Raw genomic sequence first — 57,258 nt, 5'->3', positions numbered from 1 at the left:
CGGCATCATGCTCTACGAAATCGGCACCGATAATGCTGGCCTTGCCAACGCCGGTGCGGCCGCACGGGCTCAAGGTCCATCCACGATCGCCAGCAACCCGGCCGGCCTGAGTTACCTGCCGGGCACGCAAATCACCGGTGGTTTGCAGGTGCTCTACGGCAACTTGAGCTTTGATCGTGACAGCAACACCAACGGTACGGGCAACGGCAGTGGGAACGCCCTCGACCCGATTCCCGGCGGCAGTTTTTTCATCAGCCATCAGCTGGACGAGCACTGGAGCGTCGGTTTTGGCAACTACGGTGACTTTGGCCTGGCCGCCAATTACGACAACGAATGGTCCGGCCGCTACTTCGCTCAGAACGCCAGCCTCGCGGGTTTGTCGTTTGTGCCCAGCGTGGCGTACCGCTTCAACGAGCAATGGTCAGTCGGTGTCGGCGTGAAAGCCATGTACGGCATGTTGCAAGCGCAGACCGCCATCGACCGCTCGCCGTTCGGACTCACCGACCGCAGCGACGGCCAGTTCAAGTACAAAGACAACGACTGGGGTTTTGGCGCCAACGTCGGGGTGATCTACGCCCCGCAAACCGGCACTCGCATTGGCCTGGCCTACACCAGCAAGGTCGATCTGGACTTCGAAGACGGACTGGACGTCAAAGGCGATGGCCCACTGTTGCGACGCCTCGATGGCCTCAATACCAAACTCGGCATGACCGTGCCGCAAACCGTGACGTTGAGCCTGTTCCAGCAACTCGACCCGCAATGGGCATTGCTGGCCTCGGTCAACTGGCAGGACTGGTCCGAGTTCGGTGACATTGCAGTGCAAGTCGACACCACCGCCGTCGGCGCCGAATCGACAACGATCAACGCCCATTTCAAAGACACCTGGCAACTGGCGTTCGGCGCGCAGTACCAGGCCACGCAAAAACTGCTGTGGAACGTCGGCGTGGCCTACGACAGCAGCGCGGTGTCGGATGGCAATCGCACGTTTACCGTGCCCATGGGCGAATCCTGGCGCCTGGCGACCGGGGCCACCTATGCTCTGAACAAGGACACCGACGTCAACGTCAGCTGGGCCCTGGTCTGGCTCGGCGACATGCCGGTGGACCAGACCAAATCCGCGTCGGGCGTCAGAACTTCCGGTCAGTTCGACAATGCCTGGATTCAAGCCCTGACCGGAAACATGACGTGGCGTTTCTAACCCCTTGCCAATTACAAAGCGACTTAACCCATGGAGCACACACCGCTATGAACCTCTCCCGAAAGTTGGTCATCGGCGCTGCACTGACGAGTCTGCTGCTCGGCGGTTGCACCTCGAAAGTAACCGACGAAGCGCAATATTCCGGCTATCTATCCAACTACAACAACCTGCAGGAAGTGACTACCACTACGGGTGAGAAGGCAATGCGCTGGGTGATTCCCTCCTGGAACCCGAATGCCTATGACACTGTCGTGTTCAAAGGCTTGGAACTCTATCCGCAACCCAAGCCCAATGAGCGAGTAAACCAACAGACACTCAACGATATCCAGAGCTATATGACCAGTAAGGCCAAGGGCGTGCTGGGCCAGAAATACCGGGTGGTGTCCAGCCCAGCCGCCGCACCTGCCGGGGCCAGACCCTTGATCCTCCGTGCGGCCATCACCGGGGTAAACGCTACGAACGAAGGCATGAAATGGTATGAAGTCGTTCCGGTCGCGGCCGTGGTCGGGGCGACACAAGCGGCCACCGGACATCGGGATCAGGACACAAACCTGTTCATCGAAGCCGAGTTCATCGACGCGAAGACCAATCAGACCGTGGCCAAGGTGGTGCGCAAGGTGATCGGCAGCCAACTTTCAAACGCCAGCCAGCAAATCACTACCAAGGACTTCAAGGCTGCGATTGACAAGGTGACCGACGATCTACGGGCTTTTATCCGTAATTAAGTTTTGCTTAACTCGCCAATACTTGTCGGCGATCAAATAGCCCTCAACGAGCGGATATCGGAGGGAGCCAGCGTTTGGATAAGCCTCGCTGCGGTACATTGCGACTTAAAGAACTGGATGATCGAGTAGTCTTTTGCATATCACTCCATGTCATCCAGAGCGATATTCATCGCATTGAAAGCATCGAATCAGAAGCGAGGTGTAGGCCCTATCGAAAAATGCTCCGCATCTTTCGATAGGGAGCATTTCTTCGATCGCAACGCAGATTGCTATGTTTACACACAGTCTGGCCCCATCAACGAACTCGCCAGCAATGCCTGCAACCCCATCGGCTTGGCAAAATAATAACCCTGGGCTTGCCCCGCGCCCATTTCGCGCAGCAAGACCAGCGTCGCCTCATCCTCGACGCCTTCGGCCACCACGCTGAGGTCCAGCGATTCAGCCATCCGCACAATCGCCCGGACGATCGCGCGACTGCGAGGACTGGTGGTCAGTTCGAGGATGAACGACTTGTCGATCTTCAAGCCGCTGAAACGGTATTGATGTACATAGCTCAGGGATGAAAACCCTGCACCGAAGTCATCGAGCACCACCGACATGCCGTTGTCAGCCAATTGCTGCATGGTCAGTCGGGCAATTGCCGGCTCTGCCACCAGCGCCCCTTCGGTCAATTCCAGGCAGATCCGCGACGGCGCGACCCGGTACCGCGCCAACAGGGCAAGCACGTCACTGGCGAAGTCCGGACGCGTCATGCTGTAGCTGGAGCAATTGACGTGTACCGGAGGCCAATTGGCGTGTTCAGGCTGTGCGAGGATCGCGGCGATGCTGTTCAGCATGTACAGGTCCAGTCGACCGATCAGGCGCAAACCCTCGACATCCGGCAAAAACTCGCCGGGTGCGATCACCCGGCCGCCCGGCTGATGCCAGCGGATCAGCGCTTCAAGGGCCAACAATTCGCCGCTTTCGACGCTGACAATTGGCTGGAAATACGGCAGCAGTTCGTCGGTACGTTTGAGCGCGTTGCGCAAGGCCCCTTCACGTTCAACCTGGTCAGAGACCTCACGGCGCACTTCCTGATTGAACACCGCGTAGCTGTCGCGCCCGGCACTTTTGACCCGGTACATCGCCGCATCGGCATCGCGCAGCAAATCGGCAGGCTCTTGATGGAACTGATTGTCGGCGCTGACTATTCCGATACTGCAGGACGAAAAAACTTCATAGCCATTGATTAAAAACGGCAGGTCAAACGCCAGCAGGATCCGTTCGGCGATGTCGATCACCACCTCCAGCGGCGCTTCGGGAGCCAATACGGAAAACTCATCGCCCCCCAGGCGCGCGAGCATGTCGCTGTCGCGCAGACAACCGCGCAAACGGTGGGCAGCCTGCATCAGCAGCAGGTCGCCAAAATGGTGGCCGTGGCTGTCGTTGACCAGTTTGAAACGGTCGAGGTCGATGAACATCACCGCCAGGTGCCCGCCTTCGCTGCCGAACTGCGACCAGGCCAGATTGAGGCGCTGTTGCAGGTAGGTACGATTCGGTAGCCCGGTCAGCGCATCGTGGGAGTTTTCGTGCTGCAACTTGGCATTGGCGTGATCGAGTTCGCGGGTGCGGTTCTGCACCCGGGCTTCGAGCTTGAGGTTGGCGGCGTGGATCGCTTCGGCGGCGGTGCGTCGCGACAACGCAGTGTCAATGTGCCGCGACACGAACGTCAGCAATTCCTGGTCACGCAGGGTATAGCGCACCTGCGAGGTATAGCTTTGCACCGCAAGCACACCACGCACCACATCGCCATCGAACAAAGGAATGCCCAGCCAAGAGTAGGATCGGACATATTCCTCGGCCAGTTCGATTTCGCCCTGCTCAGACAATCGCTCAGCTTCGCCGGAGTCAATCAGGCAAGGTCGACGCTGACGGATAACGTACTCAGTCAAGCCCCGGCGCCCTCGCCGGGCCACCGGGCAGGTCGTCTGCCGCTCATCGACAAAATACGGGAAGGTCACTTCACCGGTCGCGTCATCGAACAGCGCAATGTAGAAATTGCGCGCGAACAGCAGATCACCGACGATGCCATGCAAGGTTTGAAACAACTCAGCCATGTCGCCAGGCTGGCTGGAGAGTTCAGCGATCTGGAACAGCGCGCTCTGCAGATGCTCGGCGCGCTCGCGCTCCGCCACTTCCTGCCTCAAAGCGTCATTGAGTGCCGAGAGCTCGAGGGTGCGCCGCATCACGGTCGCTTCCAGATCCTCGCGGTGCAGAATCCGGTCCAGCGCCATGGCCACGTGACGGGCCACCACCAGAAACAGCGCGCGGTCCTCGGCGCTGTAGGTACGAGAAACCTCGTAGACCTGCATGGCAAGCATACCAAACACTTCATCCGAGGCATTTTTCAACGGTGCGCCCATCCAGAACTCGGGACGATCGCCTATGCAGAAAAAACGCTTTTCGGACTGGGCCGCAAGAATGCCGGCGGCGTCGATCAGCAACGGTTGGCCAGTGGTCAACACCTGGCCGGTCAAAGACAGGTGCGTCAGGTCAAGGTACTCGTAGTGCGAGGACTCCACGGCATCAACGTCGATGATGTCGACGTAATACGGGTAGTCGATCTTGCCGCTGTGCGGGTCATACAGCGCGAGATAGAAGTTCTCGGCGTCGATCAGGCTCGCCAGTAACTGGTGAACCCCCACCAGAAACACTGAGCGGTCGCGGGTCGAACTGGCCAGGTAGGTGATTTCATACAACACACGCTGAGTAATCTGCGCCCGGGCAAGGGTATTGGTCTGTACCTGAATGCCCAGGCGCTGGGCAAACTCGGCGAACGCCGGTTCCGTAGCCTCGGCGGCTGGAGCGAGTAGCCAACCCAGCACACTTTCGCCGTTGCCGGTCGGCCAGCGGTGCAAGTGTCGGGTCAGGCAAAAGGCGTCGAACTCGTCATTCGTGACACTTGACGGCCACTGTGCTTGCGGATCGCCCTGCCCTAGCCAATGCATCTGTTCACCGGCACGGTAAACGACCCACGCGGTGGTGTGCGCCCAGTTGCGCGCTGAGTCCAGTAAGTGTTCGATCGTGTCCTCGTTGCCTGCGCAGGTCATGCCGACAGCATCCGAATGTCCTTTAAGCTGAGAGGCGACAACGTCGCAAACGTTCGATTGCCACGGAAAGTCGGTCAAAGGACGAAAACTCATCAGCGCTCCCTGAGCCAGAAACTGGCGATACTCACTTACTGGTTGCTAGCAATGCGCCAGTGAGCTTCCCGTTTATAGAGTTTTTATTCAATAGGTTTTTTCGAATTGTGAGTTGCTTCCTCAACAGGTCATTCTGTACGAGCGCCACCCCAACTAACGACCGACAAGTGTGCCTCTGCACAACTATTTAAAGTCTCTCCACCAGGAAAAGGAGTGTCCTAATGGAGCCCGTCACAATTCGTACCCTGCAAAGCACTGATACCGAGGCGTTGCTGATTTTCGAAAAGGACAATCGCGAGTGGTTCGAGCGCCACATTGACGCACGCGGTGCTGCTTTTTACTCGGTGCGGGGCGTTACTGAGCACATTGCGACCTATTTATCTGACTATGCCGCCGGCACCTGGCACCCCTTTGTCATCGTAGACGCTGGCGGAAAAATAGTGGGCCGAGCGAACCTGAAAGACATCGACACGTCCGCTCGCTCGGCAGAAGTCGGCTATAGGATTGCTCAAAGCGCTTGCGGACAAGGGCTGGCAACGCGGGCGGTGAACCATTTGATCGAGCAAGCGCAGGTGCACTGGAACCTCAATCAACTGATTGCCAACGTTTACGCCGACAATATCGGCTCGGCAAAAGTACTCAAACGTTGTGGTTTCTTGATCGAACAGACCTCGCGGCAAGCAGGGGCAGACCAGGAATACCGGTTTGGCCTGTCGATTCAGACAAGTGAATGACCAGTCAATTCGAGCCCCGGAAACAGCTTGAGGTTTAGAGCGCGGCGTCCATTATCAAAAGCAGCAGTTGTTCATTCGCGAACAAAAAAAAGCCCCGCAACCAAATGGGTTGCGGGGCAAAAAATTGGTTGGTTGCGGCCAACCAAAGGAGCTCTGTAGAAAGCGTAGATGGGCCAGGGTCAGATGCAATCCTGTGCGGCGCGCTCAAAACTCGAAGGCAGCAGGTTCGAGGCCAGCAAGTGCCGCTCATAGATGAACACCTTGCCGCCATTCCCGACCTTGTAGGCTTCCAGCACGTTGTTCGCCGCGACTTTGCTCGGCACCACGATCCGGTAGCTACGCTGGGTTTGTGAGACGGTCGGGTTCAACGCATGGCTTTGCAATTTCGGTACGACGCATTCAGCGTACTGGGCCGGAGTCTTGCTGGTCTGCAAGGTCAGGGTCGGGTCGTTCGGCGCTGAAGCACAACCGGCGAGCAATAAAAAACCAATCGCCATGGCCGGCACATATAAAAGACGCATCGGTCTCATCCTGAAATCAAAAATTCGGTTCATCAAGTCACGCTGGTTTCGTGAGCGCTGTGTCGATGGAGCTGATTTTCCGACTATTGTCAGCAAAGTAGAACTCGCGTTTCATGATGGTCATTATTACTCCCAGCAATAGTTGCGCGCCGTTCAGACCGATACACGCCACTTGAACACTCTGATGAGGATCTTCCCTTGAGAACTTTTGACTTGATCCGCGACGCCGTTTTGCCGGACTTTCGTGACCGGGTAGCCGAGTATCTGGTCCAGTATGAAACCGTCTTGTCAGGCGAACACGCGCCCGACCCGGAGCTTGTCCGGGCTACCGCCCAGCAGTTGCGCGGCTATTTGCGCGGGTTGAACACCACGCGGGTATTGGGCATGGCGGATTGGGAAGAGCTGGATCGGCGAGTGCTGAATACGTGGCTTTAGCGACCGTCCGATGGCAGTGAAGCAACCCTCACGGGAGACAAAATCAGCGCGGCTTAACTGCTAACCTTCAATCAGCAATACCGTCTCGCCTGCCCTCATCCGAGGAAGTGAAAATGAAACTCGCATTCGTCGTCGCCGCAGCCGTCGTCATGCTCGGCTCATCGCTTCCCGCCGCAGCAGTTTCCACTGAAGCTACCGAAGCCGTCCGGCCCTTCCAGATCCACATTCCTGACCGCGATCTTGCGGATCTGCGCGACCGAATTACGGCGACCCGCTGGCCGGACAAAGAGACCGTTCCCGACCCGTCCCAAGGCGCTCAACTGCAACAACTGAAGGAGCTTGTGGACTACTGGGGCACCCATTACGACTGGCGCAAAACAGAGGCTCGGCTCAATGATTTACCGCAGTACGTAACGACGATCGATGGGGTCGACATCCACTTCATCTGGGTGCGCTCTCCCCGTCCGAATGCGTTGCCGCTGATCATGACACACGGTTGGCCGGGCTCTGTGCTCGAGTTTATCAATGTCATCGGCCCGCTCTCTGACCCCGCCGCTCACGGAGGTAACGCGGCGGATGCATTTGATCTGGTGATTCCGTCCATCCCTGGCTATGGCTTCTCCGGCAAACCCACTGGCATTGGGTGGGACCCGGATCATATTGCGCGGGTCTGGGCGCAGTTGATGACACGCCTCAATTACACGCGCTACGTCGCCCAGGGTGGCGACTGGGGTGGCCCGATCACCAGCGCACTGGCGCGTCAGGCACCGGCCGGATTGCTCGGCATTCACCTCAATCTGCCGGCGACGCTGCCGTCAGAGGCCACGGCGGCACTCGCCGCCGGTGGACCGGCCCCGGCGAACTTCTCCGAGCCGGAACGCGCAACCTTCGACGCCGTCGCCACGCTGATCAAGCAAGGGAGCCTGGCGTACAGCGCGATGATGGCCGCACGCCCGCAGATGATGGGCTACGGCGTGGCGGATTCACCGACCTTTCTGGCCGCACTGATGCTCGTTCACCCAGGGTTTTCGAAATGGAAGTACGGCGCCGACACTCAACAGCTGCCAACAAAGGATCAAGTGCTGGACAACTTCACCTTGTACTGGCTGACGAACAGTGCCGCGTCGGCAGGACGGCTGTATTGGGAAAACATGGGACGGAGCCCGCTGTCCTCCGCCGCACAGAAGACGACTGAGATTTCCCTGCCGGTGGCAGTCACGGTGTTTCCCGATGACGTCTACTGCCCTCCAGAAACCTGGGCCCGACGCGCTTACAGTCACTTGATCTACTTTCATCAAGCCGACAAAGGCGGTCACTTTGCGGCCTGGGAACAGCCGCAACTCTTTACCGAAGAACTCCGCACTGCGTTTCGGTCGCTGCGTTAGCGCTGTCTGTAGCGTCACGCACCAGCCTTTGATTGGTCATCCAAAACCGGCACAATTGTCGGCTTTTTTCGCGACAGGAAGTCCTCATGCAACGGATTGTCATTCTGGGCAATGCCGGTAGCGGCAAATCTACCCTCGCCCGCACCCTCGGCAAGCGCCTGAACCGGCCCGTGGTGCACCTCGACACGCTGTTCTGGGAGCCCGGCTGGGTCGAACCCGACGCGGAGCAGTTCCGTACCCGGGTTCGCGAAGCAATCGCAGCGGATGCCTGGATTTGCGAAGGCAACTACGCCCGGCGAACCTTCGACCTTCGCCTGCCCCGTACCGACCTTATCATCTGGCTCGATACGTCGCGGCTCACTTGTTTGACCCGGGTGATCATCCGCAGCGCCATGAACCGCCCTCGCGCTGACCTCGCAGCAGGCTGTACCGAGAAGCTCGACCGGGCGTTCCTGACCTTCCTCAACTTCGTGTGGAATTTCGATCGTGGCTACCGCCAAGGTATCGAGGCCGTGCGCCTGGCCATTGGCCCGCACGTTCCCGTGGTGCACTTGCGCAGCTCCCGGCAGATTGCCGCATTTCTCGATAGCTTGTCCGCAGCGCCCGGAATTTGCGTTGATATAGAGGGAGGGTGACTGTTGCTATCCCCGTCAGTCGATCTGCGTAGATCCGGGGTGGTGAATGAAAACAATGACTGGCTGCCTCCATGCAGAAGCAGCCATTCAAGTGACCCAAATTAGATTCATACCTGAAAGATTCACATCGACAAACAGCTTGAACTTGTGGCTTGAATTGAAAGGTGGCCAGCAAGGCAATAGGCCCTCTTGATCAGCGGTCCGCCCCTACTTGGACAGCAGAAAACGCAAAGGCCAGTGATGCATAGAGAGATGTCTTTCAAAGATTCTTCGGTCGCGCTTTTCCCCGCCAGCACGGAAACGATCTCCGTGACGCGAAGCTTAAACACCCGGGTCGCCATTTGGATGGGTTCCACTGTGTTTTATTCGAACAGCGGGATTGGCGTATTGTGTGATCGGATATATCGAAGGGTCTCCAGGCACAGCCTCGTTCATTTTCGGTTAAAGCCCCATTGTCAGCTCATCCCAAATCAAAAACTTCGGACAGGACATCATCGCCCTGGTAATGGACAGCATTTGTTGCTCGCCGCCAGACATGGCGCCAGTTTGCTGCTTGGGTCTTTCCTTCAGTATCGGGAACAGCTGGCACATATCCTCGACATCTTCAGCAATGGCTTTGCGACCTATCTCTTGTTAACCCACGAGATGCCATCAATCAGCAGTCATCAATATCAACTATACAGTTTCTACCCCTGGATTTTGCTTGATAGAGCGCGCTATCTGCTGAGACTAACAACTGTTTCAGAGTGGATCGCGATTGACTCATCGAGGCGCACCCAATACTGACTGTGATTTTGATTACCTCATCACCAGCCTCGACACTAGATGCTTCAATGCTGCTCCTTAGTCGCTCAGCAATCACTGAAGCCTCGATGCTATTACTCTTAGGCAACATAACGACAAATTCTTCGCCTCCAAACCTAGCGATAGTATCTCCGGGACGAAGAACTCCCTCGGCAATGTTGACTATAGACTTAAGAACTTCGTCGCCAATGGGATGCCCCCAGCTATCATTAACATGCTTGAAGTGATCGGCGTCTAACATGATTATCGATATTGAGTGTTCGTATCGACTTGCCCGAGCCAACTCTTTCTCTGCCAAGTTGAAAAAGTGAGCGCGGTTAACTGCGCCTGTGAGGTGGTCTTTAGTGAGCAAATTGGCCAGATTATCACTCGACACCTTTCGCTCAGTGATATCTCGAAATACAACGGTATAGCCAGAAAACTCGTCACTTTCGTCGCGCAAAACGGCGATCATTGTTTGAGCAAAAAAACTGCGTCCTGATTTGTGCTGGCAAAGATAGTCTCGTGAATGCCAACCCTCTTCACGTGCGAATATGAGTTGCTCCTTTAACACATCAACTTCCAAAGCAGACAAACTATAGAAGCGGCTCAACGTCTCACCAATAGCCTCGGATTCCGTGTAACCTGTTAAACGCTCTGCCGAAGGACTCCAGCTATTAATTACTCCCTGTTTAGTCAAGCCGAGGACTGCGAAATCGTTAACAATCGTATAGATGGCGTCCAGCCATGAGTCTGTCTGCTTTAGTCTCCTTTCAGTTGCAACCTGGCAAGAAATATCAGTCAGGACTGTTATCAGAACCTCGTCGTTGACCTTCACAATTGTACATGCGAGAACAATACCTCCGTCGGCTGCAGACGACACGTGAATTCTATGACTTACGCATATTGATCCGCATGATTCTCTAAAACTCGTTACAAGGTTACGTAACTCAGGCGCCACGGAAGCAAGTGTTTCAAACAGATTTTCAAGGCCAATAGACTTAACCAATGGCATCAACAATTGTGTTGCCATGGGATTAAGCATATCAATTTTCCCGCTGAGGTCGGTTCTTACCAGCCCAACTGGCGATAGATACATGAATGAAATTAATGCTTCGTAATCTGACTCGATTGAGTCATTGACCAGCTCTATGCTACTCATTTTTATGCCCATTCAACCAATAGGAAGCGGGTATTATTATCAATTTTTTTAAGCAGCCTTAATCTTACTGGGATGGGCCGCATTCTAAGTGCTAGAACGTAAGAAATGATCACGTCCAACTCAGGTTCGTTCTCAAATCTTTGCGCGACCATTGCGTTATTCAAGCAGGGAGCAATTTCCAAAAATAAATTCTTACCTAAAACACGCGCCTGTCGCAAGGCAGCACTTGTAGCTTCAAAAGTATTGTAGATTACCACTTCTGAAGCGTCGTCAAACCCGATTATGCCGAAGTCCAGAGTATCTAGCTGATCAGGCACGGCCAACAATGCCTGTATCGATGCTTCTTCGAATGTAAGATTCATTTCTCTACTCACTCGCAAAGTACAATATTAATTTGTAAAGGCCCAGTTGGGCTGTCTTCACCTTGCCATATCGCAATAACTTCTCTACCCGTTTAGCATTCAACTATGGCGGTATTCGGCCCTACCAATTAGGCCTTTGCAAAGTTACCCGCTAGTACAGTAGAAACTCTGCTCAAACCTGAGCACAAGGAACACTTCACAAAGAGCCTTAAAGAGCACCGGCTTCATCACGCGCCTGTGAAATCTGCGCTTTTTGCCATGTGTCAGGAGCGACCAGAGCCATTGCTTGAAATGCAGGCTTGGCGAACCAATACCCCTGCATCAGATAAACTCCGCATTCGGTTAGAAAATCCCGCTCCTCGGAATGTTCGATTCCTTCTGCAATGATTTCAATACCCAGTTCTGCACACATTATGACAACACCTCGGACGATAGCCTGACGAGCGCGATCACGATGAATATTACGCACCAATTCTAGATCAAGTTTTATAAAATCCGGTTGAAAGTCTGCCAGCAGTGTTAACCCTGAATAACCTGCACCAAAGTCATCAATTGCTGTTTTGAAGCCGAATTCCCGATATTCACGTAGAATATTGGTGAGATGATGATTATTATCAACGTATTCGCTTTCGACTGTTTCGAAAATCAGTCGATCGAGCGGAAAATTATGATTTCGTGCGGTTTCCAACGTGGTTCTAATGCAAAGCTCTGGACGATAAACTGCGTTAGGAAGAAAGTTAATCGATAGGTTTTCAGTCATTCCAAGTTGCGCAGCAGTAGAAATAGCGCGCATGCGGCAAAGCTGATCGAATCGATAACGATTGTCATCGTTTACTTTCTCCAGCACTGAAAGAGCCCCCTCACCATTAACACCTCTCACCAACGCCTCATGTGCAAAAACCGATTGATCGCGCACGTCCACAATCGGCTGAAAAGCGAAAGTAAAATCTAAATCCAGATCAATATTGCTTTTACAACCTTGGCAACCCTTTGACGAAGTCAATGCGCTTGGAAAAACGGTCATGTCGCGCTCCAAAAAATTAGTTACCATTTTTATGGTGGCCATTCTAATTAAGGTCTAAGCATCGGAACAAACGATAAATCCCGGAAGCATTTACAACACCACGACTAGACACTTTCACCATAGCAGTTCATTCTCATCTTGCTTCTCACCGACTGACAAACTCACGATTTATCAGCCTTAAAAACAACACCACCCGGTCAAAAAACTTTTATTAGTTAGATACTTAACCTTATTTCATACAGCTGGATTTTATTTTACACAGAGGGTTACCCGTCGCTAATTGCGAGGATGCGCGGCGAAAAACGAGACCAACATAATCAGACGAATGGCTTCAGACATGAGGGGCTCGGGGCAACACTACAATATATTTAGCACGATCAACACCAACTATAGTTGTCTTAAAAGACAGATCAGAGCCCCTGCCTTTATTAGCATGATGAACTTATACTTAAGCAAAATAGAATTTTCAAATCTTGTCTGCAATCGAACTAATCCCAGGACAGCAGCAATGCTTTGTGATTAACTACCAGACACTCGACCGAAGCCTCTTGCTCTTTCTACATATTTCTAAAAATACTCAGCCGTTAAATTGCTGTTAATACTGGACTATTGCCTATAGCAATGATTCTTATCTCTCCCGTCTTGACTCATTTATTCCGGCAGAAACATTTAGTGGTACTTTGATATCACGAGAGCCAAAAAAATGTAAGAAGTACATGATAAGAAAATTTCTTTATTTTCGCAGGAGATCAAAAATAAAAGCGAAATAAAATTTAACTCTTTGATTTTTATAGCTTATTAGGCGCACTAGACTTTAGTCAAAAAAGCCATAACCAATTTTAATTTCTTTTAAAATCATGGATCCAATGGTCTTAAATACTTTCAAAGCTTGCTAACTGAATTAGCGACGCTTGGATCCAAAAAACCAGCCGACGAATACTTCTATAGAACGATGAACGTTCCTGGCACACATGAAATTCTTAACTGGAAAACCAAACCCAAGATCGCGCAAAACGGATTTCTGACGGGGCTGACCGTCACGCAGAGCCTGATGCCGTTGATTTTCCGCCAGACAACTATCGGTGGCATCGCAGTAGCACCTCGCACGTCGTTTGATCGAATGAACGAATTCCTGAACGAACACGCGATACTGATCGACGCGATATGGCCATATCCCGGAATGCCAATAGCTGCACTCCGCGGAGGGCAGCTATTGGCCGATTCTGTTGAAAAAGTAGCTCCCCTGTCTGGCCTGCGGCAAAAACTCTGCATTGGCCAGCAGGGAAGCACGCAGCATGATGGGACAGTTATCGAGTGGGCAGGAGCGGCTGTTTTACTCGTTCAACCTTGAAAATCACATCCCAACCAATCACCTTCTGCGCAGGATTGATCGGTGTCTCGATCTGAGCGACCTGCGCCATTACCTCGCCGATTTCTATAGCCCGATTGGGCGTCCGTCGATTGATCCCGAACTGATGATCCGCATGCTGATCGTCGGCTATTGCTACGGCATTCGCTCAGAACTGCAGTTGTGCGAAGAGGCCCATTTGAGCCTGGCATATCGCTGGTTCTGCCGGTTGAGCCTTGAAGACGAAATCCCCAACCACTCGACCTTTTCCAAAAATCGACACGGCCGTTTTCGGGACAGCGATCTGTTTCGCTGGTTGTTCAATGAAGTGCTGCGTCGTTGCATGGACGCCGGTCTGGTCAAGGGCGAAGGCTTTGCCGTGGACGCCAGCATCATCAAAGCGGATGCCAGTCGGCAGCGCGGCGTACCGGGAGATGAACCGGTCAACTGGAGCGATCCATTCCTGAGCACCCGCGCCGTGCGTGAGTACCCTGAGGGACTCGATGAAGAGGCTGAGGAATACCGCTGCCCGGCCGGCAGCCCATTGCGCAGCGAATGGCGAGCCCTCAAGAATGAGCGTTCGCACGTCACCAAAGCCAACACCATCATCTTCCGATCCCGGCAGACCGACTGCGCTACGTGTCCGATGAAAGCCAAGTGCTGCCCGAACACTGCGTTCCGAAAGATCGCACGCAGCGTCCATGAAGCCGCTCGCGATGTGGCTCCGCGCATCGCCGCAACGCCGGCGTATCAGCGCTCTCGCCACGAACGTAAAAAAGTCGAAATGTTGTTTGCCCATCTCAAGCGCATCCTGAAACTGGATCGCCTGCGGCTACGTGGCATGAGTGGCGCGACGGATGAATTCACGCTGGCCGCTGCGGTGCAGAACCTGCGACGGCTGGCCAAATTTTCATCTCAAGGGCCACCCGTCACGGGATAGGTGCACCTGCACCAAGCAAAAAACCTCAAATTAACCCACTAACAGAGCAGCAAAGGTCACCGAAGGGCGGAAAAACCACTCACTGTGGTGAGTACGTTCTCCGGTGGTGGTCGCGCCTGAGTTCAGGCCATGTGAAAATTCGACTTTTTCAACAGAATCGGCCAAAAGCTGACATTCAGCTATCCAAAAGGTGTGTGCTTTCCCAACTGTTTACGACCATGTCTTGGTAGTTGAAACTATTAAGCTCATCGCCTCGATTCTCTTTGACTTTCTTGACGCGAAACACAATCAACGCAAGGATGCCAATCGCGAGCGGCGTCATTGCCTGCATGGCCTCTCACGGGGCCACCGCAACGCCAAGCAGGATGGAACTTCACTCAATTGCCTAGAAAGAGCATCGACCTTGCGACAAGAAAACATTATTCGTCCTCGATAAAAACAATCGAAGCCAAGCCGTCCCTGGCAGGCCTCACTGGCACGTGTTTCGTCACCTGCTTTGGCAATCAAAAGTTGCCGTTGAGCTCAAGCCGCGACATCTGCTCAGGGTAGTAGCGCCGAGCTTGTTCAGCCGAGATGTAATCGTTTTTGATATCGTCCTGAATAGCCTCGAAGCTCCGCGCTTTTGTCGGCCCCCAACCACCGCCGTTGGCAGTGACCAGACGCAGTAAATCACCTTTTTCAAGCTCTACACGATTGGCTCGACTGAAGCGCTCGGTTGGCCCCTGTGCGCGAATTACTTCGGCGTAGTTGCACGAGCCTTCATGACCCGAGTCAATTCCCCACGGCGGGGTGATACCCCGCCCAAAGAATGTCGACACCCAAGCTTTGGGCGACAGAATCCGATAATCGAGCATTACCCCTCTTCCGCCACAGTGATGCCCCGCGCCACCCTCTTCATGATGAAAACCATAGCGCTCGACTAATACTTCATAACAACGTTCGGTCAACTCGACCGGAATGTTGCTGGTTTCACCATTGCCCACACAGAACTGACCGCTCTCTCCGTCCTTGTCATGCCCCGCGCCCCAACCGCCAACCAACGGCTGAACCATAAGGTACTCATCGTTGGTAATGGAGTTGCGCCCATTCAATACCATTGAGCACACGGAACCGAGTTGCCCAGCGATCAAGCGATCCGGCAGCACTTGAGCCAATGCCCGACGTATCACGTCGGCGGCCGCAACCATTGACTCGAAGTAAGCAGACACCGGTGCCGGACGCTGAGCCGTGCAAATGGTGCCAGGCGGACAGATCACTTCAATTGGACGGAAACACCCGGCGTTGGCCGCAATACCGGGTCGCACAACGCCCATGAACACTTCGCGTACCGCTGACTGCAGACCGCACAAGGTATTGTTAATCGGCCCTTGCGCTTGCAGGCTTGACCCCGTGAAATCAGCCACGAAGCGACCTTCAGCGATCTCGACTTTGACTTTAATCGTAAACGGCCCGTTGCCCAGACCGTCTTCGTCGATGACGTCCTCGGCATAAAAAATACCCCGAGGCAAGCCTGCAAACGCTGCCAGCGTCATCGCCTCGCCGTGCTCGAGCAACCGCTCGATGGCATCAAGGGTGGTTTCCTCGCCATACTTGGCCACGATCGACAACAACCGCCGCTCCCCCACGCGCAACGCAGCTGCGCAGGCATGCAGGTCACCCAGCGTCATGTCTGGCAAGCGGACGTTGGCAGCAATGATGTCCACCACAGCCTGATTGATCCGCCCACGGTCATAGATGCGTACGGTAGGAAACTGCAAACCCTCCTGGTAAATCTCCGAGGCATCGGAACTGAAGCTGCCGGGATCCTTGCCACCCACCTCCGTCCAGTGAGCCTTGTTGGCCGTCCAGGCGATCAGGCGCTCCTTATGGAAAACCGGCATGATCATCGAGACATCCGAAAGATGCGTGCCACCTCCGCCGTAAGGGTCGTTGGTGATGAACATGTCGCCCGGCAAAATATCGGTCAGCGGAAATTTCTCCATCACACTGCGTACGGCGCCATCGAGTGTGCCGATAAAGCCAGGAATGCCGTTGCCTTGGGAAATCAACTGCCCTGTCGCATCAGTAAGACCAATGCCGTAATCCAGTGCTTCATAGATGATCGGGCTCATGCTGGTGCGTTTTAGGGCAATGAACATCTCTTCGCCAATAGCCACCAAGGCGTTTTTGATGATTTCGCGGGTGAATGGATTGGCGTTGCTCATGCCGAAACCTCCTGCACGTTGATATGGATATGAAGGCCACCGTACTTGTCGACTTCAAGCCGATCGGCTGGGCGAACGACTGTCGTGGTGGTCGCCTCTTCGATGATCGCCGGGCCATCGATCCGCATACCGCTGAGCAGCGCAGAGCGTTGGTACAGGGGCGTCTTGATAGGTTGTTCAGGCTCGAACTCGACCCAGCGCCGTCCACTCAATGCAACTTCGGCTGTAGTCGAAGTACTCACGCCTATGGGCGCCATGGGCGATTTGGGTACTTCGCCAAATGCCACCAAATGGAGGTTGACGACCTCGATCGGTAACTTCAGCCGGAAGGTGTAGGCCTGTTCATGCTGCGCGTGAAAGCGCTCGAGTATTGACGGCAACTGCAGCTCATCAAGGGCTACTTTTACGGTGTGTTCCTGGCCGGTATAACGCGCATCGATGTGCCATTCGAAACGGAGCTTTTCGCGCGGCATACCGTCGTCGGCAAATTGTGCTTCGGCAGTGGCCTGAAGACTGGCAAAAGCCCCGGCCAGGCCAGGCAACCCTTCGTCATCGAGCAGTTGCAGGTGGGTCTGTATGTAATCGCGGCGGGAATCGAGCATCAACATGCCCCACGCCGAAAAGACACCGGCGAACGGCGGAATGATGACTTTCGGAATCCCAAGTTCCGCAGCCAGGGCAGTGGCATGCAATGCCCCGCCACCGCCGAAAGCCATGAGCGCGAAATCACGAGGATCATGACCACGGTTGACCGAAATCAACTTGAGTGCATTGACCATGTTGGCATTGGCGATTTGCAATACGCCATGGGCCAGCAGTTTGGCCGATACGCCAATCTGCTCTCCCAGTTTCGCAAAAGCCTTTTCTACCCCTTCGACATCCGGTTTGATTTCGCCACCGGCGAAGTCATCCGGATTGATCCGGCCCGTATAGAGGTTGGCATCGGTGGTCGTCGGTGCCATGCCGCCTCGACCATAAGCGACCGGCCCTGGCGTGGAGCCTGCACTTTGCGGGCCTACACGCAGGCTACCCGCCGCGTCGACCCACGCCAGACTGCCACCGCCATTGCCGATTTCAACGATGTCCACGACAGGTGTCATGATCGGATAGCCGGCACTGATCGCGGTTTTCTCGATCACGTAGTCGTTGCTGATGTCCACCTTGCCGTCATGGATCAAGGAGCACTTGGCCGTTGTGCCGCCGATATCCAACGCCAACAACTGGTTTTCCCCGATCAACTGGCCGTAGGCCTGCGCCCCGAGGATGCCGCCGACTGGTCCGGACTCCACCAGGCTGATCGGATCCTGCTTGGCCGCATTGACCGGAGAAATGCCGCCGTTGGACTTCATGATGAAAGGTGCCGATTGCAGCCCTTTATCTGTCAGGTGCGTGGACAGATTATCCAGATAGTCCCGCGTAGCAGGCATCACATAAGCCGACAACACCGTGGTATTGGTGCGTTCATATTCACGCAGTGCACGGCTGACCTGATGCGAAGCGATGACCGCCACTTGCGGCCACAACTCGCTCACGGCAGCCATCAATTGCTGTTCATGCACAGGGTTGCAATAGGCATGGAGCAGGCAGATCGCGATCGCTTCGACGCCCTCCACGCGTAAGGTGTCGAGTATGGCTGGCAGGGCTTCAAGGTTCAGGGGGGTGACTACTTCACCGCGATAATTCAAGCGTTCACAGATTTCCAGACGCAGATGACGCGGCACGAAAGGCGGCGGCTTGCGGTAGTAGGTATTGAAAATATCCGGCGTATTGCCTCGGGCAATCTCCAGCACATCGCGAAATCCACGGGTGGTCAGCAAGGCGGTTTTGACACCCTTGCGTTCGGTCAGGGTGTTGATCACCACAGTCGAACCATGGGCGAAAAACTCGATTTCGGCGTAACTGACGCCACTTTTGGCGACCGCATTGAGCAGTCCCTGTTCAAAGTTCGGTGGTGTGGTATCGGCCTTGACCGCGTTGATCACGCCGTTTTCCAGGTAAACCAGGTCAGTAAAAGTGCCACCGATATCGGTAGCCACACGGATTGTCATAAGTCCTCCGGCAGTCATGCAAACGCCGGCCAGCCGCGAAGCCGCCGGCTGTTTTATCAAAAAGTGTGGGAAACGCTAAAAATCAGGCGGCCGTCATTACGAAAGTATTCGCCACTGTTGTGAAATTGACCGGAGAGGTCGGTATCGACCCAACTGAGTTTTGTGTTGATCGGGCCGAAGCTACGTTTAAGCGAGACTTCCCAGTTCGTGTATTCATGGCCACCGGTAACATCACGATCACGAAAGTATTCGCCCCAGGAGTGTCCGGCCATGAACGTCAGATCGAGGGCCAGCGGCAGATTGAAGGTGTAATCAGCCGCCGCATATCGCGATGTTTGGGACGAGCTGATCAGGTCATTGGAGTAGTAGTAATAGGTATTAAAGTTGCCGTAGCCGAGACTGAATCCGATTTCCGGGTAGTCGAGGTTGTAGTTTGTCGACGGGAAATAGTAGTAATACCCGATCACGCCATAGCGCAATCCGCTTTCCAGTTGGCCGTTGTAGCCCCCGTAGAAATCGACCTCAATGTTTGCGCCATCATCGTAGGGATCGCCGCTTTTGTAGCTGTCGGTGCTGGAAACCCAAGTCCCGACAAATGCACCACTCTCTCCAGCCCAGTCGAGACTCATGCTCAGCGCTGGTTTGTTGCCGGAGTATCCAATACCACGAGACTGGTACTCGGAGGTCAAGGCCAATGTGCTGGACACCTGCGCTTGGGCTGCGCAACTGAACCCGAGTGCGGCTATCACGATGAGTCGTAAGATATTCATTGAAATTGCTCCTGAACTTCTAATTGTTTTTATGAGCGTTGCGGTGGGCAGAAAAAAAACGAGCCAGGCCGTCGAACACCTGCTTGCAGTGTTCGCTTCACTAAAAACAGGCATAGCTTCGCCCTCCGGGTAAAACCCCGGGTCAACGCATCGGGTGGGGAGTTATCGGCTTTACGAGTGCGACGGCACTACCGTAGAAACAGGGGTCAATCGGTGGAGCACCAGGTACGCGACAAGGGCGACCAGTAGTGAGTCCAACGTGGGTTGCGATGTCAGCGTCCAACCTTCAAAGGACGTCATCCAGGCGACTGCGCTGGCCAGTGCCCAACTGATCAGTGCCGGCCAGCCAAATGCCGAGGACTGTTTAAGTGCATCAATGTCATAGCGTTGTTGGCGTACCACAAAGAAATCCGTGACATAGATACTCGCCAATGGCGGGATCACGATGCTCAAGGCCAGGACGAAATCCAGGAAATGCGTCATGAACCCACCTAAAGCCAGGCCAGTTGCGAGGACGCTCCCCCCCACTGTCAGCTTCCAGCTCGCGGTACGGCTGACGGTTGCCAGCGTGAGCGTCGCGGAATACAAATTCGCGGTGTTGGTGATCCAGGTGGAGAACACGAGTACGGCCAAGGCCGGTAGCAGTACACCCAGGCTAGCCATGATCAACATGATTTCGCTCTGGCCGGTGATGATCGACAACAAGCCACCGACGATAAGCACAAACGGAAAACCTGCGGCCATTCCAAGAATGGCAATCAAGGCATCTTTTTCAGTACGTGCATAACGAGTGAAATCAGGCATCAATACCGGCGTCAAAATCACCATGCCAATGGTGCTGGCGATGGCCAGTGCCAGGCTGTCACCCGAGCCCGCGAACCCGCCCAGTTTGCCGGGCGCTGCACGCTGGAAGCCCAGGTACAATGCAAACAGCATAAACAGCGCCATAAGCGGCACCGAATAAATCGACAGCCGATCCAGCCCGCGCAATCCATAAATGGCCATCAACGTCATCAGGATGCTCCCCCATACGCAGTGCACCCACGCCGGCGTGACAATGCCCCAGGAACTTTGCACCGCGCTGGCCACTGTGCTGCCGAAGATATCCGCCGTGGCGGCATAGAACCCCAGCAAGGTTACCGCCATGGTCAGGTTGATCAGCTTGGCGCCATGGCGGCCAAAGGAAAACTGCAGAATCATGTAGGTACTTAGCCGTGTCCGCACACCGACCATTGCGGTCAATGCACATAGCAAACCGAGCACGGCACATACACCGATGAAAATAAGTGAGGCAGTCGAAAATCCGACTTTCTGAGTCACGTCTGCACCCAGCCAGAACACCGGCAAGGTCATCCCTATCCCAAAGGTAATCAGCGCTAGTCCAGTCCCGGAAACCGTTTCGGACTGGGGCACGGGTCTACGATCGTACCCGTCGGGAATCACATTTTCTGAACTGTTCATGCTCGCCTCTATACTGGCAACGCCTGCTCTCCCACTATGAAGTGGGAGGCAAACCGACTATTAGAATTGTTTTGAGGCGCTCGCGAACGCTGGAAACATGATGTCAGCCCTCCTGAAATCTAACTGCGCTTTTGCAGGGGCCAGGAAAAACTATCAACGGTTATTCAGCAAGAAACTGCATGTTGTTCGGTAGCGTTTGCCGCAGCAACCATGCTGCGACATCCGGCTCCAGAGAGGCCGCCAGTGACACCTGAACAGTCCAATGATACTCATCGAGCCACTGAGTTTCGGCCTGGCTCAGCAGTCCACGGTCAATCAGTTCAATCGCAAACGGCGCCAGGGTAAGGGCCTGGAACGTGAGGAACCCCGGATGCGCCTCGACCTCAACGACCTCATAGAGGTTCTCGATGCGGATCCCCAGCTCACCGGACAGGTAAACACCCGGCTCGATCGAGGTCACCATTCCCGCTTGCAGAGGTACCGCGCTGGCGTGAGGGGCAATTCTGTGGGGGCCCTCATGCACATGCAGATAGCTGCCAACCCCGTGTCCCGTGCCATGGGCGTAGTCCAGCCCTTCTCGCCACATCACCTGCCGCGCAACGCTGTCCAGTTGCTGTCCACTGGTGCCTATCGGGAACATACAGCTAGCCAGTGCGATATGGGCGCGCAGCACGGTGGTGTAAAGACAACGCTGACGTGCGGTCGGCGTGCCGCAAGCCAATACCCGGGTCACGTCGGTCGTGCCCTGGGGGTATTGGCCACCGGAATCAATCAGCAGCAGCTCGCCGTGCTTGAGCTTTGCCGCCCGCCCAGACTTGGGCAAGTAATGGGGCTGGGCGCCATTGGCACCGGTGGCCGCGATGGTCTCGAAACTCGCGCCTTGGTAATCGGGATGTTGGGTACGCCAGCCCTCCAGAGATTCGACAATCGACAGTTCGCTCTGCCCGACAAATCGGTCGCAGCGGCAATGGAACTCATACAGAAATCGGCACAGAGCGAGGCCATCGATGCGGTGCGCTTCACGGCTGCCACGCAACTCGGCGGGCTGCTTGCAGGCCCGCTGCAATAGCAGAGGATTTTGCGCTTCATAAAACACACAACCAGCGGACTCGAACTGGCGATAAATAGCCGCAGTGCACATTCGGCGATCAATCCATACTCGCTGGCCATGTAGTTCTGCGATGGCCTGATCAAGCCATTGGGGTGGACGCACAGTCACTGCAACGGGAAGCCAGCCCTGGGGCAGTTGCAAGCGGTCGGTGTCGATGAACCAGTCAAGCCGGCCGTCGGCGTACAGCAGAGCGCTGCTGAACGGTAATGGGGCAATATCGATATCCTGACCACGCACGTTCAACAGCCACGCCAACATATCCGGCGCTGGCAACCACAAGGCATCGCATTGTGAAATGCCCAAGCTGGCAGTGAGGTGTTCGAGCTTGTCTTGCGCAGCCATACCTGCATGGTGCAGCCCCCAGGCAAGCACCGGGCTGTTCGGAGCCACCGGGCGATTGCGCCAGCATTCAAGCACCGGATTGTCCAGGGACTCGTGCCAGTTGAAGCCCGATTGCGCCGCCATGACCTGCCAGCGCGCACACTCATCGACGCTATGCAGCCTTGAATCGCAGGCGATGGTTGCGCCGGGTTGCAATTGCCCGCGTAGCCAGCTGAACAGGCTGCTGTCATCCAGCATCAAGGTCTCGAACTGAGCGCATTCCTGGCGGGCCTGCTCGGTATAGCGACCATCGACTAACAGCGCCGCGCGCTCTTTTGTCAGCACCGCCAGCCCTACGCTGCCACTGAAACCAGTCAGCCAGTACAAGGATTCGTCAGCCGGGGCCAGGTCTTCGTTGAGGTAAGCATCGCTACGGGGAAGCAAAAACGCATCGTATCGACGCGCTGCCATTACCGCCCTTACATCCGCATGGCGCCCCATCACACACCTCGCCGCTGACGATAGGCTCGCACGATCGCGATCTCAGCCTCGAGCGGCAAATATTCCTGCGCCCCGGCATGGCTCCAGATCGCCTCAACCACCTCCATGCCTGCACAGACCTGCCCGAACGCCGCAAAACCCAGGCCATCCGGATGGCGAGCGCCGCCATGATCGAAGTGCGGCTGATCGCCGATGCAGATGAAAAAATCACCCTCGGCACTATTGGCCTCGTCACGCCCCAACGACACACTGCCATGTCGATGGCTCAAGCCGGTCTGCAGAGTGCTTTCGAGTTCGATCATGGGCAAATTATTGGCTGCCAAGGGGCGCGTGCCCCCGTGCACGACACTAATGCGAACAGGATCTTCCGGTTGCTGATTGGACGGATTGACGATGCGAAAAATGCTGCTGCCGTCATAGCGACCACTGTCCACATAAGCCAGAAAATTCGCGGTGGTAAGCGGTGCCTGCTGGCCAAACAGCTCGAGTGTAAAGGCCCCCAGTGCCGTTTCCAGGGTGACGTACGCAGATGCAGACATGGTTGTTCTCTCCCTCAGGATAAAACCACCATTGTCCGCAAAGACGGCGATGCAAAAGATTGAGATAGCCTGTGTGCATTGCACTTGATGCGGGATGCTCGGGCATTTACCGCAGATTGTGCAGGTCGCTCCCCGTCACTCCCGCCAAATCAGATTCTCTAGCGGATAGCCGGCAAACCACTTGGTTTTATCAAGAATGATGTTGCTGCTGATTTTCAGGATGTTGGGGTTTTCATCCAGCAGTTGTTCACAGAGCGTGTTGAAATCGGTAACGGTCGAACAGGTGGCCAGGGCAATGTAGTCGAACTCGCCATCGACCTTCAGGCAGTCGACCAGCTCGCGACGCTTGGCGATGAAGCGTTCGAACTGAACTCGCAGATGGCCCGCGTGATCGCGCAGGCTGAACATGACATAGGCCATGACATTGATACAGATCGCATCGATGTCAATCGACGCCATGTAGGCGCGAATGTAACCGGCATCCTCCAGCGCCTTGGTTCTTTGCAGGCAGGCGCTAGGGGAGAGATTAATCTTCTCGGCCAGTTCCAAATTACTGATCCGAGCATTGTTTTGCAGATTTTCGAGGATTGCTCGGTTGATACGATCCAACTTCACTTTTTTCATGTTGCCTCTACACGAATCAACGATAAACCCCAGGATCTAGCGGAAAAAATGTCTGCCACGAGACTGACATGAGGCTAGCGATCTGGATAGCCCATACGTTATGTCCTCAATCGCAATTATTTCTGTTCCCTTTGCTCAAGGACTGCTGCCTTTTTTCAGTTTCTGTTTTCCGCACGCTTTAGTTGATCTGAAGTGTCCTACTTTAAAAATCATCCATTGAAATGCGAACCCACAGTCAGTGAGATAGACACGGCAGACAGTGATCTGCCATCCGTTGACAATAAGAGAAAAGGTTCGCATTCCATGCGCAAGCTCGTAAAAATCCTGACCCTGGCTTCCTTCACCCTCCTCGCTGTTCCATTCGCCACTCAGGCACAAGAAGCCTCCAAGGCGCAAAGCCCGGCCTTTATGGTGCATAAGTTAACGAACTTCCTCTACGCCATCGGCGAGCCCAACTACTACCAGAAGAACTATTCGTACTTGTTGGTGGGGACGGATCAGGCTCTGATGTTTGATTCGGGCGCGAACCAGAAAGAAGACATCACCCTATTGGTGCGCAAGATCACGGACAAGCCGCTCTCGATGCTGCCCTCACACCTGCATTTCGATCACCTTGGCGGCCTGCACAACTTTAAGAACATCTACTTGGTGGATACACCCTTTACCCGCCAGTTCAGGGAGAAGGACGGCTTCTACCGTGTTCCGGAGTCGGTTCACCTGGGCAGCATCGATCATATGGTCGTGCCGCCCTTCAAGGTAGCGCGGCTGATACAGCCCGACGAGATTATCGACCTGGGTGGTCTCAAGGTGCGCCTGATCAGCGTGCCTGGTCACACGCAAGACGAAGTGGCGCTCTACGATGAGACGCACAACATTCTGCTGGCGGGGGACCACCTCTATCCGTCCTGGCTGCTGGCGGGGAACGTGAAGGACTACGTTGCTTCTCTCGGCGCCACGCTGAAAGTGATCAATGAGCAGACCACTATCTATGGCGCTCACGGCACCGAGGACCCCACCAAAGTGCCAGCCATGACATACGCCGACGTGCAGGCGATCCGCGACAAGATGGTCCTGATCCAGACCGGGCGCGCCAAGGGTGAAGCCTTCAGCGATCCGGGACTTATCAAGAGCTCCGAGCTTTACAAGGTGGAGAAAGACATCAGCATTCTCACCAACATCCAGTTTAACGATGGTCGGGGTTACGGTTATTGATTGGGCTGCCCGGCCGTAGAGAGTAACCAGTCAATGAACGCCCGGATTTCCGGGCGTTCGCGCGTCCCTTCGGTACAGGCAACATAGTAGTTGTGCACCGCAGGCATCGTGATCGGCAGCGGACGCACTAATCGTCCTTCATCGAGATCGCGGGCGGAGACGATTTCATCGCTTAGCGCCACGCCGAAGCCGTCCCGCGCTGCCTGCAAGACCATGCCGAAATCTTCGAAGTAGATATCCTCGTCGCCACCACGGCTGAAGCCGGCCTCGACAAGCCATTGCTGCCATTGACTGCCATTGTCTTCGTGTAGTAAGCGATGCCGCGCCAGGTCCGGCACTTCGCGAATGGCCTTCGGTCCTCGCAAGTATTGCGGGCTGCATACTGGAGTCATGCGAACGCCGTGAAGTAGCCGCCACCATAAGCCTGGCCATGGCGGCGTGCCGTAGACCACCGCAACATCGGCGCGGCGCCAGTCTACTTGCGGCATGGCCTGCGCGGTGATCACGCTCACCCGTACCGAGCGCGACTCCTCCATGAAGCGCAGCAGCGGCGTGGTCAGCCACTTCACGCCCTCCGCAGGGGGAATGGACAAGGTGATCCCGACAACCTCCTGCTTTGTAGCGAAACCAGTCTGCAGTGTTGCCACTGCGTCGCTGATTTCGGTCATTGCGTTCGCTACATGCTTTTGTAGCAGTCGGCCGCTGGCGGTCAGCACCAGTTGCCGGCCGCGCTTCGCGAACAGCGCCACACCAAGGCTAGCCTGCAATGCTTTGACTTGCTGGCTAACCGCGCCGGTGGTCACGTGCAACTCAACCGCGGCGGCTGCCAGACTGCCCAGGCGGGCCACGCTCTCGAACACTTTAAAATTGTGCAAGGGGGGGAATGTCATCTCATCTCCGTAACAACAGCTCTGCGATCAGAACAGGAGCCCGACGAGGTCAAACCCGTGTACGCATACATCGTCTCGCAATTTGCTATTACATGGGTACCGTGATCGTGCAACCGGTCAAGGCAGCAAAGAAAAAGAAAGTCTCAAAAGGCTTCACGCCTAGGCTGAGAGTCACGCTGCTGGTGGGAAATGAATTTGAAGGCAAGATGCGCGAGATGCGCGAGATGGTACATGAGGCGGATACGCTGGGCTCCCTAGTTGCAGAGCAAGAAGCTACTAAGACGGCCAGAAAGAAATTCAGGTTTGTTGAAGTGGTGTCGGTCAAGTCGATTTAAGTGGGCGCTCTCACTTGGCTCGCTCGCCTAGCATTGAACCGCGTTCGGTTACCGTGGGCCACCCTACCGGTTCGTATCGATTGAGGCCTCAAACATTAGGGTACGGTAGTCGTATCGCGGACTGGCTTAACACCATCACCCCATCCAAAATCTCAATGCTTAACTGGTCGCCAGTCCCATGCCCCATAGCTGACGTTGGCGACAGGCAGAAATCGACCCATAGCGGATATCTCGTCTAGGTCACGGTATGCGACGGTGCGGATCGGCAAGGAAAATATTTTGCCAAATCGGTGTGCCTCGACCCTTTAAAGCGGCCGGTTGAGCACCAGTAAACGTGCCGCCAGAGCGGCCATTACCGCAGCGAAGCCATAAGCACCAAGGCGTTTAGATATCATGCCTTTGCTGAGGCGCCCATGCAGCCGTCCGGCGCAAAATCCGAGCAGGGTATGGAAGATCAATGCGATCAGCGCAAGCAATAAACCTAAGAACATCAATTGCGAGGTGACGCTGCTGGCACCTACGGTGACGAACTGCGGCAGGAATACCATGAAGAACAAAAGCGCCTTGGGGTTTAACAGGCTGTTGAGCGTGGCTCGGGCAAAGATTTTCCGAAGCGAAGCCTGTGTAGCTTGAGTATCAGTGTCCGCGGGAGGAGTCTTCAATGCCTGCCAGGCCAGCCACATCAGATAACAAGCCCCGGCCCACCGCAGCAAGTCAAACGCAGGTGCCCAACTCATCACCAGCGCACCGAGACCTGCGCTAACCATGACGGTCATCAGCACATCGGCCAGGGTTATTCCTAGTGCTGCGGCGAGGCCGGCGCGCCAGCCGTGGGCAACTGCATGGCTGCTGACGATAGCCATGTTAGGGCCAGGCACGATCAGCAACATCAAGGCGGCAACAATGAATAGGTTGAGGTTAGTGGCGTCCGGCATAGAGCAAAACTTCCTTGGGTGAGGAGTAATGCTAACCGGTAGTAGTTAGGCAGAAGCAGATACAGTGGGGATGGATTTGGCCGCAACAGTCTGGTGTGGAGAGGCAAAATAATCCGTTCGACAGCATGGTGAAACAAGTTCGATCGGCTGTTATTGGCCGATTTCGCTCAGTCGTGACAGACAGAAGTCGGCCAAAAGCAGCCAGTCGACAAGAACGTCACTCATGATGCATCACGTTTTTAATGTGCTGTTCCTGCCTACATCGAAACTATCTGCCCCCCCCCGCAACACCGCAATGTCCCGCTTGGGTGGTGCGCCAAACAGTCGACTGTACTCGCGACTGAACTGTGAGGGGCTTTCGTAGCCGACGTTGAACGCTGCACTCGATACATCCAAGTGTTCATTAAGCATCAAGCGTTTTGCCTCGTTCAACCGCAGCCATTTTTGGTACTGCAATGGACTCATCGCAGTGAGTTGGCGGAAATGGTGGTGAAAGGTCGGTGCGCTCATCTGTACTTGTGCGGCGAGTTCTTCTATGCGAAGCGGCGAGGCATAGTGCAGTTTTAGCCAGTCGATCGCCTTCGCAATCCGATAGCCCTGCCCATCCACAGACGTGATCTGGCGCAATCTAGTAGCCTGGTCACTCAGCAGCAGTCGGTAGTGAATTTCTCGCTGAATCAATGGCGCCAGTACAGGGATCGCCTCGGGCTCCTCCAGCAGCTCGAGCAGACGCCCAATCGAGGCTAACAAAGCCGGGGTCGCTGAGCTGATTCCCACGCTTTTCCCAACGGCGTTATCACCACTTGGCGGCAGGCTGCCCTGGGCGATCAACTCCGCCAACATGCGCAGGTCGAGCTTCAAAGTCAGCCCCAAACAAGGCTGCTCAGGGCTCGCCACCAGCACTTCTGAATTGGCGGGCAAGCCCAGCGAGGTAACCAGAAATCGCGATGTGTCATACAGATAGCCTTCACCGCCGACCCACAGGCGCTTCTCGCCTCGAGCGACGAGAATGATGCTTGGCTCGACCATGCAGACAACTGGGGGTGATGGGTGTTCACGCCGAAAGAAACCGAGACCAGCAATAGGCGTTGGGTAATCACCCGGTTGAGTGATCCGAGCGCCAATGATCTGCGCAAGAGCCTCTTGGGGCGATGTGTTCTTAGCGTGGGTGTCGTTCTTGATGGTCATGGGTGCGTATACCTCGTGAACGAACTCTAACTCGCCAGCCCGTGCCCTTCCCACCCAGAAAGCGAAAGCTCATCGGATTAGGCAAGTAATCCAGCGAAATGCGCTACAGGACAGACGAGCAGCGCCGGAGAATGTGCCCCTAGCAGGCAACAACTCAACGGCAAGGAATATCACATGAAAAGCATGCTGCTGGCCTTAGGGCTGCTCATCATTCCGGGAGCAGGTCATGTGGATCTGTACGATCGCGTCAGCCTTATCCCGTTCGCCAAACTGACTGCGTTCTTCCAGAGAAATCTGTAGTGATTGATCGGTGCCTGAGGTAGGCACCGTTTCTCTCGCGGTACTGATCCTGGTTCCGCTTTTCAGCATCTGTACCACGCCCAAGTCCCCTCTTCATAAAGGGTTCGTGTGATGACAGAGACCACACGTCTGTTAATTCCACCGGCAGTGCGCATCGAGATACCCAGGTTCTTTTATCCATGACCGATCAAAATGTCTCCCCGCAAAATCGCCCGCAATCCTGGGGCGCAGTTTTCGCCATGTCGCTCGCCGCGTTTGCGCTGGTGGCATCCGAGTTCATGCCCGTCAGCCTGCTGACGCCCATTGCAGCCGACCTGCACATCACTGAAGGACAGGCCGGCCAGAGCATTTCCGTCTCAGGGCTGTTCGCTTTGCTGACCTGTCTTGGCATCGTAGCGGTGGCAGCACGGGTTGAGCGCAAACGGCTGCTCCTGTCCCTTACGATGCTGATGATCGCTTCCGCAACGGTGGTGGCCTGCGCGCCGAACTACACCGTGTTTATGGTTGGCCGCGCGCTTATCGGCGTCGCCATTGGCGGCTTTTGGTCCCTGTCTGCGGCTACCGCCATGCAGCTGGTGCCGGATGACCAAGTGACACGCGCTCTGGCAGTCGTCAATGGCGGCAATGCCCTGGCCACAGTGATTGCCGCGCCCCTTGGCAGCTTTCTAGGTGCGCTGATCGGCTGGCGGGGTGCGTCTTTTTGTATCGTGCCGGTCGCCGCAATTGCCGCCCTATGGCTTCTGCTCAGCTTCCCCAAAATGAAGACCGAGCGTCGTTCCGCCAGCGGCAATCTATTCAGGCTAATGAAGAGTGCGCCGGTGGCATTGGGCATGCTGGCGGTCAGTGTGTTTTTCATGGGGCAGTTCATGCTGTTCACCTATTTACGACCGTTTCTGGAAGCGGTCACCCACGTCAGCGCTTCAATGCTGTCGCTCATGCTGTTCGTTTTAGGGGCGGCTGGCCTCGCGGGTACTTTCCTGATTGAAGGCTTCCTGAAGAAAGGCATGTATCGGACGTTGATCGCCATTCCGATACTGATGGCCGTCATTGCCCTTGCGCTTCTTGTGTTTGGATACTCGGTGGTAACTGCGACCGTCTTGCTCGGCTTATGGGGGCTGGTTGCAACAGCAGCACCGGTAGGGTGGTGGTTATGGCTCGCCAAAACACTGCCAAATGACTCGGAAGCGGGAGGTGCACTGATGGTGGCCATTGTTCAACTGGCAATTGGTTCCGGCGCAACCATTGGCGGTCTGGCATTCGATCTTAGTGGGTATCGAGCGACTTTCGAGTTGAGCGCTGCGGTGCTGGTGGTTGCGGCCGTGTTTGCCTACCTGGCTGGACGTGCATCATCAAGAACGCTTGCAGCTACTGGGGATGCCCCAGCCTGCGGGACACAAGAACACCCTCGACAGCATCAAAGCGCTCTCGGAAATCGACTTTCGCAATAGGCTAGAAGAGGTTCGAATTGTCGACGCTGGTTTACCCCGGAGTGCCAATCGCTTTGCCTCCAGATGTGTATGCGCATTTTGCTATATGGGCGGGTGCTGTCGTAAGGCCAAAACTACCTGCCACGTCACAAACTGGCCTCGGTGTATCGCGGCAACGCCAATTATAGGAACAGACGTTATGAGCACAGAAGCACAAACCATCCTCCGTAACGGCACCCAACCTTCCATCAAAGGCCTTGAAACCTGGTTTACCGGCGCCGTTCGTATCGACAGACTTTTCCAAATGCAGGAGCCGGGTAGAACCGGCGGTGCCATTGTGACGTTTGAGCCCTCCGCTCATACGGTCTGGCATTCGCACCCGCTCGGTCAGATTCTGGTCGTGCTTTAAGGGGTTGGCTGGACTCAATGCGAAGGTGGCGCGCGAACTGAAATACGCGCCGGAGACATTGTGTCGTGCTCATGCGGAACGCGGCACTGGCATGGTGCGGCTGCGACCACGGCAATGTCGCACTTCGCGGTTACCGAAATGCTTGATGGCAAAAACGTCGAGTGGATGGAGCCAGTGACTGATGAGCAATACCAGTTTGGCACCCTTGTCACCGAGTAATCCTCGGGTGCGCTTTGCTAGGCATTGAAACGATATCGGATCGCGTTCGATACGGCGCCGCTTGCAACCTTTTTCTTGCCGTATTCGGCGCCGTAAATCCGGCTCCAGATCACGCACTACGCTCTCGATTTCGTAAAGCAACTGGATGTAGCGCAGGGCCTGCTCGGCGAGCATGCTCTTGTTGGTCGCGTGCAGTTCGAAGAGCTTGCGCCGCGCATGAGCCATGCAACCGATCTCGATCACACCGAGTTCGAAGCTGGCCTTGTAACCCCCAAAATCATCACACACCAATGGCAGCTGTTAAAGCAGTGTGATCGAGCCTCCAGCGCTCGGACTATTACCAGAAGGCTTTCGATATCAATGACTGTTACAGGGTCAAAAGACGCATGGGGGATCGTAAGTAATCTTTTGCATGATGCTGGCTCCAAAACATGCAATCTGCAACGAGAAAAACCCTTAACTGGACGACATTGCAGATGAACAAACCCGCGCCCTGCCCGCGTTCTTCGCTTTGTAGAGTTGCTTGTCCGCAGCTTCTATCAAAGTCTCGAAGCCTAGTTCGCCAGTGGGCGTCAATGTTGCGACGCCTAGAGAGATAGTCATCACGTGATCGACATCAGAAGTAGAATGCTCGATGCCCAGCGCTCGGACACGCTTTTGCATTTTTTCTGCAATGTCGACCGCCCCCGAAAGAACGGTATTGGGCAGAACGCAGGCGAACTCTTCGCCACCATAGCGCGCGACTAGGTCGTAGGGCCGTCTAACCGTTTCAGATAACGCTTGAGCAATGGATTTCAAGCAGCCATCTCCAGCCTGGTGCCCGTACTGGTCGTTGTAGCGTTTGAAATAGTCGACATCCACCAAAATGAGCGATAGCGGCTTTTGCTCACGAAAGCACAGACGCCAATCCGCCAATATGTCCTCATTAAATTTGCGTCGATTGGCTACCCCAGTAAGACCATCTATCAAAGCCATGGAACGCAGCAGATCGCTCTGTAGTTTCAGGGTTAGATGTGTTCGCACACGTGCTCTGACAATGGTGGTATTGATGGGTTTACTGATGAAGTCCACCGCGCCAAGCTCCAGACCTAGCACCTCATCTGACTCCTGTTGCTGTGCGGTAATGAAGATGATGGGGATGCCTTGGGTTGCAGGGTCAGACTTGAGTCGACGGCAGACTTCATGCCCGTCCATCCCCTCCATGACTACGTCCAGCAGAATCAAATCGGGCAGTTGGGTCTGACATACGCTGATTGCCTGCTCACCGCTGGTGGCCATGAACACATCACAGTCCTCACGAAATAGCTCATGAAGTACCAGGATATTAGTCGGTTGGTCGTCGACAATAAGGAGTTTGGGACGGTTAAAGGAATGTGATAACCAGGTTTCCATCGATTGTTCCATCAGGCTGATCTCAACAGGTCACGACCAATCGGCATCGCAGCGGTGAAGTCTAGCGACTGCACCCTGAGAACAAGTTCGTCGAACTGTGGACGCAGGGATTGTGGCGTTTTTGACGCCAATGCGTCTGCCATTTCTATGGCTTGAAGGTTACCCGCTTCCAACAACAGCAAAATCTCCTCTAGGGACTCTCTCCATTGCGCCGGCGCCATGGAGTCGTCGTCAGCACTGCTTATTACACGCGGGCTCTGGCCAAAATCGACATTCATTTGCTCAAGGCTTTGTTGCAGCAACCTGCTCAACTCGTCAAGCCATGTTGGGTCGACCAAGAGGCTCGCTACAGAATCTGCATCTCCGTGTATTAGTGTGTGCTCCAGGTTGCCGGCCAGCAGCGACAACGCCTTGGCCCCCATGGTGCCGCTGCTACCTTTAATGGTATGGAGTACAAACGCGGCTCCCGATGCATCTTGCCGCTGGATCTGATCGCGCAACTGGACAAGCTGTTTTTCCATCTCTGGGCCAAAGGTACGTAGCACCTTGCGAATCAAGTCGAGGTCACCACCAAAGCGGTCAATCGTTGATGCACGAGACTCTATAACGCCTTCTCCTGTATTGGCTTGTCCCAAGGCTAAAGATGCCTGGCTATCTTCACGGCACGCTTGAAAGAGCAGCGTTACGACGAGTTTTTCCAGGTCTATCGGTTTGCCGACATGATCATTCATCCCCGCAGCAAGACAGGCTTCCCGGTCGGTATTGGAGGCATTTGCGGTCATCGCTACTATCGGCAACGCTGCAAAGCGCGGATTCGATCGAATGCGACGAGTCGCCTCCAAGCCATCAATATCCGGCATTTGGATATCCATTAATACGACGTCGAAGGACACACGCTCATTCATCACCTTGCTCACACCTTCCAGCCCGCCTTCAGCCAGTGTCACCTGCGCACCTTCACTTGTCAGTAACTCATCGGCGACCTGGCGATTGAGCATGTTGTCTTCCACCACCAATAGTCGCAGCCCGGCCAGACGCCGTGGCCTGTCAACCGTTGACCGAGGAAGGGGGGAATGCAGCAGGTCTTTACCCTTGAGTGCTCGCTGAACAGCGTCGGCTAGCTGCTTGGGAGTGACAGGTTTGGTGAGAAAATCCACGAAGGGTGCATCTCCAGCCTGATGGGCGTCGGCCAATACCTCGCGGCCGTAAGCAGTGATCATAATGACCATCGGAGGTGGCACTCCGTTACCCTGCTGATGGATCAATTGCGCAGCGCTCAGCCCATCCATATCGGACATCCGCCAGTCCATCAGCACCACGTCGTAGGCCTCACCTAGCGCCTGGGCTTTCTTCACCCATTCCACCGCATGCGTGCCACCACTTACGCGGTCAGCCTTCCATCCCAATGCATGAACGGTTCGCAACAGCAATTCACCCGCCATGGCGTTGTCGTCGACGACCAGAATCCGTAAGGGCACATCGACTCCAGTAAAGGCGGATCTCGGCAGTGACGTCGGCGCTACATCCAGAGTGATGTCGAACCAGAAACGACTCCCGACACCTTGCTGGCTCTCCACCTCCAGTTCACCCCCCATCAAGGTGACCAACCGCTTGCAGATCACCAGCCCCAAACCTGTGCCACCAAAGCGCCGGGAAGTTGAAGCCTCGGCCTGAGTGAAGCCTTCAAAAATGCGCTGAAGCTGTTCCGGGCTGATACCAATGCCGGTATCAGAAACGGCGATGCGCAAGCTCACAGCATTTTCCGTGCGTTTCAGTTGTTGAACGCTTACCACGACCTGGCCTTCCAGGGTGAACTTGAGGGCATTACCCGCCAAGTTGATTAGTACCTGTTGCAGTCGCAGGCTATCGCCGATCAGGTCGTTGGGTAAATTGGAGTCCAGGTCGAACATGACCTCAACCTCCTTCTCGCCCTGGTTACCTGCCAGCACTACAGCGAGGTCACGCATGAGCGGTTCGAGCTCGAACGGGTGCAAATCGAGTTGCAACTTGCCAGCCTCAATCTTGGAGTAATCGAGGATGTCATTGAGCAAACCCAGCAGCGATTTCGCAGCGGTCTGCGCTTTGGTCACATAATCGAGTTGGCGACCATTCAGGTCAGTGTTCTGCACCAACTGCAACATACCCAGCACAGCATTCATTGGCGTGCGTATTTCATGGCTCATGTTGGCCAGAAAAGCAGACTTGGCCGCACTTGCCCCATCAGCTTGTTCCTTGGCGTAATGCAGGCGCGACTCGAGTTCGCGCTGGGCAGTGATGTCCCGATTGATCCCGGTCACGCGCAAAGCCACACCAGCATGATCCCGTTCAATTTGCGCACCAGCGTGGATAAAGCGGATCTGGCCGTCCAGGCGAACGACACGGAAAATTGTGTCATACACATCAGTCCCCTCGACGGCAGCATTCAGCTTTGCAGCCGCTGCCACGACATCCTCAGGGTGAACACGTGAGTACCAGTGCATGTAGCTCAGACCGGTATTGCGCAACGTCAGTGGCTGCCCGTAGAACTCGAACATGCGGTCATTCCACTGCAAGTTATTGTCCGCCAACGTCCAAGACCAAACGCCCAATTCGGCTACTTCAGCAGCCATCAGCAGTTGATCGTGCACCGTCATCAGTTCGCTACGTTGTTCCAGTGTCGTCTTCAGGCTCGCAGCCAACTCCTTTTCTGCCGCTTTACGTTCGGTGATATCTACCGCAATCCCCAGGTAACCGCTCAATACCCCATCGGCATCGCGCATGGAGGTAACCACTAGCGTGACAGGAAACCGCGAGCCATCCTTGCGTGTGTAAGTCCACTCTCGGGTTTCTGCGCCTTCAAGCTCAGGTTTATGGGTAAGCACACGGAAACCGTCGATAGTCTGAGCGTACTCCTCGCTCAGCTCAACGCCACGTGCAGCGACTTCCTCTGGGACATGGAAGAGCGCCGGGGTGTCTTTGCCTACTAATTCATCGGCGTCATAACCCAACAAATGCTCGGCGCCTTTGTTGAACACACGGATAACGCCATCGAGATCCGTCGCAATGATGGAAACCTCAGTAGCCGAGCGCAGCACCGTGTCCAACAACAGATTGAGATGCCGCAACTCGGATGTTCGTTGCGCAACCTGCTCTTCCAGGTTGGAGTTGAGTTCAAGAATTCGGGCCTCTGCGACTTTTTTCGCCGAGATATCCCTTAACGTCTTGGACGCCCCAATGACGCGACCACCCTCGCCATAAATGGGGGAGATACTGACGGAGACATCGATCAGTCGCCTGTCTTTGTGATGGCGTTGCGTATCAAAGCTGCCGATACGCTCACCCGCCTTGATCTGCGCAAGGATATGAGCTTCCTCTGTGACAAGTTCTGCTGGAACAATCAGATTGGCGAGTGTCTGTCCCACCGCTTCCTCGGCGGTGAACCCAAAAAGGCGCTCGGCTCCTTTGTTCCAGTTGGTGACGACGCCATCGAGGGTTTTTCCAATAATGCCATCGCCCGAGCTTTCAACGATGGAAGCCAGCCTTGCCTGCTCGGCAAATATCTGTCGCCGACGTTGACGGCTGACACTCACGACACTCGCCAAGGTCGCCAGAAGAAGCGTGAGAAAACCACCGAAAAACAGCACAACTTTTGGTGAGACCTGATGTAGGCGCTGAATAAACAGCGAATTTGCGTCGAGTTCGATTTGCCACCGCCTCCCGTATACCTCGCGCTCCAGCTGATGCGTCATCAGCGTTTTTTGGCTAGTCGAGTCGTTGCTGCTTTCAAAAAACAGTTTCTCTTGCCCTGGGACAGTGATATCCCTCAATCGAAGCTTTACCGTCTCATTTTCTATGCGCAGGCCTTTGAGTACCTCCTCGGTCTGCAACACAAAATAGCTCCAGCCAAAAGCTGCGGCCTCTCGTTCAGCAGCGGTCGCCGGAGTCACTCCGCTGCGAAAGATGGGCATCAACACCAGGAAAGACTGCTGCGGTTTTCCTAGGGCCTGTATAAGCGTTATGGGCCCAGTGATCCTTGGCACACCACTCTGTATCGAGGATTGTGCCGCCTCTCGCCGAGATGTTTCTGAAGCGATGTCCAAGCCAATGGCAGGCTGGTTACCCTCGAGCGGTTCGACATACAGAACTACGTAACGCTCACCCGAATGGGCAGAAAATTGACGAATGGAAAAGTCAGCTTTACCGTCGGCTCGAACGTGCTTGAGAAACTCGCTTTCATCCTGTTCCGGCACACGCCTGATAAAGCCCAAGGCACTTGCACCAGGGAACTCGGCAACGAGGTCGCGCGTCTGGTTATAGTGGTCAAAAACCTCACGACTGATGCCATTTTCGCCCGCTGTCAGCAACGCTCCACGAGCACCTCGCAATCCATACTGGTAAAGATTGAGGCGAGCCAAAACCAAATCAGCGGCGTCTTCGGTCGCCTTTGTAATCGATTCTTGAGCCTGCTGTTCGTTGATGCGCTCAAGGATCCAGCCACCCAGAATGCTTGCCCCTAAACCCACTGCCAGAGTGATAGCTACTCCCCAGTTCCATGCAAAAAACTTATGCTTTCTCACCCGCATTGTCCCATCGCAGAAGGCCTTCAGCCTTCCAGATTAAAGTTCAACCCCTGTTGGGGGGGGGCCGCAAGATGTCCAACCTGCAAGTCACGAACACGCTCAGGTCAGGCCGGCTAATCGTTGAAGTCTGTCTATGTCTGCTTCGGGTTCGCCGTTGTTCATGGCGGCAGCAAGGCGCATCACCACTTGTTCGCGGCGAACTTGCATGTGGGGCAACGCATAAATTGCGCCTATCAACTCGCGTAGAACCATAGGCAGCCCCCAGCGCGCTTTCAAGCGCATGGCAAAAGGCGCTGAAAAATCACGGACAGCGTGGGTAAGCGTTTCTTCGGTCACGCTGTTGCCCTGGTTCTCCCATTTCTGAGTTTGGAACAGCACACAGAGTTCGCCCATGCGGTGCAACAGGGCGGCACTTTGCAGCGGAGCGGGATCCAGACCACATTGTTGAGCCAGGAGCACAACCCTTTCAGCTAAACGCTCGGCATCATCCAGATGAGCCTGGATGAAAGGCATCAGCATGCCGTCAGGTTGAGTATTGGTCTGTCGCAGGGCCTGGCTGATCGCCAGATTCACGCTGGAAAGCCCTCCCAGCCGCGCCAAGGCACCGTTCAAATTCGTGCATGGCTGCCCGAGCCCGAGATACGCGGCACCGTTGGCGGCGGCGATCAAGTGCGCACATAGCGCCGGGTCATACTGCCAATCATTGGCGAGTTCCCGCAAATCCATCACCGCCCCGCCATAGCCGAGCTGAAGCTTGTCTTTTACCGAAGCCAGTAAAGGCAAGTCCAACTCTGCCGCAGACAAACCACTGAGATAGCTGATCAGGTCTTCATTGTTGACAGTGGTCGCTCGGGGGGACTCATCCAGCGGAAGGAGCTTATCCAGGCATTGTACGACGCGCGAAACCTGGAATGGCTTGGTGAAAAAAGCGCTGACTCTCAGCGATTTTACCGCCAGCACACTGTCTCGATCAGCGCGCCCGGTGATCATGATCAGCGGCGTGCTTTGATCTTTTTCGCGAATTTTCTGCAACAGGTTGACGCCGGGGGCATCCGGTAGATTCCAGTCGGCCATCACCAACTGATAGGTACTCGGCTGCCAAGCGTCTAAAGCGCTAGCGACATCGATAAAGCAATCGACCTGAGCAACCGGACGGATGCTCAACACGAGCTGTTTTAAAAGATCTGATATCCAGGGGTCATCGTCCAGAATCATCACGCGCATTCGGTAATCCTTACTGGATTGAAACGCAACATAGCAACGTCTTAGTGACGGACTATCAGCCAACAGCAAACATAAACGTCGTTGAGATCAAGGGGGGAGTTGTAACCGAGCGATTTGGGTAAATCACGGCAATTTCGCTTTGGATGATGGCTAGATAGCATCCTTGAAGGGTTGAATCTATTCCTGACCAGCTAACTATACAAGCAAGCAAACAGCTCGCAGGTGAAAAGGAATGCGCAGGTTAATGCATGAACGCCGCGATGGCGGAATTGCTTGAGTGGTTCGGTCCTGCAGCTCGCTTCCCTAGGCCCACAAAAATGCGCTACCCCCTCTGACTCACGGATCCAAGCAGTCTTGGCTAATGGCCCGAGCGGCAGTCGCCCCATAGTGTTTCGGCTGGTTTTACGCCAACATTTATGGACTGTCCTGGCATTCTTCCAAGGGAACACGTCCCGAATGGCTGCAACGGGTCCAGCGTGTGTAAAAAAGCTAGATCCCGTTTCGATCTTCAAGGCTGAGCGGCAGTCCGGCTTCGTAGCCTGATCAAGGCACGATGTCCCTTCCTGATGAGCTAAACCGCCCCAGCAACGCGCCAGATCATCGAGAGACGTAAAAACAAGCCGGTTTTTAGGCCGTTAGCGCTTTCATCAAATGATGGGTACCAATGATTTTCATGACCCGTTTCAAGTTGTAGGCGAGCACATTCAAGCTCATCTGCGCACTCACCCCGGCCAGCTTTCGCGTCACAAAGTGCGTCGCCCCCATCCATTGCTTGAGCGTCCCGAAGGGATGCTCAACAGTCCGCTTTCGGACTCGCATCGTGCAACGATCAAATGGTGCTGAGTATCGACCGCTGTCTGCACGTTGTAGCCGACGACTCCCGTGCCGCGCGTCATCATGGAGCGAGCGTCTGGATCGGTCAGTGAGACCTGTTTATCCGGCGATTCATTGAGCTGGATTTCGATCGCTTGAAGCTCCTTCATTTGAGTTTTGAGCTTGGCGATTTCCTCCTCCAGCCGCACAGCGCTGGGCTCGGAAGCTGTTGGTGCTTGCCGATCGGCAGCATCGAGTGCCGTCAGGTAACAGTTGATGCTCGATTCAATTTCTTCCATTCGCCGCTTCAGTTTGGCGCGGGTGAAATTGCGGTCGCGGTTGTTGACTGCTTTGAATTTGCTGCCGTCGATGGCCACCAGATTTTCTCCGAACAACCCCAACCGCTGACACAGCACCACGAACTGGCGACAGACGCCTCGGATGGCCTGCTGTTGTCTTTTCGGAAGTTGGCAACGGTCTTGAAATCGGGCATCAAGCGGCCGGTCAGCCACATCAATTCGACGTTACGCTGGGCTTCTCGCTCCAGGCGCCGGCTCGACTGAATGCGGTTCAGATAGCCGTAGATGTAGATCTTCAGGAGGATCGTGGGATGGTAAGCAGGCCGGCCAGTATCGGCTGGAATGGCACCTTCAAAACCCAGTTTGACCAGGTCGAGTTCGTCGACAAAGACGTCGGCTACGCGCACCGGATTGGTATCGCTGAAGTAGTCATCGAGGCTCACGGAAAGTAAGGTGCCTTGGCCTCGATGTTCACCTTGGATAAAGCGCTTCATGGGCGATCCCTGCGATGCAATCCTCAGAAATCATAGCAAGGGTTCGCGACGGCGTTTTTACGCACTCTGGGCCGTATGCAGCCCCTGACGAAGCCGTTGACCTGGCCAAAAAACAAAATTGCCATGTGTTCCGCTCGTTAGTTCATACGTCGCAGTTCTCACTGCGTGTTCCTGTCTGTCTGGAGTTTTCTCGATGTCCTCGCCCAAATCCCTGCCCGCTGCGTTGTTGGGGCTGGCACTTGCCTGTCCGGCCATGGCCGAGGCCGAAGGCCTGGAGCTGGGACAAGTGCTGATCCAGGCTGAGGAGCGCAGCGGCGAAGACCCGTCGGTCGAGGACGCCAAGGCCCGGCTTGCCCAGGTGCCCGGCGGCACCAATGTGGTCGACCTGCGCCGTCCCTTGCAGGGCCGCGTGGCCAGCAACCAGGATGTGCTGGCTTATCAGCCAGGGGTCTATGCCCAGTCTGCGGGCAATGAAGGGGTGAAGATTTCGATCCGTGGTTCCGGGATCAACCGTGCACCGGGCGCCCATGCCTCGGGTCTATACACCCTGCTCGACGGTCTGCCGCTGACCGGCCCGGGCGGCACACCCTACGAACTGCTGGAGCCGCTGTGGCTCGACCATGTGGAAGTGCTGCGCGGCGCCAACGGTTTCGACAGGGGCGCGCTGGCCCTGGGCGGCGCCATCAATTACATCAGCCACACCGGCTACGACGCACCGCTGTTGCAGGTGCGCTACGCCACGGGCAGCCGCGGATACCAGCAGCGTCAGGTCAGCTCCGGGCAGGTGTTGGGCGACTTTGATTATTACGTGTCTACGACCGATGCGCGCGCAGACGGCTACCAGGACCACACGGCCAGCGAGAGTCAGGGCGTCATCGCCAACTTCGGCTATCGCTTCAACCCGAACCTGGAAACACGCTTCTACCTGCGCTATCGCCAGACCGACAACGACCTCGCCGGACGGGTGACCAAGCACGCCATCGAACACGACCCACGGGCGGCCAACCCCGCTTACGTGACGCGGGACGACAACCGCGAGCAGCCGGGCAGTACCTTCTTCGGCAACAAGACCACCTACTACATCGATGACGATTCGAGCCTCCAGACCGGCCTTGTCTACCACGACTATCCAATGGACTTGCGCGAAGGCCCCAACCGCTTGAAGGTGGCATACACGGATGTCAGCGGCACCTTCGACTACAAGCGTCGCGACACCCTCTGGGGCCTGGAAAGCCATAGCACGCTGGGCCTGCGCGTGACCAAGCACCTGCCCAATGCCGGCGCCAGCGAATCGGTGCGCATCCCCACCGGCAACACCGCCGGCTACGCGCCGGGCACGCCGATTCGCAACTTCACCTACCAGGGTTCGGACACCGTTTTGCATGTGGGCAATGATCTGGAGATCGCCGACGACCTGTGGCTGACCACCGGCCTCGCGGCCATTTACACTCGCCGCGAAAGCGCCGTGACCTTCCCGCAAGGTGGCGGCAAAACCAGCCTCAGCGACTGGGATTACGCCCCACGCGTGGGCCTGCGCTATCAGCTGACGCCGGATTTGCAGCTGTTCGGCAATCTCAGCCGCTCGGTCGAAGCCCCACACCCGTGGTCGCTGATCTACAGCTCCAACATTCGCTTCCCGGCGGGCAGCGGTGCCGCCACAGGCGCCCAGCGCGATCCGGTCAAGCTGCAAAACCAGACCGCGACCACCCTCGAACTCGGCGGCCGCGGCGACAGTGCGATGGGGCAATGGAGCCTGGCCTGGTACTACGCGCAGGTGCAGCACGAATTGCTCTCGGTGTTGCCGGATGCCAATGCCGTCACGCCTTACGAACTCAACGCCAGCCCGACCGTGCATCAGGGCGTGGAGGCCAGCTTGCAGAGCAATCTGTGGTCACCCGATGATGGCGGTCAACTGAGCTTGCGCCAGAGCTACACCTTCAGCGACTTCCACTACCGCGACGACGATCGCTTCGGCGACAACCGCCTGCCAGGCCTGCCGATGCATTACTACCAGGGCGAACTGCGCTACGACTGGCCCCAAGGCTTCTTCGCCGCGCTCAATACGCAGTGGGTGTCCAAAGTTGCGGTGGATTACGCCAACAGCTATTACGCCGATCCTTATGCAATATTCGGCGCGACCGTGGGCTACAACGCGCCCAAGGACGACTGGCAGACCTGGCTGGACCTGCGCAACCTGACCGGCAAGCGTTACGCCGCCACCGTTACGCCGGGCTACGACGACAAAGGTCTGGACGCAGCACGGTCGACGCCGGGTGAGGGTTTGGCGGCGTATGTCGGGGTGTCGTGGAGTTTGCGCTGACCTTCTGAGCGGTCCAGGCAATCCATTCGCAAGCAGGGTTGGTTAACGCTTCAAGGCCGCTTCAATCGCCGCAACATCGATCTTGCCCATCTTCATCATCGCGTCGAATGCGCGCTTGGCCACCGCGCGATCGGGATCGGTGATCGCCGCCGTCAGGACTCGCGGGGTGATCTGCCACGACACGCCCCACTTGTCCTGACACCAGCCGCAGACGTTCTCCCGGCCGCCGTTTCCGACAATCGCGTTCCAAAACCGGTCCGTTTCGGCCTGGTCGTCGGTCGCTACCTGGAACGAGAACGCCTCGTTGTGCTTGATCCCCGGCCCGCCGTTCAACCCGAGACACGGGAGGCCCATCACCGTGAACTCGACCGTCAGGACGTCGCCCTGCTTGCCCGCCGGATAGTCGCCGGGGGCGCGGTGGACAGCGTTCACCGTGCTGTCCGGGAATGTTTCGGCGTAGAACGTCGCGGCGTCCAGGGCGGTGCCGTCATACCAAAGGCAAATTGTGTTTTTGCTGATCATTTTGGCTCTCCAAAAGTGGGACTGACCTTTCATTCCAGCTGCGCAGCCAGTCGGGACGAATGTGGCAGTTTGGCCTACTCAACGTCTTCGAACGTTCCCGTACGGATGTCGCCGCTGCGCTCGTAGCGGCTGATCAAGACACCGCCCGGCGTTGTGATCGAGTGCGCCAGGGTGAAGGTCGTCGCCAGTGCATCGTCGCCGAACAGGCGCTTTCCGCGCCCCAGTACCACCGGAAATGTCATCAGCCGCAGCTCGTCGACCAACCCGGCCGCCAGCAGTTGGCGCACCAGATCACCACTGCCCTGGGTCAACAGCCGTGCGCCGTCCTGCTGCTTGAGCGCGCCTATCGCGTCGGCAACGGTGCCCTTCAATGCATGACTGTTCTGCCAATCGAGCGTATCGGGCCGGTGGGTGGCTACGTGCTTGGGCACGCGGTTGAACAGGCCGCCGATGGGATGGTTGTTTTTATCGGGCCAATACCCCGCGAAGATGTCGTAGGTGCGACGCCCCAGCAGCAACTCGAACGGCTGCGCGAAAAGGTCTTGAATGGCCTGGCCGGAGGCTTCGTCAGCGTAGGGCACGATCCAGCCACCGAAACGGAATTCGCCGCCGGGATCCTCGTCAGGGCCGCCGGGCGCTTGAATAACGCCATCGAGACTGATGAAAGCAGCAACGGTGAGCTTGCGCATGGTTTTCTCCTGGCTCGTCTTCGTGAAAGTGCTCTTGCAGGAAACACCGACGATCAAGCGCATTCCCAACGATAGTCGAACCCGACACCGGGAAATCGACAGCGCGATGTACGGATGACGAGCCCTGCGAAAGGACCGAACCCTTGCGAGTGACGAGCCGCAGCAGGCACGTTGATGCGCAGTGGATCGGCCTTGCTGAAACAGCTCAATGCCAGCTTCACAATTACGGCGTATCTTGGCCGACATTGAGCGTCTCAACGCGGCCACTCCAAGGAAGAACAATGATCATTGCGTCCACTTCAACCAATGCGGCGATGTCTGCCTACACGTCTGCCGTCGAAGCAAAATCTGTGGCCGTCGCGCAAAAATCCGTGGTTCAAGATGAACAGGCCAGGGCGCAAAACGAGGATTCGGTGAGCTTGTCCAACACGTCTACCGATTACAGCAACTCGATTATCGGCAATGCACCGTTCTTCCCGGTTCGTTCGGGGATGAACGCCGACGCGCTCGTGCTAGGCGCATCCAAACCTGGCGCGATCTCCAGCTCCAAGGACAAGACCTTTGCCGAAGTGGCCGTGGATGCCCGCAAGCGCATGAATGACAAATACGCGCTGATGACCGCCAGCGGCAAACCGTACACCGGCAGCGATGAAGACCGTAATGCGTTGATGGGCGATCTGGACCGACGTTCGCTGAACGCCGTCGCCACCAATCAAGGCGGAACATTCACCGCGCAAGAACAAGCCTCGGCACAAGCATTGATGCGCCAGCAAGCCCGGCTCGCCACCGGCTATTACAGTGGCCCGGCGGACCAGCAAAAAAACTGGAAAGACCCGTTTATCAACGACCCTTTCGGTCGAGCCCGCGCAGCGCTGGCTTTCATGGACAACATGAGCCCCGAAGAAAAATCCTCCCCCGAGTGGTTGACTCAGAAGTTGTCGCTGGAAGCGGCGCTCAATCAGAGCGGTGGCACGGATCCCGCCGAGAAAAAGACCGGGCACTTTCACAACCTGGCTGAAATCCTCGCGGGTGTGGTGACGGATGGATCTGACAACAAACAATCCGGCAAAGCCAAAAACGCTGACCCGAGCATCGAGATCCTGAAGAAGCTTCAATCGCTGACGTCCTGACGTCGTCGAGCCCAATTCCTGTAGGAGCCAGCTTGCTGGCGAAGCGATCCCGACTTTTGCGCAGCCCTTGCGGTTGCCATCGCTGGCAAGCCAGCTCCTACACGTTCTTGGATCTCTGGTCGGGCAGCGTGCGCCCTACTCTTCAAAACGGCCCGTGCCCTCACGGTCGCGTTCGTATCGTCTGGTGAGCGCAAATGCTGGCAGCCAGGACTCGCGACGGACGATCCAGCTTTCGTAGGTGGGCGTCAGTTGATCAGGGGCATCCAGCGATCCCAGGCTCACTTCGATTTCGTCGTCGGTGCGGGCGAAAACCGACGAGCCGCAGCGTGGACAGAAAAACCGCCCGGCGTAGTCGCGTGTTTCGCCGGTGATCGTCACCGCACTCTCGGGGAATATCGCGCAGGCGTGAAACAACGCGCCATGATGCTTGCGGCACTCGAGACAATGACAAAGGCCGACCCGGTACGGCCGCCCTGATGCCTTAATTCGCACATTGCCGCACAGGCAACCGCCAGTGAAAGGGTCCATGCTGCGCCTCCTCTGAAATCGTGCGATCGCAAGGCTTATTACGATAGCAGCCACCACTGGTCGCGACGAACTTGCCCCACAGACGCTTTTTACCTAGTTTTGAATCTATAGATTCAATTTGAGGTATTGAACATGGCCGTTGCCCTCCAGCAACAAGCCTTCACCAAAAGCCAGTGCGTAACCGGGCTGCGCGCGGCTGTCAGCATCCTCGATAAATGGCGAGCCTCCAGCGATCAGGCCTGCCGCATCCTGCGCATCTCTCGCAGCACTTACACCCGCGCCCGCCAACGCGATCCCGACTGGGCCGTGGCGCTGGACGCAGATCAGATGCAGCGCATCAGTTTCGTGCTCAACATCCACGCCGCGCTGCGCCTGGTGTTCGATAACCCGGAAAACGTCTACGGTTTCCCCTCGATGGCCAACGACAACGAATTCTTCAACGGACGCTCGCCGCTCGAGATCATGGCTCAGGGCGATATGATTTCCTTGTATGAGACCTTTCGGCGCATCGACGTGCTGCGGGGCGCGCAATGGTAAAGCTGAGCGAGCTGGCAGTACTTGCCGGCGAGCCATTGCAGGCCTATCGACTGGTCAATTCCAAGTTCCCACCGGTGGCGTTGTTTGATGACGTGGCGGATGCGGACGAATTTGAAGCGCTGTATCAGATCCAGGAACTCACCAACCCGCGACTGAAAAATGAAGTGGGTCGCCTTGAGCTGATTCGCCGCAGTGAAATCCCGTTCGGCATTCCTGGCTGCTCTTACGCGACAGCGCCGTTCACCCACGTCAACCCGGCAGGTTCGCGGTTCAGCGATGGCCGTTTCGGGGTGCTGTACCTGGCGGACACCCTGGAAACGGCGTTGGCCGAAGTGAAACATCACCAGAGTCTGTACTGGTCGAACGTGCCGAGCCTGAACTATGAGCGGTTTGTTTTCCGCGGGTTGTCCTGCTCTTTTGTGGATGCAGGGATGAAAGATGCGACGTCCATTGCGATCACCGATCCTGTTTATGATCCGGTCGATTACACCGACTCCCGGCGTTTGGGGACGCGGGTCAAAGAGGCGGGTTGTCCTGGGCTTCGATACCACTCGGTGCGAATGCACGGCAGTCATTGTTGGGCGTTGATGACGCCGAAGCCGGTTTTATCGGTGATTCAGGCGGCGCATTACGAGATGGTCTGGAATGGGCAGGTGACGAGTGTCAGTCAGATTCGTGAGGCTTGATTGCGTTGTGCCGAAATGAACACGGGCGCCTTGATTGGCGTCCGTTTTTTTTGTGGGTTGATGTTTACCAGCTAGCGTAGGGGATGCCCAATTAACCATCCATTGCTGACGTCGATAGTCACCATCAATTCAATGAAGTTCTCTTAAAAACTCCGGGGCGTAACATCGCATCCATACCCACCAATAACTCCCCCGGAGCACACCCTCATGAAACGCCAACTCTTCCTCAGCATCGCTTTCTCGGTTTTTGCAGTTAACGCTTTTGCCGCTTCTTCTGCTAAATCAGTTGTCGCTGAAGGCGGCTCGGATCGTCTGATTGAAAGCCGGGTGGCTGAAGGTGGTTCCGACCGCCTGATCGAAAATCGTGTGGCTGAGGGTGGTTCCGATCGCCTGATCGAAAATCGTGTGGCTGAAGGTGGTTCCGACCGTTTGATCGAAAATCGTGTGGCTGAAGGTGGTTCCGATCGTCTGATCGAGAATCGTGTGGCTGAAGGTGGTTCCGACCGTCTGATCGAAAGCCGCGCCGCATGAATGAATAGCCCTACCGCGGCACTCGACAAAAAGCCCGGCCTCACCCGCCGGGCTTTTTCGTGCACAAATAAATCAGCGCCCCTTAATGCCACTGGCACACCTGTGATACATAACACCTGATTGCGAGTCCCGTACCCAATGAGGTTTGCCCATGTTTTTCTCCCCACGTCTGCTGCTGACCTGCGCCCTGTCCGGTTTACTCGCTTGCGGCGCGCAAGCCGGCACGCCCTCCCCGGCGCCGGCCAGTTTGCAACCGCTGCTGGTGACGATGAACGAACGCCTGAGCATGGGTGATCTGGTTGCGCTGACCAAATGGGATAGCGGCAAACCGATCCTCGACAGTGCGCGGGAAGCGCAAGTCATTGCCAACGCCAGGAAGATGGCCGTGGATCGAAAATTGAACCCGGACGAGATCGCCGAGTTGATCGCCGCGCAGGTTGAGGCCAACAAGCTGGTGCAATATGGACTGCTCGCGCAATGGCTAGCGGCGGGCAAGGCGCCTGACACGCCACGGCCAGACCTCGCCAAACAGATCCGGCCACGGCTGGATGAGTTGCAAAATCGCCTGTTGCAGCACTACGCCGATTTCGCGCCCTATCGCAAAGATCCGAACTGCGCTCAGTGGCTGGCCAAAGCGCGGTCCGCGCTGATCAAGGATCAGTTGCATGGTCAGGCACTGATTCGTGCCACCGGGGATTTGTGCGTGACGGATTGATGGGTTACTGCGGCTGAAACGTCTGCAAGTACGCCAACACATCCTCAATCTTTTGCGGATCACTGAGCCCCCAGAAAATCATCCGGGTGCCGGGCACCACTTTCTTCGGCGCTTCGAGGTAAGCCGTCAATGTCTCGCGAGTCCAGACGATACCGGCAGACTTCATCGCCTCGGAATACTGATAGTCCGCCACGCTACCCGAAGTACGGCCGAAAATGCCGTTGAGTTGCGGGCCGAAGCCGCCCCGGGCCGATTCCCCGACTTGATGACAGCCACCGCAGATCCGCGTGAATAATTTCGCCCCGACGTCAACATCACCCGCCGCAACGGCGGGCGCGCAGAAGAACCCTGCGTTGAGCACCATGGCTACTGCAAGGGCTATGGTTTTCATCATGTTCGGTTCCAGATCAGTGGGTGATGACGCGAACGCAGACTAACTGAAAGGACCGGTTTTGATCACCAAAACTTGCGCAATCCAACAGTAGGCTAAGCTTGGATCAGCTCATTGCTCACGATGCTCGATTCTGCAGGGTTGTTGGTTGTTCTGGAGAGCGTCTGCAACAGCTATCTCAGACAGACCCAACCCTTTCACGCAGGATTGACGTGATGACCGAGCCCCTCCTCAGCTTTGATGCACTCAAGCGCGCCGCTGCCGCGGGTGAAATCGACACCGTATTGGTCTGCATGGTCGACATGCAGGGACGCCTGGTCGGCAAGCGCTTCCAGGTCGAGTTTTTCATCGACAGTGGCCATGAAGAAACCCACTGCTGCAACTACCTGCTGGCCGACGACATCGACATGGAACCGGTGCCAGGTTACGCCGCGGCCAGTTGGAGCAAAGGCTATGGCGACTTCGTCCTCAAGCCTGACATGTCCACGCTGCGTCGCGTGCCCTGGCTGGAATGCACGGCGCTGGTGCTCTGCGATGTGCTCGATCACCACCATCGAAAGGACCTGCCGCACAGCCCGCGGGCGATTCTGAAAAAACAGGTCGAACGCCTGCGCGAACGCGGCTACACCGGGATGTTCGCCTCGGAACTCGAGTTCTATTTGTTTGATGAGAGCTACGAGGCGATCCACCAGCGCAACTATCACCAACCGAAAACCGCCGGGCATTACATCGAGGATTACAACATCCTGCAGACCACCCGCGAGGAGCCGGTGCTGCGGGCGATTCGCAAGCATCTGCAAGCGTCCGGCATTCCCGTGGAAAACTCCAAGGGTGAATGGGGCCCCGGCCAGGAAGAAATCAACATTCGTTATGCCGATGCCATGACCATGGCCGACCACCACGTCATCATCAAGCACGCCTGCAAAGAGATCGCACAGCTGCAAGGCAAGGCGATCACGTTCATGGCCAAGTGGCGCTATGACGCCGCCGGTTCCAGCAGCCATATCCACAATTCGCTGTGGGACAAAAACGCCAAGAAGCCGCTGTTCTTCGACGCGAAAGCCGAGTTCGGCATGTCGAAACTGATGCGCGCCTGGGTGGCCGGGCAACTCAAGTACGCCAACGACATCACCTGTTTTCTCGCGCCCTACATCAATTCATACAAGCGCTTCCAGGCCGGCACCTTCGCACCGACGCGGGCGGTCTGGAGCCGGGACAATCGCACCGCCGGCTTTCGTTTGTGCGCCGAAGGCAGCAAATCCATCCGCATCGAATGCCGCATCGGCGGCGCCGACCTCAACCCCTATCTGGCCTTCGCCGCGCTGATTGCGGCGGGCCTGGCCGGTGTCGACGAGAAGCTCGAACTCGCGGCGCCGTTCGAGGGCGATGCCTACCTCGACGAGCAACTGCCGGAAGTCTCGAAAACCCTGCGCGATGCCTGCTCCGCCTTGAAAGGCTCGAGCATGTTGCGCGAGGCGTTCGGCGATGAAGTGGTCGAGCACTACGTGCACACCGCCGAGTGGGAGCAAAAAGAGTACGACCGGCGGGTCACCGACTGGGAACTGCAGCGCGGCTTCGAGCGCTATTGAGCACACCATGACTGCGAAGATTCAGCTTATTTCTCCGGTCGATGGCCGGGTGTACGTCGAGCGCCAACAAACAGATACGGCCCGGCTCCTTCAGGCGCTTGAGGCATCTGCAACTGCCCAGGCGCAATGGAAGCGCCGACCACTGAGCGAGCGCGCAACTTTTTGCAGTGCCGCTGTGGACGCGATGCTCGCCATGAAAGATGAAATCGTGCCGGAGCTGGCCTGGCAAATGGGTCGACCGGTGCGTTTTGGCGCTGGCGAACTGCGCGGTTTCGAAGAGCGAGCCCGGCACATGATCGCTATTGCGCCTGAAGCGCTTGCAGCCGTTGAGCCCGCACCGGTCGCGGGTTTTCGGCGTTACATCACTCGCGAGCCGCTCGGTACGGTGCTCGTGATCGCCCCGTGGAATTACCCCTATCTGACCGCCGTCAACACGATTATTCCGGCGTTGATGGCGGGCAACAGCGTCATCCTCAAGCATGCATCGCAAACCCTGCTGGTCGGCGAGCGTTTCGCTGAAGCTTTTCGCCGAGCCAATCTGCCTGAAGGGTTGTTCCAGAACCTGCTGCTCAGTCATGCCAGTACCGCAGTAGCCATCGTCACCGGAGACGTACAACAGGTGAACTTCACTGGCTCGGTGGACGCTGGCCTGCAAGTCCAACAAGCAGCCAGCACAGATTTCATCGGCATGGGCCTGGAGCTCGGCGGCAAAGACCCGGCCTACGTTCGCGCCGACGCCAATCTCGAACACGCCGTGGAAAATCTGGTGGACGGCAGCTTCTTCAACTCAGGGCAAAGCTGCTGCGCGGTCGAGCGCATCTATGTGGACGAGAAAATCTATCCCGCCTTCGTCGAGCGCTTCGCCGATCTGACTCGCCAGTACGTCTTGGGCAACCCGCTGGACGAAGCCACCACGCTGGGTCCGATGGTCTCGCCGGCCGCCGCTGATTTTGTTCGCGGACAGATTGCCGACGCGCTGGCCGAGGGCGCCAGAGCGTTGATCGATCCGAAAACTTTTCCCGCCGATGCACCGGGCAGCGCTTACCTGGCGCCTCAAGTGCTGGTGGATGTGAACCATCGCATGTCAGTGATGCGCGACGAAAGCTTTGGCCCGGTGGTCGGCATCATGCCCGTGACTGGCGACGACGAAGCCATCGCCTTGATGAACGACAGTGAGTTCGGACTCAGCGCCTCCCTGTGGACCCAAGATCTCGCCGCCGCCGAACGCCTCGGCAACGAGATCGCCACCGGCACGGTGTTCATGAACCGCTGCGATTACCTCGACCCGGCGCTGGCCTGGACCGGGGTCAAGCACAGCGGACGCGGCGTCACCCTGTCGCGCCTGGGTTACGAGCACCTGACCCGCGCCAAATCCTTTCATCTGCGCCACGAGGTGTAGGCCATGAACCTGACTGGAAACTGGAACTACCCCACCAGCATTCGCTTCGGGGTCGGGCGCATCGCCGAGCTGGCCGAGGTCTGCCGCAGCCAGGGCATCCAGCGCCCGCTGCTGGTCACCGACAGCGGCCTGGGGCGCGCGCCGATCACCACGGCGGCGATAGATGCCTTGCGCGCCGCGGGCCTTGGCGTCGCGCTGTTCTGTGACCTCAAGCCCAATCCGGTCGAAGCCAATCTGGCCGGTGGGCTCGAAGCCTGGCGTGCCGGCCAGCACGATGGCGTGGTCGCCTTCGGCGGTGGCAGCGGCCTGGACATGGGCAAGCTCATCGCGTTCATGAGCGGCCAGACTCGACCGGTGTGGGATTTCGAAGACATCGGCGACTACTGGACCCGCGCCGACGACAGCCGCATCGCCCCGGTCATTGCGGTGCCGACCACCGCGGGAACCGGTTCCGAAGTCGGCCGCGCGGCAGTGATCATCGACGAGCGCACGCACACCAAACGCATCATCTTCCACCCGAAAATGATGCCGAGGGTGGTCATCAGCGATCCGGCGCTCACGGTCGGCATGCCGGCGAAAATCACCGCCGGTACCGGCATGGATGCGTTCGCCCATTGTCTGGAGGCGTACTGCGCTCCCGGTTTCCACCCGCTGGCCGACGGCATTGCGGTGGAAGGCATGCGTCTGGTGGCCAATGCCCTGGTGCGTGCCGTACACACCCCCTCGGACCTTGAAGCGCGCGGACAAATGCTCGCTGCGGCGGCGATGGGTGCCACGGCATTTCAGAAAGGCCTGGGCGGCATGCACGCGCTCTCGCATCCGGTGGGCGCGCTGTACGACACCCATCACGGCATGACCAATGCCACGTTCATGCCGTATGTGTTGCAGTTCAATCGCCCGGCCATCGAGGAGCGGATCATCCGCCTCGCAGCGTACCTGCGCCTGCCCTCCCCCGGCTTCGACAGTTTTCTGGCCTTCGTTCTCAAGCTGCGCAAAGACATCGGCGTGCCGCATACCCTGGTTGAGTTGGGCGTGGATGACCGGCAGGCCGACCTGATTGCGGACATGGCGATTGTCGATCCCTCGGCCAGCGGCAATCCCCTGCCATTGACCAAGATGGGGGTGGCGAGCATTTTCGACGCGGCTTATCACGGCCGCGTTTAGGTGGGTAAAAGGAGCAGTACGACAAGGTGTTGAAGGCCAGCCCATTGCGCATTCGCCAGTGGATTGAATCAAAACCTGAAGGGGTACACAGCATGAACCCAGCAAGCCAGCCCGGCACTGACGCGCATGACGAGGACGTCAAGGCTTTGCACAACATGGGCTATGCCCAGCAACTGTCGCGACGGATGGGGGTGTTCTCCAACTTCGCGATTTCCTTTTCGATCATCTGCATCCTCTCCGGTGGTATCAATTCACTGGCCCAGGGCACCTCGGGTGCAGGGGGGGCAGCGATCGGCATCGGCTGGCCCATCGGCTGCCTGATCTCCGGGGTGTTCGCGCTGGCCATGGCGCAGATTTCCTCAGCCTACCCCACCGCTGGCGGTCTCTATCACTGGGGTTCGATTCTTGGTAACCGCTTCACTGGCTGGCTGACGGCCTGGTTCAATCTGCTGGGACTGGTCACGGTGCTCGGCGCGATCAACGTCGGCACCTATTACTTCTTTTTCGGTGCTTTCGGACCGGCGCTGGGCATGGAAGACACCACCACGCTGAGGGTGATTTTCCTGGCGATCCTGACCGGCATCCAGGCCTTGTGTAACCATCTGGGCATCGGCCTGACCGCGAAACTCACCGACTTCTCGGGCTACCTGATTTTCGCCACGGCGCTCGCCTTGACCCTCGTCTGCCTGATCTCCGCACCCAGCTATGAGTTCGCCCGGTTGTGGACCTTCGGCAACTATTCCGGTGAAGCCGGTGGCAGTGTCTGGCCACAGGTTTCGAACAGTTGGGTGTTCATGCTCGGCCTGCTGTTGCCGATCTACACCATCACCGGTTATGACGCGTCGGCGCATACCTCCGAAGAGACCCGCAATGCGGCCATGTCGGTGCCGCGTGGCATGGTCATGTCGGTGATCTGGTCGTTGCTGTTCGGTTGGGTGATGCTGAGCTCGTTCGTGCTGATGCTGCCGAGCATGGACGAAGCGGCGAAACAAGGCTGGAACGTATTCTTCTGGGCCATGAATGCCCAGGTGAGCCCGAACATCAAACTTGCGCTGTACGTGGCGATTTTCATCTCGCAGTTTCTCTGTGGGCTGGCGACCGTGACCTCGGTGTCGCGCATGATCTTCGCGTTTTCCCGGGACGGCGGCCTGCCCTGCTCGAAAGCATTGGCCTCGGTCTCGCCGAAATATCGCAGCCCGGTGGCCGCCATCTGGACCGGCGCCACCTTGGCGGTGCTGTTCGACTGGGGCTCGTCGGTCATCTCGATCGGGGCAACGCCGGTCTACACCATCGTGGTCTCGTGCACGGTGATCTTCCTGTTCTTCTCTTTCATCATTCCCATCGTGCTGGGCCTGTTCACCTACGGAACCGCGAAGTGGCCGACCATGGGGCCGTGGAACATGGGGCGCGGGTTGTTCTCCTTGTTCGCCGTGCTCTCGGTGCTCTCGATGGTGGTGATCTTCGTCATCGGCATCCAGCCACCGAATGATTGGGCGCTGTACATCACCATCGGCTTCCTGGTGCTGACGGCCATCGTCTGGTTCGGTTTTGAAGCGCGGCGTTTTCAGGGTCCGCCGACGGGCGACTTGATCATCAAGCGCCAGGCGGAAATCGCGGCGGCTGAGGCGACGCTGAACAAGCCGGCGTGAAGCCTTTTCCTGTGGGAGCGAGACCGGTTTGCCGGCGATGGACTCATGAACGACGCGTTTATTCAGAAAACACGCGTCATCGTTAACCTCCATCGCCGGATCGCCGCCCGGAGCGAGCTCGCTCCTGCAGGAGGCTTCTGCTGCTCGATTTGTATCGGCGTGTATTTTTGCGCGCTGATCCTACACAACGTTACACAAGTGCCGGATCAGGACACATCCGCACTACATGGAAGTGAAAAAGTGGGCCACATCGCAGCGTCAGACATCTGCGATAAACACAGACGTTGAAGAGCCCAACCACCACAGCAGGAATCCGCCATGACCCATCAAATCGACACCGTGCTGTACACCGGCAAGACCCACACAACCGGAGGCCGTAATGGCGAGTCGCGAAGCGACGATGGCCGTCTGGACATCAAGCTTTCAGCCCCCGGCTCTTCCGGCAGTGGCACCAACCCAGAACAACTGCTGGCTGCTGGCTGGTCGGCCTGCTTCATCGGCGCCATGGGCAAGGCAGCCATCGCGTTGAAAATAACCTTGCCGACTGACGTGTCGGTCGATACCGAAGTGGACCTGGGCAAGACCGAAAACGCGTTTTTCCTGCAGGCGCGCCTCAACGTCAGCCTTCCCGGCCTGGACCCTGCTGTCGCACGGTCAGTGGTCGATGCCGCACACCAGACCTGCCCTTATTCCAAGGCGACCCGTGGCAACATCAATGTCGTGATCAACCTGATTTAACCGGCGCGCCAGAGGCCAGTGATCGTGAGTGCACGCCAAACCTGTAGGAGCCTGGCTTGCCGGCGATGGCGATTTGGCAGACGCCATCGCCAGCAAGCCGGCTAACCCGCTTTAACGAAACCACCGACAGGCCGATTCAGGATTCATGTGAAATCCGTCAACAGTGTTTGTCCAGTCACCCGATATATGGCAAAGCCGTAAACACCTAGCATCGACTCTACCCGGCGAGCAATTGAAGTTGTCAGCAACTTGCTCGCCGGGTCCCAACCCCTGAATAGTCGATGCGAAGGTGAATATCATGAAACTTGTAAAAGCTGCGCTGTTCCTCGCTCTGGGAAGTTTAACCGCACAGGCATTTGCAGACGAAAGTCAGGCCGATGCAGCGGCCAGCCAGAAACCGGTTGAACGTTACACGTATGGAATGAAGCTCGATATTCAGAAGATCATTACGGTGTCAGACATTGCTAACGAATGCGCGCCGGTCCCGGCCCAAATGACCTATGAAGACTCCCACGGCCAACGGCACATCCTGCAATATCAAGTCATGGGCACAGGCTGCTCGAACGGTTGAGTCCCGTGCAGACGATGGAGGGTCGACACTCCACACCTGCCGCGCCACCGAACTGCGCGCCTGTCAGGGTTTTGCCGGCGAACCGACAATGTTTTCATCGGATGCCAACAGACCCGGTAGGTAGTCTTTCAGAAATTCCACCCAGGTTTTTATCTTCGCATCCACGAACTTTCGGGATGGGTAGATAGCAAACAAGTTGAATTCTTCAAAATGGTAATCCGGCAACACGCGGATTAACGTCCCGGCTCTCAGTCCATCCACGGCAGACGCAATAGGTTGAATACCGATCCCCATTCCATTCTTTATCGCGACCGTCATCGCATCGGCGGTGTTGACGTGAAAGGGAGAGATCGGAATGTTCACCGTCTCCACGCCGTCCGGCCCCTCGAATGCCCAGTTCTCAACCGGCATGACCGTATTAACAATCCGCAGACAATCATGTGCGCTTAGCGCCCCGGGAGAATCAGGGTGGCCGCGTTTCTTCAAATACGCAGGCGAGGCACAAAGGATGCTGTAAGTGATGCCCAGCCTTTGCGCGACAAACCCTGAATCGGGCAAGTCCCGCGCTAACACGATCGACATGTCATAGCCCTCCTCCAGCAAGTCGGGCAGCCGATTGGTCAGGGTCAAATCAAACATCACCGAGGGGTGAGTCTCGCGGTATCTGGCAATCGCATCGATCACGTAATGGTTGCCGATGGCGGACATCGCGTGAATCTTCAGCCGGCCAACGGGCGTGATGTGAGCGGTTGCTGCTTCCTCATCGGCTTCACGCACCGAATCCAGAATGGCCTCGCAGCGCTGCAAGTAGCGTACACCCGCCTCGGTCAATGCCAGGCGTCGAGTGGTCCGGTTGATCAGGCGCGTTTGAAGCCGGGCCTCCAGACTGGTCACCGCTTTGGAAACGTTGGTCGTGGTGGTGTCCAGCACCTGCGCCGCCGCCGTAAAACTGCCGGTTTGGGCCACCGCCACGAAAAAACGCAGAGTCTGGAAAGTGTCCATCGCTAGGCCTCAAGAGTCTGGAAAAACAAGGGCGACCTGACACAAGGTCGCCCTTCTCGTATCGAGTTACTTCTTGCGCGGAATAAACCCGGGAACACCGGTTTCCACCACCGAATTGAACCGTACCCGAGTGGTGATCTCTTCCTTGATTTCATGCATCGCCCGGTGCGGCAGCGTGGACAGATCGAAGTTTTCCCGGATGTGGCTCGGTGTCGCCGACGTGGTCAGAAAAGCCACGCCCCGCTGCACGGACCAGGCCAGCGCCACTTGTGCCGGGGTCTTGCGCACGCGCCGGGCGATACCGGTAATCACCGAATCCTCCAGCACATTGGGCTCCATGCCATGGCCGAGTGGCGCAAACGCCAGGACGATAATTCCATGTTGCTGACAAAATTCAAGCAGTTCCCACTCCGGCAAATAAGGATGGGACTCGACTTGCACCACGGAGGGCTTGATCCGCGCTTGGGCGACAATCGCTTGCAACGCCGGCAAGGTGATATCCGACAAGCCGATGGATTTGCACCGACCCTCATCCACCAGACGTTCGAGCGCCCTCCACGTCTCGATCAACGTGACCCCTGAATCGTAGATGACATTGCCTTGCTCATCCCTCGGGTCCTGGTTGTCGCCGGGCTGAAAGGCAAACGGCGTGTGGATCAGGTAACAGTCGATGTAGTCCACTTGCAGCCGGCGGCAACTGGCCTCGAAAGCGGGTTGCACCCGCTCGGGGCGATGGTTGGTGTTCCACAGTTTGGTGGTGATGAACACGTCTTCACGGCGGATTGTGCCGGCCGCCAGCTCGTCCTGCAGGGCAATACCGACCTGTTCTTCATTTCGATAGCGTTCGGCACAATCGAAATGACGAAAGCCCGCCTGCAGTGCTTCCTTGACCGCTTGCGTGGTGACAGTAAGGTCGCGAAACAGCGTGCCAAATCCAACCGCCGGTATTTCAGCGCTGCCATGGTTGAGCGCAAAACGCTGATCGCGAAGTGCATCGTGAAAGGCTTCGTAAGACATCTCTTTACTCCAATTGTCGGGCCGCAGCCGCTATTGATACGCAGGGTTCTGTGCTTCGCGGGTGGCCACCCGTTGCTCGAAGGCGCCGACGGAATTACCGCCGAGCGCCACGTACAGGCGCACCGTGTCGAGGTATTGCGCCGTCTTGATCCGGATTCGTCCCAGCAACGCCTGCTGATAGGCGCGCTCCGCTTCCAGCACTTGGAGAATGCTGTTCTCGCCTTGCGCGTAGGCTTGCTGGTTCAAGCGCAAACTGGTGTCGGCCGCGCGCAATGCGTCGTCCTGCGCGAGGTTTTCCTCGGCGTCATGGTTGATGGCTTGCAGCGTGTCGGCGACCTGGCCGAACGAACTGATCACGGTTTGCTGGTAAC

Annotated in this window: 49 protein-coding genes and 5 pseudogenes (2 of these 54 only partly in view); 26 read left to right on the top strand and 28 right to left on the bottom strand. The window is 56.6% G+C overall.

The features are described from left to right. Together ACI77H_RS08765 and ACI77H_RS08760 are read left to right on the top strand one after the other, a co-directional pair. Nucleotides 1-1,198: the 3' portion of an OmpP1/FadL family transporter gene (locus tag ACI77H_RS08765; RefSeq protein WP_407011515.1), read on the top strand. Its footprint begins 71 nt before the window's first position; 1,198 of the gene's 1,269 nt are visible here — the last part of the coding sequence; the start codon falls outside the window, past its left edge; the stop codon is at nucleotides 1,196-1,198. A gap of 47 nt (nucleotides 1,199-1,245) precedes the next feature. After that, nucleotides 1,246-1,923 (top strand): DUF3313 domain-containing protein, encoded by a 678-nt coding sequence (locus ACI77H_RS08760; RefSeq protein ID WP_407011514.1) that lies wholly within the window; start codon nucleotides 1,246-1,248, stop codon nucleotides 1,921-1,923. A 275-nt stretch (nucleotides 1,924-2,198) separates the two neighbouring features. Here ACI77H_RS08760 and ACI77H_RS08755 read toward each other — a convergent pair whose 3' ends face one another. Continuing rightward, nucleotides 2,199-5,105 carry an EAL domain-containing protein gene (locus ACI77H_RS08755; RefSeq protein WP_407011512.1) on the bottom strand — a complete coding sequence of 969 codons (2,907 nt, stop codon included), beginning with the start codon at nucleotides 5,103-5,105 and terminating at the stop codon, nucleotides 2,199-2,201. Nucleotides 5,106-5,326: 221 nt separating this feature from the next. Here ACI77H_RS08755 and ACI77H_RS08750 point away from each other — a divergent pair, with 221 nt between their 5' ends. Beyond that, a complete protein-coding gene (locus ACI77H_RS08750; RefSeq protein ID WP_407011510.1) occupies nucleotides 5,327-5,839 on the top strand; it encodes a GNAT family N-acetyltransferase in 513 nt (170 codons plus the stop codon). A 179-nt stretch (nucleotides 5,840-6,018) separates the two neighbouring features. Here ACI77H_RS08750 and ACI77H_RS08745 read toward each other — a convergent pair whose 3' ends face one another. Continuing rightward, nucleotides 6,019-6,360: a hypothetical protein gene (locus ACI77H_RS08745; RefSeq protein ID WP_407011509.1), complete on the bottom strand. Its 342-nt coding sequence runs from the start codon at nucleotides 6,358-6,360 to the stop codon at nucleotides 6,019-6,021. Nucleotides 6,361-6,558: 198 nt separating this feature from the next. Between ACI77H_RS08745 and ACI77H_RS08740 the strand changes: the two genes are divergently transcribed. The 3 genes from ACI77H_RS08740 (at nucleotide 6,559) to ACI77H_RS08730 (ending at nucleotide 8,815) form a co-directional block, all read left to right on the top strand. Continuing rightward, nucleotides 6,559-6,795: a hypothetical protein gene (locus tag ACI77H_RS08740; RefSeq protein ID WP_407011508.1), complete on the top strand. Its 237-nt coding sequence runs from the start codon at nucleotides 6,559-6,561 to the stop codon at nucleotides 6,793-6,795. Nucleotides 6,796-6,908: 113 nt separating this feature from the next. Then, nucleotides 6,909-8,180, top strand: coding sequence for an epoxide hydrolase family protein (locus ACI77H_RS08735; protein ID WP_407011507.1), 1,272 nt, complete (start codon nucleotides 6,909-6,911; stop codon nucleotides 8,178-8,180). Between the two features lie 86 nt (nucleotides 8,181-8,266). Further along, nucleotides 8,267-8,815, top strand: coding sequence for an AAA family ATPase (locus ACI77H_RS08730; protein WP_407011506.1), 549 nt, complete (start codon nucleotides 8,267-8,269; stop codon nucleotides 8,813-8,815). A gap of 441 nt (nucleotides 8,816-9,256) precedes the next feature. On the opposite strand, the gene ACI77H_RS08725 is transcribed toward ACI77H_RS08730, so the two are convergent. The 4 genes from ACI77H_RS08725 to ACI77H_RS08710 all read right to left on the bottom strand — a co-directional run bounded on the left by ACI77H_RS08725 (nucleotide 9,257) and on the right by ACI77H_RS08710 (nucleotide 12,146). Further along, nucleotides 9,257-9,406, bottom strand: a complete 150-nt coding sequence (locus ACI77H_RS08725; protein ID WP_407011505.1) for an ATP-binding cassette domain-containing protein — start codon at nucleotides 9,404-9,406, stop codon at nucleotides 9,257-9,259. A 64-nt stretch (nucleotides 9,407-9,470) separates the two neighbouring features. Continuing rightward, nucleotides 9,471-10,760: a diguanylate cyclase gene (locus ACI77H_RS08720; protein WP_407011503.1), complete on the bottom strand. Its 1,290-nt coding sequence runs from the start codon at nucleotides 10,758-10,760 to the stop codon at nucleotides 9,471-9,473. Between the two features lie 2 nt (nucleotides 10,761-10,762). Then, nucleotides 10,763-11,122: a hypothetical protein gene (locus ACI77H_RS08715; RefSeq protein WP_407011502.1), complete on the bottom strand. Its 360-nt coding sequence runs from the start codon at nucleotides 11,120-11,122 to the stop codon at nucleotides 10,763-10,765. A 208-nt stretch (nucleotides 11,123-11,330) separates the two neighbouring features. Further along, nucleotides 11,331-12,146: an EAL domain-containing protein gene (locus ACI77H_RS08710; protein ID WP_407011501.1), complete on the bottom strand. Its 816-nt coding sequence runs from the start codon at nucleotides 12,144-12,146 to the stop codon at nucleotides 11,331-11,333. A 988-nt stretch (nucleotides 12,147-13,134) separates the two neighbouring features. On the opposite strand from ACI77H_RS08710, the pseudogene ACI77H_RS08705 reads away from it, so the two are divergent. Continuing rightward, a pseudogene (locus ACI77H_RS08705) lies at nucleotides 13,135-13,320 on the top strand (NAD(P)-dependent alcohol dehydrogenase); the annotation flags it as partial. 121 nt (nucleotides 13,321-13,441) lie between these two features. Next, nucleotides 13,442-14,434, top strand: coding sequence for a transposase (locus ACI77H_RS08700; RefSeq protein WP_407011499.1), 993 nt, complete (start codon nucleotides 13,442-13,444; stop codon nucleotides 14,432-14,434). Between the two features lie 503 nt (nucleotides 14,435-14,937). On the opposite strand, the gene ACI77H_RS08695 is transcribed toward ACI77H_RS08700, so the two are convergent. The 7 genes from ACI77H_RS08695 to ACI77H_RS08665 all read right to left on the bottom strand — a co-directional run bounded on the left by ACI77H_RS08695 (nucleotide 14,938) and on the right by ACI77H_RS08665 (nucleotide 24,013). Continuing rightward, a complete protein-coding gene (locus tag ACI77H_RS08695; protein ID WP_407011498.1) occupies nucleotides 14,938-16,638 on the bottom strand; it encodes a hydantoinase B/oxoprolinase family protein in 1,701 nt (566 codons plus the stop codon). Continuing rightward, the gene (locus ACI77H_RS08690; protein WP_407011496.1) at nucleotides 16,635-18,686 is read right to left on the bottom strand and encodes a hydantoinase/oxoprolinase family protein; all 2,052 of its coding nucleotides are present in this window, start codon (nucleotides 18,684-18,686) and stop codon (nucleotides 16,635-16,637) included. The genes ACI77H_RS08695 and ACI77H_RS08690 overlap by 4 nt, the downstream gene beginning before the upstream one ends. 56 nt (nucleotides 18,687-18,742) lie before the next feature. After that, nucleotides 18,743-19,456: a TorF family putative porin gene (locus tag ACI77H_RS08685; RefSeq protein ID WP_407011494.1), complete on the bottom strand. Its 714-nt coding sequence runs from the start codon at nucleotides 19,454-19,456 to the stop codon at nucleotides 18,743-18,745. A gap of 171 nt (nucleotides 19,457-19,627) precedes the next feature. Then, nucleotides 19,628-20,917 (bottom strand): purine-cytosine permease family protein, encoded by a 1,290-nt coding sequence (locus ACI77H_RS08680; RefSeq protein ID WP_407011493.1) that lies wholly within the window; start codon nucleotides 20,915-20,917, stop codon nucleotides 19,628-19,630. A 160-nt stretch (nucleotides 20,918-21,077) separates the two neighbouring features. Next, a complete protein-coding gene (locus ACI77H_RS08675) occupies nucleotides 21,078-22,850 on the bottom strand; it encodes an aminopeptidase P family protein (RefSeq protein ID WP_407011492.1) in 1,773 nt (590 codons plus the stop codon). Next, on the bottom strand, nucleotides 22,850-23,389 hold the full coding sequence (locus ACI77H_RS08670) for a peptidylprolyl isomerase (protein WP_407011491.1): 540 nt from the start codon (nucleotides 23,387-23,389) through the stop codon (nucleotides 22,850-22,852). The genes ACI77H_RS08675 and ACI77H_RS08670 overlap by 1 nt, the downstream gene beginning before the upstream one ends. A gap of 135 nt (nucleotides 23,390-23,524) precedes the next feature. Further along, nucleotides 23,525-24,013, bottom strand: a complete 489-nt coding sequence (locus tag ACI77H_RS08665; protein ID WP_407011490.1) for an Lrp/AsnC family transcriptional regulator — start codon at nucleotides 24,011-24,013, stop codon at nucleotides 23,525-23,527. Nucleotides 24,014-24,316: 303 nt separating this feature from the next. On the opposite strand from ACI77H_RS08665, the gene ACI77H_RS08660 reads away from it, so the two are divergent. Beyond that, on the top strand, nucleotides 24,317-25,225 hold the full coding sequence (locus ACI77H_RS08660) for an MBL fold metallo-hydrolase (RefSeq protein WP_407011489.1): 909 nt from the start codon (nucleotides 24,317-24,319) through the stop codon (nucleotides 25,223-25,225). Here ACI77H_RS08660 and ACI77H_RS08655 read toward each other — a convergent pair. Then, entirely contained in the window at nucleotides 25,219-26,115 is an 897-nt protein-coding gene (locus ACI77H_RS08655) for a LysR substrate-binding domain-containing protein (RefSeq protein ID WP_407011488.1), read from the bottom strand. The two genes, ACI77H_RS08660 and ACI77H_RS08655, sit on opposite strands and share 7 nt — an antisense overlap. 101 nt (nucleotides 26,116-26,216) lie before the next feature. Between ACI77H_RS08655 and ACI77H_RS08650 the strand changes: the two are divergent. After that, nucleotides 26,217-26,450, top strand: a pseudogene (locus tag ACI77H_RS08650) (hypothetical protein); the annotation flags it as partial. Nucleotides 26,451-26,755: 305 nt separating this feature from the next. Here ACI77H_RS08650 and ACI77H_RS08645 read toward each other — a convergent pair. Next, complete coding sequence (locus ACI77H_RS08645; protein ID WP_407011487.1) at nucleotides 26,756-27,385, bottom strand: LysE family translocator; 630 nt, start codon at nucleotides 27,383-27,385, stop codon at nucleotides 26,756-26,758. A 231-nt stretch (nucleotides 27,386-27,616) separates the two neighbouring features. After that, nucleotides 27,617-28,573: an AraC family transcriptional regulator N-terminal domain-containing protein gene (locus tag ACI77H_RS08640; RefSeq protein ID WP_407011486.1), complete on the bottom strand. Its 957-nt coding sequence runs from the start codon at nucleotides 28,571-28,573 to the stop codon at nucleotides 27,617-27,619. Nucleotides 28,574-28,747: 174 nt separating this feature from the next. Between ACI77H_RS08640 and ACI77H_RS08635 the strand changes: the two genes are divergently transcribed. The 3 genes and pseudogenes from ACI77H_RS08635 (at nucleotide 28,748) to ACI77H_RS08625 (ending at nucleotide 30,928) form a co-directional block, all read left to right on the top strand. Then, a complete protein-coding gene (locus tag ACI77H_RS08635) occupies nucleotides 28,748-28,873 on the top strand; it encodes a hypothetical protein (protein ID WP_407011563.1) in 126 nt (41 codons plus the stop codon). Nucleotides 28,874-29,052: 179 nt separating this feature from the next. Further along, the gene (locus ACI77H_RS08630) at nucleotides 29,053-30,321 is read left to right on the top strand and encodes an MFS transporter (protein ID WP_407011485.1); all 1,269 of its coding nucleotides are present in this window, start codon (nucleotides 29,053-29,055) and stop codon (nucleotides 30,319-30,321) included. 178 nt (nucleotides 30,322-30,499) lie between these two features. Next, nucleotides 30,500-30,928, top strand: a pseudogene (locus ACI77H_RS08625) (cupin domain-containing protein). A 72-nt stretch (nucleotides 30,929-31,000) separates the two neighbouring features. Here the strand turns inward: ACI77H_RS08625 and ACI77H_RS08620 are convergent. The 5 genes and pseudogenes from ACI77H_RS08620 to ACI77H_RS08600 form a co-directional block, all read right to left on the bottom strand. Continuing rightward, nucleotides 31,001-31,219 (bottom strand): annotated as a pseudogene (locus tag ACI77H_RS08620) (transposase); the annotation flags it as partial. A gap of 165 nt (nucleotides 31,220-31,384) precedes the next feature. Next, entirely contained in the window at nucleotides 31,385-32,320 is a 936-nt protein-coding gene (locus tag ACI77H_RS08615; protein WP_407011484.1) for a diguanylate cyclase, read from the bottom strand. A gap of 11 nt (nucleotides 32,321-32,331) precedes the next feature. Continuing rightward, entirely contained in the window at nucleotides 32,332-36,882 is a 4,551-nt protein-coding gene (locus ACI77H_RS08610; protein WP_407011483.1) for a CHASE domain-containing protein, read from the bottom strand. A gap of 96 nt (nucleotides 36,883-36,978) precedes the next feature. Continuing rightward, nucleotides 36,979-38,103 carry a response regulator gene (locus tag ACI77H_RS08605; RefSeq protein WP_407011482.1) on the bottom strand — a complete coding sequence of 375 codons (1,125 nt, stop codon included), beginning with the start codon at nucleotides 38,101-38,103 and terminating at the stop codon, nucleotides 36,979-36,981. Nucleotides 38,104-38,730: 627 nt separating this feature from the next. After that, nucleotides 38,731-39,709: pseudogene (locus tag ACI77H_RS08600) on the bottom strand (transposase). 193 nt (nucleotides 39,710-39,902) lie between these two features. Here ACI77H_RS08600 and ACI77H_RS08595 point away from each other — a divergent pair. Then, nucleotides 39,903-42,029 (top strand): TonB-dependent receptor family protein, encoded by a 2,127-nt coding sequence (locus ACI77H_RS08595; protein ID WP_407011481.1) that lies wholly within the window; start codon nucleotides 39,903-39,905, stop codon nucleotides 42,027-42,029. A 42-nt stretch (nucleotides 42,030-42,071) separates the two neighbouring features. Here ACI77H_RS08595 and ACI77H_RS08590 read toward each other — a convergent pair whose 3' ends face one another. Beyond that, nucleotides 42,072-42,551: a VOC family protein gene (locus ACI77H_RS08590; RefSeq protein ID WP_407011480.1), complete on the bottom strand. Its 480-nt coding sequence runs from the start codon at nucleotides 42,549-42,551 to the stop codon at nucleotides 42,072-42,074. Nucleotides 42,552-42,625: 74 nt separating this feature from the next. Further along, a complete protein-coding gene (locus ACI77H_RS08585) occupies nucleotides 42,626-43,240 on the bottom strand; it encodes a dihydrofolate reductase family protein (RefSeq protein WP_407011479.1) in 615 nt (204 codons plus the stop codon). 149 nt (nucleotides 43,241-43,389) lie between these two features. Here ACI77H_RS08585 and ACI77H_RS08580 point away from each other — a divergent pair, with 149 nt between their 5' ends. Further along, the gene (locus ACI77H_RS08580; protein ID WP_407011477.1) at nucleotides 43,390-44,370 is read left to right on the top strand and encodes a hypothetical protein; all 981 of its coding nucleotides are present in this window, start codon (nucleotides 43,390-43,392) and stop codon (nucleotides 44,368-44,370) included. A gap of 135 nt (nucleotides 44,371-44,505) precedes the next feature. Here the strand turns inward: ACI77H_RS08580 and ACI77H_RS08575 are convergent, their stop codons facing one another. Beyond that, entirely contained in the window at nucleotides 44,506-44,898 is a 393-nt protein-coding gene (locus tag ACI77H_RS08575; protein ID WP_407011476.1) for a GFA family protein, read from the bottom strand. A 132-nt stretch (nucleotides 44,899-45,030) separates the two neighbouring features. On the opposite strand from ACI77H_RS08575, the gene ACI77H_RS08570 reads away from it, so the two are divergent. From ACI77H_RS08570 to ACI77H_RS08555, 4 genes are all read left to right on the top strand, one after another. Further along, a complete protein-coding gene (locus ACI77H_RS08570) occupies nucleotides 45,031-45,435 on the top strand; it encodes an antitoxin Xre-like helix-turn-helix domain-containing protein (RefSeq protein WP_407011475.1) in 405 nt (134 codons plus the stop codon). Further along, complete coding sequence (locus tag ACI77H_RS08565) at nucleotides 45,429-46,121, top strand: RES family NAD+ phosphorylase (RefSeq protein WP_407011474.1); 693 nt, start codon at nucleotides 45,429-45,431, stop codon at nucleotides 46,119-46,121. The genes ACI77H_RS08570 and ACI77H_RS08565 overlap by 7 nt, the downstream gene beginning before the upstream one ends. A 207-nt stretch (nucleotides 46,122-46,328) precedes the next feature. Next, on the top strand, nucleotides 46,329-46,652 hold the full coding sequence (locus ACI77H_RS08560; RefSeq protein WP_407011473.1) for a hypothetical protein: 324 nt from the start codon (nucleotides 46,329-46,331) through the stop codon (nucleotides 46,650-46,652). A gap of 151 nt (nucleotides 46,653-46,803) precedes the next feature. Next, nucleotides 46,804-47,367 (top strand): chorismate mutase, encoded by a 564-nt coding sequence (locus ACI77H_RS08555; RefSeq protein WP_407011471.1) that lies wholly within the window; start codon nucleotides 46,804-46,806, stop codon nucleotides 47,365-47,367. 4 nt (nucleotides 47,368-47,371) lie between these two features. Here the strand turns inward: ACI77H_RS08555 and ACI77H_RS08550 are convergent, their stop codons facing one another. Next, nucleotides 47,372-47,761: a c-type cytochrome gene (locus tag ACI77H_RS08550; RefSeq protein WP_407011470.1), complete on the bottom strand. Its 390-nt coding sequence runs from the start codon at nucleotides 47,759-47,761 to the stop codon at nucleotides 47,372-47,374. 212 nt (nucleotides 47,762-47,973) lie between these two features. Between ACI77H_RS08550 and ACI77H_RS08545 the strand changes: the two genes are divergently transcribed. The 7 genes from ACI77H_RS08545 to ACI77H_RS08515 all read left to right on the top strand — a co-directional run bounded on the left by ACI77H_RS08545 (nucleotide 47,974) and on the right by ACI77H_RS08515 (nucleotide 54,868). After that, nucleotides 47,974-49,347: a glutamine synthetase family protein gene (locus ACI77H_RS08545; RefSeq protein ID WP_407011469.1), complete on the top strand. Its 1,374-nt coding sequence runs from the start codon at nucleotides 47,974-47,976 to the stop codon at nucleotides 49,345-49,347. Nucleotides 49,348-49,354: 7 nt separating this feature from the next. Next, on the top strand, nucleotides 49,355-50,746 hold the full coding sequence (locus ACI77H_RS08540; RefSeq protein ID WP_407011468.1) for an aldehyde dehydrogenase family protein: 1,392 nt from the start codon (nucleotides 49,355-49,357) through the stop codon (nucleotides 50,744-50,746). A gap of 3 nt (nucleotides 50,747-50,749) precedes the next feature. Then, nucleotides 50,750-51,910: an iron-containing alcohol dehydrogenase gene (locus ACI77H_RS08535; protein WP_407011467.1), complete on the top strand. Its 1,161-nt coding sequence runs from the start codon at nucleotides 50,750-50,752 to the stop codon at nucleotides 51,908-51,910. A 92-nt stretch (nucleotides 51,911-52,002) separates the two neighbouring features. Continuing rightward, nucleotides 52,003-53,559 carry an amino acid permease gene (locus tag ACI77H_RS08530; protein ID WP_407011466.1) on the top strand — a complete coding sequence of 519 codons (1,557 nt, stop codon included), beginning with the start codon at nucleotides 52,003-52,005 and terminating at the stop codon, nucleotides 53,557-53,559. A gap of 45 nt (nucleotides 53,560-53,604) precedes the next feature. After that, on the top strand, nucleotides 53,605-53,847 hold the full coding sequence (locus tag ACI77H_RS08525; RefSeq protein ID WP_407011465.1) for a hypothetical protein: 243 nt from the start codon (nucleotides 53,605-53,607) through the stop codon (nucleotides 53,845-53,847). A 30-nt stretch (nucleotides 53,848-53,877) separates the two neighbouring features. Continuing rightward, nucleotides 53,878-54,297 (top strand): organic hydroperoxide resistance protein, encoded by a 420-nt coding sequence (locus ACI77H_RS08520; RefSeq protein WP_407011464.1) that lies wholly within the window; start codon nucleotides 53,878-53,880, stop codon nucleotides 54,295-54,297. A gap of 298 nt (nucleotides 54,298-54,595) precedes the next feature. Then, nucleotides 54,596-54,868, top strand: a complete 273-nt coding sequence (locus ACI77H_RS08515) for a DUF2790 domain-containing protein (protein WP_407011463.1) — start codon at nucleotides 54,596-54,598, stop codon at nucleotides 54,866-54,868. Nucleotides 54,869-54,931: 63 nt separating this feature from the next. On the opposite strand, the gene ACI77H_RS08510 is transcribed toward ACI77H_RS08515, so the two are convergent. From ACI77H_RS08510 to ACI77H_RS08500, 3 genes are all read right to left on the bottom strand, one after another. After that, nucleotides 54,932-55,870 (bottom strand): LysR family transcriptional regulator, encoded by a 939-nt coding sequence (locus tag ACI77H_RS08510; protein WP_407011462.1) that lies wholly within the window; start codon nucleotides 55,868-55,870, stop codon nucleotides 54,932-54,934. A gap of 66 nt (nucleotides 55,871-55,936) precedes the next feature. Next, nucleotides 55,937-56,887: an aldo/keto reductase gene (locus ACI77H_RS08505; RefSeq protein WP_407011461.1), complete on the bottom strand. Its 951-nt coding sequence runs from the start codon at nucleotides 56,885-56,887 to the stop codon at nucleotides 55,937-55,939. A 30-nt stretch (nucleotides 56,888-56,917) separates the two neighbouring features. Then, nucleotides 56,918-57,258: the 3' portion of an efflux transporter outer membrane subunit gene (locus ACI77H_RS08500; protein ID WP_407011460.1), read on the bottom strand. Its footprint extends 1,150 nt past the window's final position; 341 of the gene's 1,491 nt are visible here — the last part of the coding sequence; its start codon lies beyond the right edge, outside the window; the stop codon is at nucleotides 56,918-56,920.

The sequence above is a fragment of the Pseudomonas sp. O230 genome (assembly GCF_045447035.1).
Classification (GTDB): Bacteria; Pseudomonadota; Gammaproteobacteria; order Pseudomonadales; family Pseudomonadaceae; genus Aquipseudomonas.
This window is presented reverse-complemented; position numbering and strand designations above follow the sequence as displayed.

Coding starts and splice junctions, on each gene's coding strand:
- ACI77H_RS08720 (WP_407011503.1), bottom strand. CDS start 10,760: ATGAGTAGCATAGAGCTGGTCAATGACTCAATCGAGTCAGATTACGAA.
- ACI77H_RS08645 (WP_407011487.1), bottom strand. CDS start 27,385: ATGCCGGACGCCACTAACCTCAACCTATTCATTGTTGCCGCCTTGATG.
- ACI77H_RS08515 (WP_407011463.1), top strand. CDS start 54,596: ATGAAACTTGTAAAAGCTGCGCTGTTCCTCGCTCTGGGAAGTTTAACC.
- ACI77H_RS08570 (WP_407011475.1), top strand. CDS start 45,031: ATGGCCGTTGCCCTCCAGCAACAAGCCTTCACCAAAAGCCAGTGCGTA.
- ACI77H_RS08555 (WP_407011471.1), top strand. CDS start 46,804: ATGTTTTTCTCCCCACGTCTGCTGCTGACCTGCGCCCTGTCCGGTTTA.
- ACI77H_RS08750 (WP_407011510.1), top strand. CDS start 5,327: ATGGAGCCCGTCACAATTCGTACCCTGCAAAGCACTGATACCGAGGCG.
- ACI77H_RS08635 (WP_407011563.1), top strand. CDS start 28,748: ATGAAAAGCATGCTGCTGGCCTTAGGGCTGCTCATCATTCCGGGAGCA.
- ACI77H_RS08755 (WP_407011512.1), bottom strand. CDS start 5,105: ATGAGTTTTCGTCCTTTGACCGACTTTCCGTGGCAATCGAACGTTTGC.
- ACI77H_RS08710 (WP_407011501.1), bottom strand. CDS start 12,146: ATGACCGTTTTTCCAAGCGCATTGACTTCGTCAAAGGGTTGCCAAGGT.
- ACI77H_RS08640 (WP_407011486.1), bottom strand. CDS start 28,573: ATGACCATCAAGAACGACACCCACGCTAAGAACACATCGCCCCAAGAG.
- ACI77H_RS08630 (WP_407011485.1), top strand. CDS start 29,053: ATGACCGATCAAAATGTCTCCCCGCAAAATCGCCCGCAATCCTGGGGC.
- ACI77H_RS08605 (WP_407011482.1), bottom strand. CDS start 38,103: ATGCGCGTGATGATTCTGGACGATGACCCCTGGATATCAGATCTTTTA.
- ACI77H_RS08540 (WP_407011468.1), top strand. CDS start 49,355: ATGACTGCGAAGATTCAGCTTATTTCTCCGGTCGATGGCCGGGTGTAC.
- ACI77H_RS08585 (WP_407011479.1), bottom strand. CDS start 43,240: ATGCGCAAGCTCACCGTTGCTGCTTTCATCAGTCTCGATGGCGTTATT.
- ACI77H_RS08560 (WP_407011473.1), top strand. CDS start 46,329: ATGAAACGCCAACTCTTCCTCAGCATCGCTTTCTCGGTTTTTGCAGTT.
- ACI77H_RS08505 (WP_407011461.1), bottom strand. CDS start 56,887: ATGTCTTACGAAGCCTTTCACGATGCACTTCGCGATCAGCGTTTTGCG.
- ACI77H_RS08685 (WP_407011494.1), bottom strand. CDS start 19,456: ATGAATATCTTACGACTCATCGTGATAGCCGCACTCGGGTTCAGTTGC.
- ACI77H_RS08745 (WP_407011509.1), bottom strand. CDS start 6,360: ATGCGTCTTTTATATGTGCCGGCCATGGCGATTGGTTTTTTATTGCTC.
- ACI77H_RS08520 (WP_407011464.1), top strand. CDS start 53,878: ATGACCCATCAAATCGACACCGTGCTGTACACCGGCAAGACCCACACA.
- ACI77H_RS08610 (WP_407011483.1), bottom strand. CDS start 36,882: ATGCGGGTGAGAAAGCATAAGTTTTTTGCATGGAACTGGGGAGTAGCT.
- ACI77H_RS08510 (WP_407011462.1), bottom strand. CDS start 55,870: ATGGACACTTTCCAGACTCTGCGTTTTTTCGTGGCGGTGGCCCAAACC.
- ACI77H_RS08655 (WP_407011488.1), bottom strand. CDS start 26,115: ATGACATTCCCCCCCTTGCACAATTTTAAAGTGTTCGAGAGCGTGGCC.
- ACI77H_RS08595 (WP_407011481.1), top strand. CDS start 39,903: ATGTCCTCGCCCAAATCCCTGCCCGCTGCGTTGTTGGGGCTGGCACTT.
- ACI77H_RS08665 (WP_407011490.1), bottom strand. CDS start 24,013: ATGAAAAAAGTGAAGTTGGATCGTATCAACCGAGCAATCCTCGAAAAT.
- ACI77H_RS08575 (WP_407011476.1), bottom strand. CDS start 44,898: ATGGACCCTTTCACTGGCGGTTGCCTGTGCGGCAATGTGCGAATTAAG.
- ACI77H_RS08725 (WP_407011505.1), bottom strand. CDS start 9,406: ATGTGCCAGCTGTTCCCGATACTGAAGGAAAGACCCAAGCAGCAAACT.
- ACI77H_RS08670 (WP_407011491.1), bottom strand. CDS start 23,389: ATGTCTGCATCTGCGTACGTCACCCTGGAAACGGCACTGGGGGCCTTT.
- ACI77H_RS08615 (WP_407011484.1), bottom strand. CDS start 32,320: ATGGAAACCTGGTTATCACATTCCTTTAACCGTCCCAAACTCCTTATT.
- ACI77H_RS08690 (WP_407011496.1), bottom strand. CDS start 18,686: ATGACAATCCGTGTGGCTACCGATATCGGTGGCACTTTTACTGACCTG.
- ACI77H_RS08695 (WP_407011498.1), bottom strand. CDS start 16,638: ATGAGCAACGCCAATCCATTCACCCGCGAAATCATCAAAAACGCCTTG.
- ACI77H_RS08700 (WP_407011499.1), top strand. CDS start 13,442: ATGATGGGACAGTTATCGAGTGGGCAGGAGCGGCTGTTTTACTCGTTC.
- ACI77H_RS08530 (WP_407011466.1), top strand. CDS start 52,003: ATGAACCCAGCAAGCCAGCCCGGCACTGACGCGCATGACGAGGACGTC.
- ACI77H_RS08550 (WP_407011470.1), bottom strand. CDS start 47,761: ATGATGAAAACCATAGCCCTTGCAGTAGCCATGGTGCTCAACGCAGGG.
- ACI77H_RS08730 (WP_407011506.1), top strand. CDS start 8,267: ATGCAACGGATTGTCATTCTGGGCAATGCCGGTAGCGGCAAATCTACC.
- ACI77H_RS08675 (WP_407011492.1), bottom strand. CDS start 22,850: ATGGGGCGCCATGCGGATGTAAGGGCGGTAATGGCAGCGCGTCGATAC.
- ACI77H_RS08660 (WP_407011489.1), top strand. CDS start 24,317: ATGCGCAAGCTCGTAAAAATCCTGACCCTGGCTTCCTTCACCCTCCTC.
- ACI77H_RS08680 (WP_407011493.1), bottom strand. CDS start 20,917: ATGAACAGTTCAGAAAATGTGATTCCCGACGGGTACGATCGTAGACCC.
- ACI77H_RS08715 (WP_407011502.1), bottom strand. CDS start 11,122: ATGAATCTTACATTCGAAGAAGCATCGATACAGGCATTGTTGGCCGTG.
- ACI77H_RS08565 (WP_407011474.1), top strand. CDS start 45,429: ATGGTAAAGCTGAGCGAGCTGGCAGTACTTGCCGGCGAGCCATTGCAG.
- ACI77H_RS08525 (WP_407011465.1), top strand. CDS start 53,605: ATGAACGACGCGTTTATTCAGAAAACACGCGTCATCGTTAACCTCCAT.
- ACI77H_RS08590 (WP_407011480.1), bottom strand. CDS start 42,551: ATGATCAGCAAAAACACAATTTGCCTTTGGTATGACGGCACCGCCCTG.
- ACI77H_RS08735 (WP_407011507.1), top strand. CDS start 6,909: ATGAAACTCGCATTCGTCGTCGCCGCAGCCGTCGTCATGCTCGGCTCA.
- ACI77H_RS08760 (WP_407011514.1), top strand. CDS start 1,246: ATGAACCTCTCCCGAAAGTTGGTCATCGGCGCTGCACTGACGAGTCTG.
- ACI77H_RS08545 (WP_407011469.1), top strand. CDS start 47,974: ATGACCGAGCCCCTCCTCAGCTTTGATGCACTCAAGCGCGCCGCTGCC.
- ACI77H_RS08535 (WP_407011467.1), top strand. CDS start 50,750: ATGAACCTGACTGGAAACTGGAACTACCCCACCAGCATTCGCTTCGGG.